Annotated in this window: 52 protein-coding genes (1 of these 52 running past the window's edge); 34 read left to right on the forward strand and 18 right to left on the reverse strand. The window is 61.6% G+C overall.

Features of this window, described 5'->3' with window-relative positions; translation table 11 throughout:
* From JWQ24_RS07795 to JWQ24_RS07805, 3 genes are all read left to right on the forward strand, one after another.
* The coding region (locus JWQ24_RS07795) for a response regulator (protein ID WP_299806351.1) at nucleotides 1–2290 on the forward strand (2290 nt) is incomplete at its 5' end.
* 19 nt (nucleotides 2291–2309) lie between these two features.
* Nucleotides 2310–3518, forward strand: coding sequence for a response regulator (locus JWQ24_RS07800; RefSeq protein ID WP_299806353.1), 1209 nt, complete (start codon nucleotides 2310–2312; stop codon nucleotides 3516–3518).
* 28 nt (nucleotides 3519–3546) lie between these two features.
* Entirely contained in the window at nucleotides 3547–3897 is a 351-nt protein-coding gene (locus tag JWQ24_RS07805; RefSeq protein ID WP_299806355.1) for a response regulator, read from the forward strand.
* Between the two features lie 830 nt (nucleotides 3898–4727).
* On the opposite strand, the gene JWQ24_RS07810 is transcribed toward JWQ24_RS07805, so the two are convergent.
* Nucleotides 4728–4874 carry a hypothetical protein gene (locus tag JWQ24_RS07810; protein WP_299806357.1) on the reverse strand — a complete coding sequence of 49 codons (147 nt, stop codon included), beginning with the start codon at nucleotides 4872–4874 and terminating at the stop codon, nucleotides 4728–4730.
* A 197-nt stretch (nucleotides 4875–5071) separates the two neighbouring features.
* On the opposite strand from JWQ24_RS07810, the gene JWQ24_RS07815 reads away from it, so the two are divergent.
* From JWQ24_RS07815 to JWQ24_RS07845, 7 genes are all read left to right on the forward strand, one after another.
* Nucleotides 5072–6088 (forward strand): LysR family transcriptional regulator, encoded by a 1017-nt coding sequence (locus JWQ24_RS07815; protein ID WP_299806518.1) that lies wholly within the window; start codon nucleotides 5072–5074, stop codon nucleotides 6086–6088.
* A 196-nt stretch (nucleotides 6089–6284) separates the two neighbouring features.
* Nucleotides 6285–7586: an MFS transporter gene (locus tag JWQ24_RS07820; RefSeq protein WP_299806359.1), complete on the forward strand. Its 1302-nt coding sequence runs from the start codon at nucleotides 6285–6287 to the stop codon at nucleotides 7584–7586.
* 82 nt (nucleotides 7587–7668) lie between these two features.
* Entirely contained in the window at nucleotides 7669–8460 is a 792-nt protein-coding gene (locus tag JWQ24_RS07825) for an SDR family NAD(P)-dependent oxidoreductase (RefSeq protein ID WP_299806361.1), read from the forward strand.
* Between the two features lie 27 nt (nucleotides 8461–8487).
* Nucleotides 8488–9249, forward strand: coding sequence for an SDR family oxidoreductase (locus tag JWQ24_RS07830; protein ID WP_299806363.1), 762 nt, complete (start codon nucleotides 8488–8490; stop codon nucleotides 9247–9249).
* A gap of 133 nt (nucleotides 9250–9382) precedes the next feature.
* The gene (locus JWQ24_RS07835) at nucleotides 9383–10201 is read left to right on the forward strand and encodes an alpha/beta hydrolase (protein ID WP_299806365.1); all 819 of its coding nucleotides are present in this window, start codon (nucleotides 9383–9385) and stop codon (nucleotides 10199–10201) included.
* Nucleotides 10198–12171, forward strand: a complete 1974-nt coding sequence (locus JWQ24_RS07840; RefSeq protein WP_299806367.1) for an NAD(P)/FAD-dependent oxidoreductase — start codon at nucleotides 10198–10200, stop codon at nucleotides 12169–12171. The genes JWQ24_RS07835 and JWQ24_RS07840 overlap by 4 nt, the downstream gene beginning before the upstream one ends.
* 37 nt (nucleotides 12172–12208) lie before the next feature.
* Complete coding sequence (locus JWQ24_RS07845; RefSeq protein ID WP_299806368.1) at nucleotides 12209–12430, forward strand: tautomerase family protein; 222 nt, start codon at nucleotides 12209–12211, stop codon at nucleotides 12428–12430.
* Between the two features lie 588 nt (nucleotides 12431–13018).
* Here the strand turns inward: JWQ24_RS07845 and JWQ24_RS07850 are convergent.
* Both JWQ24_RS07850 and JWQ24_RS07855 read right to left on the reverse strand, forming a co-directional pair.
* Nucleotides 13019–14140: a DNA adenine methylase gene (locus JWQ24_RS07850; RefSeq protein ID WP_299806520.1), complete on the reverse strand. Its 1122-nt coding sequence runs from the start codon at nucleotides 14138–14140 to the stop codon at nucleotides 13019–13021.
* A 5-nt stretch (nucleotides 14141–14145) separates the two neighbouring features.
* Complete coding sequence (locus JWQ24_RS07855) at nucleotides 14146–14811, reverse strand: hypothetical protein (RefSeq protein WP_299806370.1); 666 nt, start codon at nucleotides 14809–14811, stop codon at nucleotides 14146–14148.
* Between the two features lie 897 nt (nucleotides 14812–15708).
* On the opposite strand from JWQ24_RS07855, the gene JWQ24_RS07860 reads away from it, so the two are divergent.
* Entirely contained in the window at nucleotides 15709–15981 is a 273-nt protein-coding gene (locus JWQ24_RS07860; protein WP_299806372.1) for a hypothetical protein, read from the forward strand.
* A 391-nt stretch (nucleotides 15982–16372) separates the two neighbouring features.
* Here JWQ24_RS07860 and JWQ24_RS07865 read toward each other — a convergent pair whose 3' ends face one another.
* The 5 genes from JWQ24_RS07865 to JWQ24_RS07885 are packed head-to-tail and all read right to left on the reverse strand — an operon-like array spanning nucleotide 16373 to nucleotide 22268.
* A complete protein-coding gene (locus tag JWQ24_RS07865) occupies nucleotides 16373–18853 on the reverse strand; it encodes a glycoside hydrolase family 2 protein (RefSeq protein WP_299806374.1) in 2481 nt (826 codons plus the stop codon).
* A gap of 25 nt (nucleotides 18854–18878) precedes the next feature.
* Complete coding sequence (locus JWQ24_RS07870) at nucleotides 18879–19871, reverse strand: DUF1839 family protein (protein ID WP_299806376.1); 993 nt, start codon at nucleotides 19869–19871, stop codon at nucleotides 18879–18881.
* Between the two features lie 3 nt (nucleotides 19872–19874).
* Complete coding sequence (locus JWQ24_RS07875; protein ID WP_299806378.1) at nucleotides 19875–20804, reverse strand: amino acid--[acyl-carrier-protein] ligase; 930 nt, start codon at nucleotides 20802–20804, stop codon at nucleotides 19875–19877.
* Nucleotides 20805–20809: 5 nt separating this feature from the next.
* Nucleotides 20810–22018, reverse strand: a complete 1209-nt coding sequence (locus JWQ24_RS07880; protein ID WP_299806380.1) for an acyl-CoA dehydrogenase family protein — start codon at nucleotides 22016–22018, stop codon at nucleotides 20810–20812.
* 4 nt (nucleotides 22019–22022) lie between these two features.
* Entirely contained in the window at nucleotides 22023–22268 is a 246-nt protein-coding gene (locus JWQ24_RS07885) for an acyl carrier protein (protein ID WP_299806382.1), read from the reverse strand.
* A 431-nt stretch (nucleotides 22269–22699) separates the two neighbouring features.
* On the opposite strand from JWQ24_RS07885, the gene JWQ24_RS07890 reads away from it, so the two are divergent.
* Nucleotides 22700–24520 carry an alpha/beta fold hydrolase gene (locus tag JWQ24_RS07890; protein ID WP_299806384.1) on the forward strand — a complete coding sequence of 607 codons (1821 nt, stop codon included), beginning with the start codon at nucleotides 22700–22702 and terminating at the stop codon, nucleotides 24518–24520.
* Between the two features lie 763 nt (nucleotides 24521–25283).
* Here JWQ24_RS07890 and JWQ24_RS07895 read toward each other — a convergent pair.
* Complete coding sequence (locus JWQ24_RS07895) at nucleotides 25284–25523, reverse strand: hypothetical protein (protein WP_299806386.1); 240 nt, start codon at nucleotides 25521–25523, stop codon at nucleotides 25284–25286.
* A 483-nt stretch (nucleotides 25524–26006) separates the two neighbouring features.
* Between JWQ24_RS07895 and JWQ24_RS07900 the strand changes: the two genes are divergently transcribed.
* From JWQ24_RS07900 to JWQ24_RS07930, 7 genes are all read left to right on the forward strand, one after another.
* A complete protein-coding gene (locus tag JWQ24_RS07900) occupies nucleotides 26007–27347 on the forward strand; it encodes an extracellular solute-binding protein (protein ID WP_299806388.1) in 1341 nt (446 codons plus the stop codon).
* 81 nt (nucleotides 27348–27428) lie between these two features.
* Nucleotides 27429–28289: an ABC transporter permease gene (locus JWQ24_RS07905; RefSeq protein ID WP_299806390.1), complete on the forward strand. Its 861-nt coding sequence runs from the start codon at nucleotides 27429–27431 to the stop codon at nucleotides 28287–28289.
* Between the two features lie 29 nt (nucleotides 28290–28318).
* Nucleotides 28319–29182 carry an ABC transporter permease gene (locus JWQ24_RS07910; protein ID WP_299806392.1) on the forward strand — a complete coding sequence of 288 codons (864 nt, stop codon included), beginning with the start codon at nucleotides 28319–28321 and terminating at the stop codon, nucleotides 29180–29182.
* A gap of 11 nt (nucleotides 29183–29193) precedes the next feature.
* Nucleotides 29194–30297 carry an ABC transporter ATP-binding protein gene (locus tag JWQ24_RS07915; protein WP_299806394.1) on the forward strand — a complete coding sequence of 368 codons (1104 nt, stop codon included), beginning with the start codon at nucleotides 29194–29196 and terminating at the stop codon, nucleotides 30295–30297.
* Nucleotides 30298–30334: 37 nt separating this feature from the next.
* Entirely contained in the window at nucleotides 30335–30823 is a 489-nt protein-coding gene (locus JWQ24_RS07920) for a (2Fe-2S)-binding protein (RefSeq protein ID WP_299806396.1), read from the forward strand.
* Nucleotides 30824–30826: 3 nt separating this feature from the next.
* Entirely contained in the window at nucleotides 30827–33214 is a 2388-nt protein-coding gene (locus JWQ24_RS07925) for a molybdopterin cofactor-binding domain-containing protein (protein ID WP_299806398.1), read from the forward strand.
* Nucleotides 33215–33223: 9 nt separating this feature from the next.
* Entirely contained in the window at nucleotides 33224–34018 is a 795-nt protein-coding gene (locus JWQ24_RS07930; protein ID WP_299806400.1) for a xanthine dehydrogenase family protein subunit M, read from the forward strand.
* A gap of 61 nt (nucleotides 34019–34079) precedes the next feature.
* On the opposite strand, the gene JWQ24_RS07935 is transcribed toward JWQ24_RS07930, so the two are convergent.
* Nucleotides 34080–35150 carry a LysR substrate-binding domain-containing protein gene (locus JWQ24_RS07935; RefSeq protein ID WP_299806402.1) on the reverse strand — a complete coding sequence of 357 codons (1071 nt, stop codon included), beginning with the start codon at nucleotides 35148–35150 and terminating at the stop codon, nucleotides 34080–34082.
* A 477-nt stretch (nucleotides 35151–35627) separates the two neighbouring features.
* On the opposite strand from JWQ24_RS07935, the gene JWQ24_RS07940 reads away from it, so the two are divergent.
* Nucleotides 35628–35831 (forward strand): hypothetical protein, encoded by a 204-nt coding sequence (locus JWQ24_RS07940; protein WP_299806404.1) that lies wholly within the window; start codon nucleotides 35628–35630, stop codon nucleotides 35829–35831.
* Nucleotides 35832–35941: 110 nt separating this feature from the next.
* On the opposite strand, the gene JWQ24_RS07945 is transcribed toward JWQ24_RS07940, so the two are convergent.
* From JWQ24_RS07945 to JWQ24_RS07955, 3 genes are all read right to left on the reverse strand, one after another.
* Nucleotides 35942–37810, reverse strand: coding sequence for a dihydroxy-acid dehydratase (locus JWQ24_RS07945; RefSeq protein WP_299806406.1), 1869 nt, complete (start codon nucleotides 37808–37810; stop codon nucleotides 35942–35944).
* Between the two features lie 75 nt (nucleotides 37811–37885).
* Nucleotides 37886–38368, reverse strand: coding sequence for a transcription elongation factor GreA (gene greA, locus JWQ24_RS07950; RefSeq protein ID WP_299806408.1), 483 nt, complete (start codon nucleotides 38366–38368; stop codon nucleotides 37886–37888).
* 49 nt (nucleotides 38369–38417) lie between these two features.
* On the reverse strand, nucleotides 38418–39935 hold the full coding sequence (locus tag JWQ24_RS07955) for an ATP-binding protein (protein WP_299806410.1): 1518 nt from the start codon (nucleotides 39933–39935) through the stop codon (nucleotides 38418–38420).
* Nucleotides 39936–40624: 689 nt separating this feature from the next.
* Here JWQ24_RS07955 and JWQ24_RS07960 point away from each other — a divergent pair.
* From JWQ24_RS07960 to JWQ24_RS07975, 4 genes are all read left to right on the forward strand, one after another.
* Complete coding sequence (locus JWQ24_RS07960; RefSeq protein WP_299806412.1) at nucleotides 40625–41722, forward strand: ABC transporter substrate-binding protein; 1098 nt, start codon at nucleotides 40625–40627, stop codon at nucleotides 41720–41722.
* The gene (locus JWQ24_RS07965) at nucleotides 41700–42740 is read left to right on the forward strand and encodes an ABC transporter permease subunit (RefSeq protein ID WP_299806414.1); all 1041 of its coding nucleotides are present in this window, start codon (nucleotides 41700–41702) and stop codon (nucleotides 42738–42740) included. The genes JWQ24_RS07960 and JWQ24_RS07965 overlap by 23 nt, the downstream gene beginning before the upstream one ends.
* Complete coding sequence (locus JWQ24_RS07970) at nucleotides 42734–43531, forward strand: ABC transporter ATP-binding protein (protein ID WP_299806416.1); 798 nt, start codon at nucleotides 42734–42736, stop codon at nucleotides 43529–43531. The genes JWQ24_RS07965 and JWQ24_RS07970 overlap by 7 nt, the downstream gene beginning before the upstream one ends.
* Before the next feature lie 194 nt (nucleotides 43532–43725).
* The gene (locus JWQ24_RS07975) at nucleotides 43726–44112 is read left to right on the forward strand and encodes a hypothetical protein (RefSeq protein ID WP_299806418.1); all 387 of its coding nucleotides are present in this window, start codon (nucleotides 43726–43728) and stop codon (nucleotides 44110–44112) included.
* A 57-nt stretch (nucleotides 44113–44169) separates the two neighbouring features.
* Here the strand turns inward: JWQ24_RS07975 and JWQ24_RS07980 are convergent, their stop codons facing one another.
* Nucleotides 44170–44391, reverse strand: coding sequence for a hypothetical protein (locus JWQ24_RS07980; protein ID WP_299806420.1), 222 nt, complete (start codon nucleotides 44389–44391; stop codon nucleotides 44170–44172).
* 99 nt (nucleotides 44392–44490) lie between these two features.
* Nucleotides 44491–45792, reverse strand: a complete 1302-nt coding sequence (locus tag JWQ24_RS07985; RefSeq protein ID WP_299806422.1) for a sorbosone dehydrogenase family protein — start codon at nucleotides 45790–45792, stop codon at nucleotides 44491–44493.
* A 121-nt stretch (nucleotides 45793–45913) separates the two neighbouring features.
* On the opposite strand from JWQ24_RS07985, the gene tenA reads away from it, so the two are divergent.
* From tenA to JWQ24_RS08000, 3 genes are all read left to right on the forward strand, one after another.
* Nucleotides 45914–46576 (forward strand): thiaminase II, encoded by a 663-nt coding sequence (gene tenA, locus JWQ24_RS07990; protein ID WP_299806424.1) that lies wholly within the window; start codon nucleotides 45914–45916, stop codon nucleotides 46574–46576.
* A gap of 124 nt (nucleotides 46577–46700) precedes the next feature.
* On the forward strand, nucleotides 46701–47495 hold the full coding sequence (locus JWQ24_RS07995; protein WP_299806426.1) for an alpha/beta hydrolase: 795 nt from the start codon (nucleotides 46701–46703) through the stop codon (nucleotides 47493–47495).
* A complete protein-coding gene (locus JWQ24_RS08000) occupies nucleotides 47495–48478 on the forward strand; it encodes a tripartite tricarboxylate transporter substrate binding protein (protein WP_299806428.1) in 984 nt (327 codons plus the stop codon). Before JWQ24_RS07995 ends, JWQ24_RS08000 begins: the two co-directional genes overlap by 1 nt.
* Nucleotides 48479–48501: 23 nt before the next feature.
* Here the strand turns inward: JWQ24_RS08000 and JWQ24_RS08005 are convergent, their stop codons facing one another.
* Both JWQ24_RS08005 and JWQ24_RS08010 read right to left on the reverse strand, forming a co-directional pair.
* Nucleotides 48502–49284, reverse strand: coding sequence for a sulfite exporter TauE/SafE family protein (locus JWQ24_RS08005; protein WP_299806430.1), 783 nt, complete (start codon nucleotides 49282–49284; stop codon nucleotides 48502–48504).
* A gap of 94 nt (nucleotides 49285–49378) precedes the next feature.
* Complete coding sequence (locus tag JWQ24_RS08010; protein WP_299806432.1) at nucleotides 49379–50155, reverse strand: SDR family oxidoreductase; 777 nt, start codon at nucleotides 50153–50155, stop codon at nucleotides 49379–49381.
* 364 nt (nucleotides 50156–50519) lie between these two features.
* On the opposite strand from JWQ24_RS08010, the gene pyrC reads away from it, so the two are divergent.
* Entirely contained in the window at nucleotides 50520–51614 is a 1095-nt protein-coding gene (gene pyrC, locus JWQ24_RS08015; RefSeq protein WP_299806434.1) for a dihydroorotase, read from the forward strand.
* A gap of 72 nt (nucleotides 51615–51686) precedes the next feature.
* On the opposite strand, the gene JWQ24_RS08020 is transcribed toward pyrC, so the two are convergent.
* Nucleotides 51687–52691, reverse strand: coding sequence for an ABC transporter substrate-binding protein (locus JWQ24_RS08020; protein WP_299806436.1), 1005 nt, complete (start codon nucleotides 52689–52691; stop codon nucleotides 51687–51689).
* A 103-nt stretch (nucleotides 52692–52794) separates the two neighbouring features.
* On the opposite strand from JWQ24_RS08020, the gene JWQ24_RS08025 reads away from it, so the two are divergent.
* The 6 genes from JWQ24_RS08025 to JWQ24_RS08050 all read left to right on the forward strand — a co-directional run.
* Nucleotides 52795–53442 (forward strand): TetR family transcriptional regulator, encoded by a 648-nt coding sequence (locus JWQ24_RS08025; protein WP_299806438.1) that lies wholly within the window; start codon nucleotides 52795–52797, stop codon nucleotides 53440–53442.
* Between the two features lie 251 nt (nucleotides 53443–53693).
* Nucleotides 53694–54467 carry an ABC transporter permease gene (locus JWQ24_RS08030; protein WP_299806440.1) on the forward strand — a complete coding sequence of 258 codons (774 nt, stop codon included), beginning with the start codon at nucleotides 53694–53696 and terminating at the stop codon, nucleotides 54465–54467.
* A gap of 15 nt (nucleotides 54468–54482) precedes the next feature.
* The gene (locus JWQ24_RS08035; RefSeq protein ID WP_299806442.1) at nucleotides 54483–55520 is read left to right on the forward strand and encodes an NAD(P)-dependent oxidoreductase; all 1038 of its coding nucleotides are present in this window, start codon (nucleotides 54483–54485) and stop codon (nucleotides 55518–55520) included.
* Complete coding sequence (locus JWQ24_RS08040; RefSeq protein ID WP_299806444.1) at nucleotides 55507–56328, forward strand: GNAT family N-acetyltransferase; 822 nt, start codon at nucleotides 55507–55509, stop codon at nucleotides 56326–56328. Before JWQ24_RS08035 ends, JWQ24_RS08040 begins: the two co-directional genes overlap by 14 nt.
* Nucleotides 56329–56332: 4 nt before the next feature.
* Nucleotides 56333–57388 carry a dihydrodipicolinate synthase family protein gene (locus JWQ24_RS08045; RefSeq protein ID WP_299806446.1) on the forward strand — a complete coding sequence of 352 codons (1056 nt, stop codon included), beginning with the start codon at nucleotides 56333–56335 and terminating at the stop codon, nucleotides 57386–57388.
* Nucleotides 57388–57671, forward strand: partial view of an ABC transporter ATP-binding protein gene (locus tag JWQ24_RS08050; protein ID WP_299806447.1) — the 5' portion only. 496 nt of this gene lie beyond the right edge of the window; only the first 284 of its 780 coding nucleotides appear in the window; its start codon is at nucleotides 57388–57390; its stop codon lies beyond the right edge, outside the window. Before JWQ24_RS08045 ends, JWQ24_RS08050 begins: the two co-directional genes overlap by 1 nt.

The raw sequence follows: 57671 nt of genomic DNA on the forward strand, positions 1-57671 counted from the left end.
CGTGCTCAACACGATCGCTGCGACCATGCGCACCGAAGAGCTCCTCAAGGAATCGCAGCTGCTTACCCAGGAACTGCAGGCCCGCCAGACGGAACTGACCCGCAAGCAGGAAGAACTTCACGCGACCAACGAGGAACTGCAGGAGAAGGCGCAGCTGCTCGAAAACGAAAAGAAGCAGGTGGAAAACAAGAATCTCGAAATCGAGATGGCTCGGCGCGCGCTGGAGGAGAAGGCCGAGCAGCTGGCGCTTACGTCCAAGTACAAATCCGAATTCCTGGCTAACATGTCACATGAATTGCGCACGCCGCTCAACTCGATCCTCATCCTAAGCCAGCAGCTTGCGGAAAACGTCCCCGGTAACTTGTCGGATCGGCAAGTCGAGTTCTCACGGAATATCAATTCGTCGGGCTCCGATCTGCTAAACCTCATCAATGACATTCTGGATCTTTCCAAGATCGAGTCCGGCACGGTCACGGTCGAAGTGGAGGAGATCACCTTCGACCGGCTACGGGAAAACATCGAACGCAATTTCCGGCATGTGGCCGAAGCCAAAAACCTCCCATTTGCCGTCCGCTTCGCGCCAGACCTGCCGCGGTTTATGGAGAGCGACGACAAGCGCCTTCAGCAGATACTGAAGAACCTGCTTTCGAACGCGGTTAAGTTCACGGCTCGAGGGCATGTCCACGTGAGAGTCGGAATGGCCACCCAAGGCTGGAGCGCCAATCATCCAGTGCTCGGCAAAGCCGGGCAGGTGGTCGCGTTCGCCGTCGAAGATACCGGCATTGGTATTGCGCCTGAAAAACAGCGCCTGATCTTCGAAGCGTTCCAGCAGGCCGACGCTGGCACATCACGGCGATACGGCGGAACCGGTCTCGGTCTGGCCATCAGTCGGGAACTCGCGGCGCTGCTGGGGGGGGAGATAAAGCTTGCCAGCGAGGCGGGCAAAGGAAGTACGTTTACGCTTTTTCTTCCGGCGCAATTCCCCGGGCGCGAGAGCGCGCACATCGCGGGTTCGGAAGGGTCCGCCGCACGGCCGCCCGTGGCCCGTGAACTCATGGTGCTGCCGCTCGTGCGCGAAGAGCCCATTGAGGACGATCGTGACCTCATCGTCGAGGACGATCCAGTCCTTTTGATCATTGAGGATGATGTGCACTACGCCCGGATATTGCTCGGACTGGCGCAAGACAAGGGCTTCAAGGGCATCATCACGACCCGCGGAGCGGCGGCTCTTCCGCTCGCCCGCCAATACAAGCCAACCGCCATCTCGCTCGATATCTTCCTCCCTGACATGCTCGGTTGGACTGTGCTAAATCAGCTCAAGCTCGAACCCTTGACGCGCCACATCCCGGTCCAGATTGTTACTCTTGAGGAGGAGCGGCATCACGGCCTGTCGCATGGCGCGTTCTCATACCTCGTGAAAGAGCCGACCACCGACGGCTTGGAGGCGGCATTCGACCGTCTGAGGGAGTTTACCTTGCCGCGCACGAAGCGGCTGTTGATTGTAGAGGACAACGACATCGAGCGCGGATCGATCGTAGAATTGCTGGACCATGATGATATCGAACTGGTGCCGGTCGGAAGCGGAGCTGAAGCACTGGCAGCTCTTAGGAAAAGCCTGTTCGACTGCATCGTGCTCGATTTACGCCTGCCGGATATGACTGGCTTCGAACTCCTTGAACGACTTCATTCGGAGCCGACCGTGGCCAGCATCCCCGTGGTCGTTTTCACAGGCAAGGATCTGAGCCTGCAGGAGCAGTTGAAACTTAAGTCAATGGCCAAAAGCATCGTGCTCAAGGATGTTCAGTCGCCGGAGCGGCTCTTGGATGAAACGGCGTTGTTCCTGCACCGCGTCGTTACTGATTTGCCATCCCACAAGCAGGCCATGATCGAACGGCTTCACGGCTCGAAGGAAATTCTGCGGAACCGCAAGGTGCTGGTGGTCGACGACGACGCCCGCAACATCTTCGCGCTCACCTCGCTGCTAGAGAACCACGAGGTCGACGTCGTCAGTACGACGAAGGGCAAAGATGCGATCGAGTTGATCGAAAATACGCCCGATATCAGCCTCGTGCTGATGGATATCATGATGCCCGAAATGGACGGATACGAGACCATACGCAGGATACGGGCCGTCCCGAAATTTAAGACCCTTCCGATTCTGGCGCTTACGGCTAAGGCAATGAAGGGAGACCGAGAGAAATGCCTTGAGGCCGGGGCGAGCGATTATATCTCGAAACCTGTCAATACCGACCAGCTTCTTTCGCTCATGAAAGTATGGCTCTACCGATGAAAAGCAGCGGCTTCGCAAGATGAGTGTTCTCAGTGTTCAGCCCAATAGCAATCAGGCGTCACAAACAGGCGCGGATGTTGCGTCGGCAGACGGCATGAGCGGCGTAGCTAACATCCTCATCGTCGATGATGAGCCGAAGAATCTAACCGTGCTTGAAACCGTGCTCGAATCGCCTCGATATCGGCTGATTCGCGCTGAATCGGCCGATACGGCGCTTTTAGCGCTGCTCAGGTACGATTTCGCCGTGCTCATTCTGGATGTCCAGATGCCCGGCATTACCGGGTTCGAGCTTGCCCAGATGATCAAAGAGCGCAAGAAGACGTCCGAGGTGCCAATCATCTTTTTAACGGCCTATTACAACGAGGATCAGCACGTCATCGAAGGTTACCACAGCGGTGCGGTCGACTACCTCTTGAAGCCCATAAATCCCTCCATTCTCCGATCCAAAGTGTCTGTTCTTGTCGAGCTGTTCGTGAAGCAGCGCCAACTGGAGGAGGCCAACCGGGCGCTATCTACCGAAGTGGCGGAACGCCGTCTGGTACAAATGAGACTGAGCGAACTCAATGATACGCTGGAGCAGCGGGTTCTCGACCGAACCGAAGCCCATAAGCGGGCCGAGGAACAAGTCCGTCTGTTGATGGCCGAGGTCAATCACCGCTCCAAAAATCTACTTAGCGTCGTCACGGCGATCGCTCAGCAGACCGCGGCCACCAGCCCGCAGGAGTTTGTTATAAAATTTTCGAGCCGTGTGCAGGCGCTGGCCGTAAGTCATGACCTTCTAGTCAAGAGCCAGTGGAGAAGCATTGATGTTTCCGATCTCATTTGTGGACAGCTTGCTCATTTCGACGACCTTGTCGGGAAACGAATTTTGTTCGACGGTCCCCGCCTTCACTTGTCCTCTGCCGCGGCGCAGTCCATGGGAATGGTCGTCCACGAGTTGGCCACCAACACGGTCAAGTACGGAGCATTATCGTGTGAAAAGGGCCGGATCGAAATCGTCTGGGAGACCGACGACACCCGCGCCGAGCCAATTTTTTCAATTAGCTGGACTGAGGTCGATGGACCTCCCATCTGCGCTCCCTCCCATCGAGGGTTTGGAACGACGGTTGTCACAAAAATGGTAGAGATGGGTCTCGATGGCGAGACCGTTCTGGACTATCGTTCAACTGGCCTGATTTGGAGGTTTTCTTGCCCCTTGAACAATGTTCTAGAGGCCTTGTCGGTATGACCGCTTTTGTTGAATACGGGGTGTGGGGATGACCGTACGTGTTTTGGTTGTGGAGGACGAGGCGATCATTGCGATTGATATCGCGGATCAGCTGACTGTAGCCGGTTTCCAGGTCGTCGGGCCCGTGCCGTCGGTCGCAAAGGCACTCAGGTTGATAAGCGAGGAGGGGTGCGACGCCGCTGTGCTTGACGTTAACCTGCGTGATGAAACAACCGAAGCCGTCGCGCTTGTATTGCGTTCGCGAGGCACGCCTTTCCTGTTCCTGTCGGCGGTCCCCAGGGATCGCCTTCCGTCTGGATTTCACGACGAGGTGCTTTTACCGAAGCCGGTCAAGCCCGCGATACTGGTTGCAGCTTTGCTAAGTTCGATTGCCGAATAGGACGCAACAAGTCTGAACTTGCTCTGCTGACAATGTGGAACGATCACCAGACGATATTAGGTCGCAGTGGCGATAGAAAGCGCTGAATGCCCGGCCATTGCAACATTGCCATCGTTTGGCACGGAAACTCATCGTTTAGTGAGCATCGGCGACGACGGCGGTCGGCCCGATCCTAAAAGGCTTAGTGAGTGCTCGGCGGCGACGCCGGTCCGGACTCGGTAGAGGTCAGAGTGGTTGGGCTTATGCGGCAGATCACTCTGCCAATATTCCATAAGCGCTCATTGGCGCCTCGCTACACTGCTTCACTTGGCAACGTCGTAGTTAGGTCAGCGATCTTGCGAAACTGACCCAACAACTCCGGCTGGCGTTACGCGAGATAGCACGCAACGCGCTCGCTACCGATCGGTTGCCAACATACCCCTCCGCGATCGTTACATGCAGGTGCTTCTACCATAGCTTCTCTGGATCGAGGTGATCGGCTCCTACAGACGCGAAAGCTCGCGCTCCATCGGTGCAATCGCTACGCGGTCATGCCTTTATAGTATCGGCGTTTGCGCATCCACCAGTTCGAAGTGCGACTTTGGCGTAAGGCGGAGGCATAGCTGACGGCATTATTGTCGGCGTTGATCTTCATCCCTTCGCCTCGAACCGCCTAACGGTTCCGCCTTGCGTCAAATGACGGACACCGCCTGCGGGCAAACTTGTTCTTGAACAGTCCGGTCAACTCTCTTCACCGATGCCGTCGAGTACTTGCAATTTCCGCGCAATACCGCGGATATCGGTGCCCAACGCCGAGCGAACTTGGTCCTTGGTACCCTGCGCTCGATCGCTTAGGCGGTCATGCGCTGCTCGTAGATTAGCGGCAGCCGGTTGATCCGCCTATTGCAGGTGAAGGCTTTGTCGACCGGGAGCTCGGCAAAGATCGCCGCGTCGATCTGGCCCGTTGTGAAAAATCGAACTCTGGTGCTGACGCTCATCTTTGGTCTTGGGTACCCTCAAGGCTAGCCGTTCGGCCGCCTTTCGGTATCTGTCAATCTGACAGATACCGTCCTTCAGCCATGGTCTGGCTTGCGACGGTTACGTGTTCAAAGTCATACCAGGCTTACGCGTCTTCGACTATCGAGCGCGAGTCAGCGATCGCGTCACTGGGCAACGCGTCCGCGGATGGCACTTGGTGACGAACCAGGCTGCGGACCTGTTCTCGCCGCGGCTATTTGCGTGTAAAGATGAGGTGTACAAGGAAGTGGCCGGAATGGATCTGAAACAAATCAGTTATTTTATGTGGGTATACGAGGAGCGCAGTTTCAGCAAGGCGGCAGCGAAAGCCAACGTGGTGCAAAGCGCGCTCAGTATGCAGATCCGCCGCATCGAAGATGAGTTCGGCGTGCTTCTCTTCAACCGGTTACCGCGCGGCGTTGAGCCGACCGAAGCCGGTCGCAAGTTCTACGATCGCTGCGTGCTTATCGCACGTAATCTGGCGGAAGCGCGCGAAGAATTGTCGGGCGCGAGCGATCTGGCGGCGGTCTCCGGCGTGATCCGGGTGGGACTGCCGGGGTCGTTCAACCGCGGCGTGCTGCGAGACGTCCTGCTGCCGTTCATGGAGAGATATCCCGGGGTTCAGTTGACGATCTCCGAAGCATATACTGGAACATTGATTGACTGGGTGCGCGAGGGAAGCGTCGATTTTGCTCTCGGGGTACGCCCGTCGGAAGAAGGCGGCTTAATCCAGAAGCTGATTTACAGCGACCGCGTCGTGCTGATGTCCGGCGCGCCTGTTAATGGCGCATCATTCCGGCCTTGCGATCTAAGCCAGGCCGAGAACCTGAAATTAATCTTGCCTGCTCAAAATCAAAGCTTCGGTTCTCTCGTCCAAAAATACATCGATCAGGGATTCATCCGGACTGCCAAGACCATCGAAATCAATGGCACCGTCGGCGCTTTCCAGCTGGCGCGGTATTCGGACTGGGGCGTGCTGACGCCATTCGTGTCACTATGCCGCGAGTCTGGCCGATCCGGGATGTACATCTATCCGATTGTCAATCCCGACATTCCGTTCGATCTCTACCTCGTCTACGACAAGAGGCGCCCGCCAAATATTGCAGCGCGGCAATTCATTGCGGCCATTGAGGCCGAGTTGCGTCACGTCGATGCCATCTGGAAGGAGCTCACGGCCTCCCCATCGCAAATTTAGTCGCTATCAGCTTTCGAGATAGCAGATATCAGCCAAGCATCGCTATCGACGCCGGCCGGTTTCCTTACTGTCGCTCGCAAGCAAGAAGCGCTGCGTCCTCTCTTCGGTCAAATATTCTCGGCCGACCCGATGATCGTCTTCACTTCGTGCGTCCGCCAAAAAGGCGCGCGCTAAAAACGTCAAAGGGGAAACGGGAATGCAACCTCCGCTCACTTACACCCGCAAAGAGAAGAGTAGCGTACTGATTTCCACGCTGTTCGGCTACGGTCTCGACTTTTACAATATTCTCATCATCGCGTTCATCATGGGGGCTATCCAGAAGTCCCTCAATATCTCGCTCACAGAAGCCGGCGTCATCACAACGGTAACGCTTGCCGGCTCGGTAATAGGTGGCGTGCTTTTCGGGTGGCTGGGTGACCGCATCGGTCGCAAGAATTCGCTGATGTGGACGCTCGGGCTGTTTTCGGTCGGCGCCATTCTGTCGGCCTTCGCTTGGGATTTCAATTCGTTGCTGGTGACGCGGGCCATCACCGGCGTAGGTCTCGGCGGCGAATGGGGCGCCGGAATCGTTCTGTTCAACGAAGTTTGGGACAAAAACAGACGTGGCTTCGGTAGTTCCGTGGTGCAGGCGGCATCAACGGGCGGCATCGCGGCGGCGTCAATAGTCGCGGTGTGGTCACTGAGCACGTTCAGCCCGGACTGGGGCTGGCGCGTCGCGCTACTAACCGGCGGTGCCCCCATTTTGCTAATGGTCTATGTCCGCTTCTGGATGCCGGAATCGAAGCTATGGCTCGAATATGAGCGCATGCGCGCAGCTGGCGAACTGCCACCGGAAAAGGCGGCCGCCGCCAATCCACTGATCGAGATCTTCAAAGGGGCGTCGCTGCGCTACACGATCCTCGGTTTCTTAATCGTATCGGGCTACATGTTCGCGTTCTACGCCGTCACCATCTTCATGCCGGGCTACATGCGCGCATTGGGAGCCGAATCGGAAGCTATCCGTACTGTAACGATCGTATTCTCGACCGGGCTCGCTCTGGCCTTTCTGGTATTTGGCTGGTTTACCGACAGTCTTGGCCGTAAAATCGGTGTGGTCGGCCCGACGCTGATCAGCATCATTGGCCTCATCGGCATCTATTCAACGGCGGGTGCGAGCTTTCCCGGATCGCTGCTCGTTTGGCCACTGTTTGGCTGGTACGTGTTCTGGGGACTCGGCCAAACGGCCGCTGGCATGTTCGGCTGCTGGTTCTCCGAGCTCTATCCTGTCGAATTGCGCGCGACCGCCGTCTCGACGATCTACATGGTCGGCCGTGGCGTCGGCAGCATTGCACCGTTCGTCGTGCCGGTCGTTGCCGCTCATTCGAGCAACGGGATGGCGGGCGGCATGATGGTGGGCTTTGCCGCCGCAGTGATTTGCGCAGTGGCCGCTTTGCTATTGCCGGAAACGGCGGGCCGCTCCTTCGCGGTGATCGAGACGAAGGCGCGGTCGGCGGCCTAAGCAAGCGTTGCGGGAATAGCGCGGCGTGACACCGCCTTGCATTCTGGTGGCAGACTCCTGCATCGACACCACGAAGGGTATAATGGACCGTCATTCAATGTTCAATCTCGATGGCCAAGTGGCGTTTGTCACCGGTGCCGCAAAAGGTCTCGGCCTCGCAATGGCCGAAATCACGGCCCAATCGGGCGCGCACGTCGTCATGACCGACATCAATTCGGAAGCGCTCGATGTTTCGGTGAAGCGTCTGCGCGCGCAGGGGCTCGATGTGCACGGAGAGGTCGTGGACGTCGCCGACATAGAACTGCTGGCGCGAACGATCGATGATGCAGCAGCAAGGTTCGGTAGGCTCGACATCGTGTTCGCCAATGCCGGCCTTTCGGCGGGATCGGGGCCGCTCGCCGAAAACGGCGGGATGGCGCAGGTCGATCTTGATCGCTGGAACAGGCTGTTACAGATCAACCTCACCAGCGTTTTCGTAACGATCCGCACGGCGGCGGCGCATATGATGAAGCAGCGCTCTGGTCGCCTGATCGTGACGGCGTCGGTGGCTGGCGTTCGCGGCGAGCGGATGTGCGGCTATGCCTATGCCGCCACCAAGGCGGCAATTAGTAATCTCGTCCGCCAGAGTTCGATCGAGTTGTCGCCACACAATGTCACGATCAATGCGATCGCACCCGGACCGTTCCTCACCGATATTGGCCAGGGCCGCCTGCACGACGCCAACGTCGCTGCGGGATTTATTGCCGACGTGCCGATGGGCCGGCTCGGCCAGCCCGACGAGATCAAGGGATTGGCATTACTGCTGGCGTCTCCGGCCTCGAGCTACATCACTGGCACCGTTATCCCGATCGACGGCGGCGCTACCGCATCCTGAATTGATGCCGAGACTCTGGAGAATTACATGTCGAAGCTACTCGCAGGCAGGGTCGCCGCCGTCACCGGCGCCGCACAGGGATTAGGCGCCGCCTTCGCGCTGGCGCTCGCGGAACAGGGTGCGAATGTACTCGTCGGCGATGTTACCTCGACGGAGACGACATGCGCGAGCGTGCGCGCTCGTGGCGGCGAGGTACACGGCATGACGCTCGACGTCACCAGTTCCGAGTCGGTCAAGGAGTTTGCCCGTGAAGCGGTTGACCGGTTCGGGCGTCTCGACATTCTCGTCAACAACGCCGCGATCTCCGGCGGCATCCAGCTCACGACGCTAGTCGGTGTCAGCTCCGAAGAGTGGGACCGGGTGATGGCCGTCAACGTCCGCGGCACTTTCGAATGCATTAAAGCGGGAGCGCCCCTAATGAAGGCTAATGGATACGGCAAGATTATCAATCTCACCTCCGGTACCGCCATCAAGGGTTCGCCTGGCCTGCCGCATTACGTGGCGTCGAAAGGCGCTATCATCTCGTTGACCCGCGCCGCCGCACGCGAACTCGGCGCCGACGGCATTCGCGTCAACGCGCTGGCGCCCGGATTGACGATGAGCGAGGCGATGAAAAACAATCCTAGCTGGTCCGACACCGTAATCGCCAACAACATCGCGTCACGCGCGCTGAAGCGCGAAGCGAAGCCGGACGATTTGCTAGGCGCCCTGATTTTCCTGGCGTCTGCCGCCAGCGATTTCGTCACCGGGCAAACGCTGTCGGTCGATGGCGGTTCGGTGATGAACTGAGCCGTATCACGGCTGACGATGGCAGCTATCAGCACATCAAACTGCCGGCTCGCTGTCCACAAGGCTAGTAAGGCCCGGCAGTGCATGATTGGAAGGAAATATAATGGTTGCAGCGCAGTTCGAGGCGAAGTCAGTGGTTGCCGGCGGTTTTATGACCCGGTACCTGGAAGCCGGCGATCGCAGCAAGCCGACGCTAATTCTAATTCACGATGGCGCTTTCGGAACGACAGCGGAATTGTGCTGGAACGACGTCATCGCTGAGCTGTCGCCGCATTATCACATTTACGCGCCGGAGCTGCTCGGGTGGGGCGGCACCGACAAGGTCGTCTACTTCGACCGGTCGCCCTATGCTGCGCGCATTCCGCACATCGCGGGCCTAGTCCGCGAACTTGGGATCGACCAGGCTGACTATCTCGGTTCGTCGTTTGGCGGCTCGCTAATCATGCGGGCGACGGTGGAGCCAGGCAACCCTTGGCATATCCGCCGCGCGATTTCGATCTCGGGATCCGGCGGACCCTATCGCCTGCAGTCCGGCATCGAGGCGTTGGCCGACTACACGCCGAGCTTAGCATCGGCGGCGAAGCTTACGGCACTGATCGCGGGATCGGCGACAGGGATGGAGGCGCACGTCCAGCAGCGCCACGATAACAGCCTGATCCCCGGGCATTGGGAAACGCTAATGGCCCCGCGGCTGAAGAATCCGTCCGTGACCCGTGCCGTTCCGCCCGATGACTATCTGGCGCGGCTGGCCTTGACCAGCATTCCGTCTCTTTTGCTGGCCGGCGCGCGCGACCCCCTGCTCGAAGGCGGCTGGGCCGAGCGGCTCGCGGTATTGTCACCAAAACTCGCCGCGGTCACGATCGATGCGGGCCACGAACCAAACATTGAATGTCCCGCCGAAGTGTGTCGCGTAGCGAAGAACTATTTCGGACGCGCGGAGGATTCAAAATGAACATTGCGGTTTCTCAGACGCCTCACGCATTGAACGGTCTGCGCAGGTTCGATCAGGTCGACCCGATCGTGGCGGACGACGCCGGGATCGCGGCTGCAGTAGAGGATGCCGATCTTCCTTCCCTGCTGGCCGCGCTCGCCGCGTTGACGGGCGATGACCGGTTGCTGGCAGAGGAATTGCGGCCGCCGCCGCCCAGAATGGGCGCGTCGATCAAGCCGCAAGGCGGCATGAGCGAGGAGGCTCAGGCCGAGGCGCGGCGGCTCGCGGTCGAGACGATCATTGCCTACCGGGATAGCGGCTCGCCCGCGCCGGATCCGGCGACGCCACTGCTGGAGCGCGCGATGGGCTTTATCGCGCGCGGCGCGGGGGCCGAGTACATTCCGCTGCTGAAGCACGAACTGGCGCTGCCCCGCGATCTCGGCGCGCCCGACTGGATCAAGGCAGACTTGGCGCCGGATCGCGACTTCAAGGTCGCCGTGATCGGTGCCGGTCTGTCCGGTGTTGCTGCTGCGCACCGGCTAGAGCAGGCCGGCATTGGCTATACCGTGTTCGAGAAGAATCCGGATGTCGGCGGCGTGTGGTGGGAAAACATCTATCCCGGCTGCCGGCTGGATACTCCGAATTTTGCGTACAGCTACTCCTTCGCGCAGAAGCAGGACTGGCCGGAACAATTTTCCAGGCAGACCGAGATCCAGAAATATATTTCGCGCGTTGCCTCCGAGACGTCTGTGCGGCAGCACGTTGTATTTGAGACCGAAGTGCTCTCAATGCAATACGATGCCGCCGCGGCGCTCTGGACCATCGAAACGCGCAATGCCGCGAGCAAGATCCGCACCGAGACGTTCAACGCGATTATCACCGCGACCGGGCAACTCAATAAGCCGGCCTATCCGGATATCCCCGGTCTGCGAAGCTTCCAAGGCGACCTGTTCCATTCCGCGCGCTGGCCAGCGGGCTTTGACGTTGAGGGCAAGCGCATTGCCGTGATCGGCACCGGCGCCAGCGCCTACCAGATCGTACCGTCAATCGTCGACGCGGTTTCTGCGCTCGAAGTGTTCCAGCGCAACCCCCCCTGGATGCTGCCGACACCAAATTATCACGAGGAGATCAAGCCCGGAATGGCCTGGCTGCTTCACCATGTGCCGTATTACGGGCGCTGGTTCCGATTTTGGCAATTCTGGATCGCGGCGGAGGGGCGGCTGCCGCTGGTCGAAGTCGAAGCTGGCTGGGACCATCCAATATCGGTCGGAAGCGCCAACGAGGGACTTCGTCTCGAATGCATCGAGCATCTGAAGAAGCAGCTATCCGATCGCCCCGACCTGCTGGAGAAGTTGACGCCGAATTATCCGCCCGGCGCCAAGCGTATGTTGCGGGACAACGGCGTGTGGGCCGCCGCGCTGAAGCAGCCGCATGCGAGACTGGTCACTGACAAGATACAGCGTATCGACAAACGCGGGATCGTCACGGACGACGGACAGTTGCATGAGGTCGATGTGATCGTGCTTGCGACCGGTTTTGAGGCGTCGGATTATCTGATGCCGATCAAGGTCACTGGACGGGCCGGCAAGGATTTGCACGACTGGTGGGCAGGAGATTGCCGCGCCTATTTAGGCATCACCATGCCGGGCTTCCCGAACCTGTTCATGACGGGCGGGCCTACGACCGGCGTTGTCGTCAACGGCAGCGCCATTTTCTCGGCGGAATGCGCCGTGGAATATGCATTGTCGGCGATCTACGGATTGTTGGCCGGCAACTACGCCGAGATGGACGTGCGGCAGGTGCCGTTCGACGACTACAACCAGCGCGTCGACGCCGGCAATTTGACGAAAGCTTGGGGCGTTGCCAAAGTATCGAGCTGGTACCGAAATCGCTTCGGGAGGGCATCGCAGACTTGGCCGTTCTCCCTGCTCGAATACTGGCGGCTTACCAAAAACGCTGATCTTGGCGACTATGATCTGGTGAAAGCCTGAGCGAAGCGCTCCTGCAACTATAACCCGAAAGACGCAAATGCCCCACTTGATTGTAAAGCTCTATCCAGGCCGCACTGAAGAGACAAAGAAAACTCTGGCTGAGGAAATTACCAAGACCATAGTAAGAGTTCTAAATTCAAAAGAGAGCGCGATCTCTGTTGGAATCGAAGATGTTGCTCCAGAAGATTGGGACAATAAAGTTTATCAACCAGATGTTATCTCGAAGATGGACACCATTTACAAGCAGACCTCAAAATAGAAATAATGGTTCGATTCTACTGTAGTCGAAAAATCGAATGACGTCTGTTGGCGGATAGTAGCGGCGCATCTGAGAGCTTGGAAGAAGCGCTCGGGCATCCGAAACCGGAATAGTCGCTCGGACGCAAAACTGGCAGCCCAGATGGTCTCAGATACGCTTGCGGAGTCGGACGCGGGTGTAGGTCGGAAACCGGCGTTCCTGGCTCACGGAGACTGTATGGGCCGCCCCCGGACCTTCGCAGGCTCTCAGCGTCAGGCCGCGCGGCGGAAGCTCTTGCGCGGGGTGTGGGCTGTCGTGGCATCGACCGACACGGAGCGTGTCCTGATCGTGGCCGTCGGATGAGAACCGTACCTCCGAAAGGGTCCAAACGGGCGCCACCCGCCTGGTCGAATAGCGATGGTCCTTGGTGAGCGCTGATTCACCGGCAGGCGCGCTGATTTACGCGGAGAAGGTTCGACCCCAGATGCTCTCCCTCCGCCAGATTTCTCCGTAAGTCATTGTTGGTGAAGCCATTTTCGCGTGGGCCACGCAGTTGCCCATGTTTGTACCCATGCTTATTGGGGTGATGGGCAGGACATGCCACTCGGTTTACCTAGCCGTCAGCGTCAAAATCATCTCTTCGGATGGCTGACGAGCATCTCTGTTGCGCGAATTGCCACCGAGCGTGGAAAAGCGGCTTGTCACCTTTGAAGACTTGATGCGGAAAAACTGATTGGCGAGCTCCGTAACTCTTTCCCCGCTAAGGCCATTAGATGCCTCTCCCGCCGGAAAGGTGATGATGGCATCAGTTCCAACGCTCGCCAAACTTTTCAGAAGCGCTTCGAACGCATCCTCCGAAGATTTGACGAGACTGTACTTCGACTGGGGCCGCTTTCCGATTTCGGGGTATCGGCCCTCTCCCGAGACAGCAACGAGTTTGCCGCCAACGAGCGTTTCGAGAACATGATAAAACCGACTGTAGTGAACACCCGAATATGGTGGATCAAGAAACGCGATATCGCCTTCCTTCAAAGTTGAAGCCATGTCATTGGCGTCCGTCTTTGTGGCTGCGCCTTTCCGCTTCGAAAACATTGGAGCTATTGCGTCGTACGACTGGTGTAGGCATGCACCGACATCTCTCTGCCATGCAGCCTTCAGAAATTCGCCGGCGGTTAGGTTCGGCTTGAACGACTGTGCGGTGTGGCCGGGTGCCGCAGCACAGCGGCTTGCTACCCAAATAAGAGAAGCTAGTGCGGCGCACCGCGCGTCTTTATTGAGGGGCAGCGTCGCGCGAAGTGCATCGATAGTTAGAGATTGTTGCGGACTGAAGTAATAGCCACCGTATGCCTTCGAAATCGGATAGGGCATCTCGGCGCATAAATCACGTGCGCGGTCGCAAGTAGACTTAATGTCCTCCGTCGCTATTCGCTTCTGCAATCGCTTGGTTCGACCGACGAAGTCCGAAGCTGCTTCCCATGTTGTTGCTCTGTCAGCCCAGTCTTCTAGCCATTTTCTTTTCAGTGGCTTAGTGCGCCCAATAACGCTCGAAGCGAGCACGACAGAGTATTTTTGAAGATCACCGGCCAGAACTTCCACATCGTACTTCTGAGCTACATGCCAAGCTACAGCAGCAGAGCCGGTAAACATGTCGACGAAGCGTTTATGGCCCGGCACGGCAGACTGAATGGCCTCGCCTAAGCCATTGAGCAACATTGAGCGCTTTGAACCCATATACTTCACGAGCCTAAGCTCCATACGCCAATTCGTTCCGCTTCTGATACGGTGGGCAAACCAAGCGGCACACGCTTCATCCACGCGTTCATTGAAATCGGAACGGGGGATCTTGATGATGTCAGATCTGCGAGAGCCAATTTGACGTCCTCCCACAAGTCAGCGGGTTGTTGCAAAGGAGCGGCGGGATCCCAAAACCCTCTTGCTTCCGCGTATGGGTCTATCCAGGGGCGCCAATTGCCATTGCCAACTTGAACTCCAGCATCATTGAAGTTTGATATCGTAAAAGCAGTAGCGGCGCGCAGCAGCAGGTAGGCCCTCGCAAGCATCTCGGCGGCCATAGCAGGAGAAGCGGTCGAACGAGCATACGTTAGTAATGTCGGTTCATTCGGCTCACTAATGCCGGTCAGGAAATGCTCAGATGCGATCCTGCGAATGACGTCAGGAAGTTCCGCGTAGCGGCGTGCAATGGCGCCGCTTTCTTTGCTAGTGCCGTTTGCCAGCAGGTCATGCTGTTGCCAGAGCATTGAACGAAGTAGAAATCGGTCAAGTTGGTCAAAGCTAGAAGAAGATGTGGGTTCAAAGAGTGCCCATAGCCCTTCAATAAAATCGAGGCGCTCGCCTGGAACGTCAGGCATGGGCTCAAACGCCTGAGCGTTGTAGCTAGACATATTTCGACTGCGATGCTCATCCCTGCCGCGTCTCAGGTCAATTCCCCAGGCCTCGATAAGGGTTCCGGCTACGGCAGACGCAGCTGCACCGGGCCAAATTGCATCCAGGCAGTTTGCGAGCGAAGAGCCGCCTATTCGCACAAGCTTCAGGAAATCTCGCGCCGATTGCGGGTCACTAACCCATCCGCTCAGTGCCCCCCAAACGGCGTCATGGGTGCCTTTGCCCCGCATAGGCTCTCCCGGGGCCGGCGGGTCGAACCTCACCGCGGCGCCGTTAGAGTTAATTACGAAGTTTATGCCATTGAAAATCCCAATGCCTAGAGATCCCAATATAGAAAGAGCGGCCCGGAGCTGCGCGTAGTATGCGAGATGTCTCGTTGCGTGAAGATCGCCCGCAAGAAATGCGGAGGGCCGCCCGTTCCCCTACTCGAACCACAACCCGGACTTCTTCGTCGATCTCGCAGCCATACCAATCGGCGCAAAGGTCGATGCGGTAGCTGTCCTCGGCGTGCTCGCGAAGCAGTAGCCCGGATCGGTGCAGCCAAGGTGTCTAAACGCATCACCGCCTCCGACCAAACTGGCGGGTGAGTGGCTTCCGTCCTCGAAGCAAAAGCATTGATCGGGCCACACGGATCATCTTGCCGCTGCGTCACCCGGCCCAGCTTGCCAGCCCCGCTGGGCTCCCTCGGTCGCTTCGGCGTTGGCTTGTGCCATTGCGGCCAAGACGCCTTGGCGCGTCACGTACGGCCTGCTGCTTGGAGTTCATGATTGCGCCGTCGAGCGTCGGTCCTTTGATGGAGAGCTCCACTTCCGCGAGGGCAAATAGTAAGTACAGGCCAAGACGTGGCGACGGTGCATTCGAGACCTAATGTCCGTCACCGAGCCGACATTCTGACGATGAAGGACTACGCTTCGGGGAGGTTGAGGTGGCTGCCGATGCCATTATACTTTTTCGATGTCACCGATGACGGCGCGGTGAACCATTCCGATCCACTCGGAACGGACATGTCGAAGGCCGATCTCGCTGAGGAAGCCGTAGCGATGATCGTGAGCATCGCCTCTGACCGCCTGCCAGACGGCATGACGCGGGTCTTTGCAGTGAGTGTGCGAGACGATCAGAACACTGTAGTTTTCAGGGCAAGTCTGTCGCTTGCCGCTTCATGGCAATGAAGCGGTGCATCACGACCAGTTCCTGCTGCCCGCCGCCTGCCGTGCTCGTGAACTCATGATCGACTATCCGATCTGTCCCAGGTGCAACGCAAAGATGACCATGGCTCTGCCGAAAGTGGGATCGGCGGAGCAACGGTATGCGTGCTGGCACTGCGACGGGCCTGACCCGGTCAAGGTAACTGAAATGGCTGGCTGGGTGGCGGAAATACCGGGTTTGTGGGCTCGTCGGGCGGAGCGGGACGCTGTCGCTACCACCATTGCGCCTCTAACTCCCAGCACGGCTTCTGCCGCTCCCTCGTCCTGATCGACATACCGCACGCGATCCGGTTGATATGGCGGGTCCCGCTCTCCCATGTACAGGCCACTGAAAGAATTAGCTGGCGCTGCCCGGTCAGTATTTGACGTTACCTCTCAGAGTGAGCGCAGAGACCCGCCCCGATGGGCGCAAATTATCGGACGTATGCTGGGGCGGTGCCAGGCGCACGATCTTGCGATGCCCAAACGCCATATGAAAATAATTGTCGTCGGGCAGGAATTCGTTGTCCGCGATTTCAATGAAACGCGTCGTCGTGGCGGCTTGCAAGTCGAGAAAGAAACCTGCGTCGTCTTTGCCAAGCACAATGCCAATCGTTTGGTCAACCGCTGACGTCGGGGGACAAAGAAAATGAAAGGCCTCTTGAGGTTGATCAGAGTCCTCGGCTGCGAACGTTGCATGCACGGTGTCATGCGCTGCTGGCCCAAAGCGATAGCAGTGACCGGCGTCGAAGAACCGGTCGAGTATCTCGAACGCCCCAATTGAAAGCCCGGCATGCGGCGCGATGGTCACATTGCGCACCGCTTCGATCACCGGCGTCTTGCCGTCTCTCAGGCAGCGCAACGTAAGTTTGCCTGTGACGGCCCGCGGCGTGTCGTTGACGAGATGCAGATAGAGCCCGTTGGTGCCTTCGTCGGTGATTGACAGACGCAGCGGTAGCGAGGCGCGGCGCAATGCGTAGAAGGCAGATTTCGGACGGCCGCAGGAATCCAGCAGGCCCCAGCCTGCGCCGGGCTGCAGGTCGCGCCACAGCCATATCAGCGCGCCAGCGGTGGTGGAGGCTGGGCGGCGCCATTCGTCGATCGTCCGTTCGATGACTTCGGCTGTGATCGCGCGCGAAAGGCGGCGCCAGCGCCCGGGGTCGCTGAGGCGCAGGCTGCGGCCGTCTTCGTTCCACAGCGCCTGAAGATAATGCTCGCGCACATCGTCGAAATCCCACGACGCGCCGCCGTCACGCGGCACGCCGGCGAGCCAGCGTTCCGGATCTCTGGCAGGATCGAGCCGATGGTCAGCGAAGTGGCGATCGTCCGGCAGGTTGGCGAAAGCGAGGCACTCGGAGGCAAAGCGGACATTGGCGCGGCGCGCATCGTCGAGGGGCCGCAAATATGCGCCCACGCCGTAATAATGCGACGGGCCGGCTTCGGCCACGAAGGGCAGCGCGCCGCCGGACGGCGAACCCGGCACATAGGCGACGTCACACAAGCTGGCCAGAACTTCAGGAATGACAGTTTCCGCCAATGGCACGTCGCGCATCTGGCGTGGCAGGCCCATCATCGCAGCCTGCTGACCGACCTCGCTGCCGCCGCATATTACGACTAGTGACGGCGACGCGCTCAACCGGCGAACGACCGTAGTGGTTTCGCTGCGGATGACTTCAGCAAAGGCGTCATCCGACGGATAGTCAAAATTGGCCATCATGATGTCCTGCCAGACCATGATGCCGAGCCTGTCGCAGAGGCGGTGGAACGCCGGGGCCTCATAGACCATGGTGCCGCTGAGACGGACCATGTTGAGGCCGGCATTTTGCATCAGGCCAAGGTCCTGCGCGTAATCCGCATCAGATGCCTGCAGGCTGACCACGTCGATCGGCGTCCAACATGCGCCGCGGCAGAAAATGCGGACGCCGTTTACATGCAGGGTGAAGCCATTTCCGTCCGGTCCGCGGTCGACCTGGATCCGGCGAAATCCTACCTCTCCGAGGTCGATTCGGACGGCACCGATGTCGATAGTCACAGCATGGAGCGTCGGGCTGCCATGGGTGTGAGGCCACCACAGGTCCACATCGGGGATACGCAGCGTGCCCTGCCAACGCGTCGGCTCTGACAGCGGTGCTTCCGTGTCGAGTGGTATCAGCAGCGCCTCCGCCCCGGCGCAGCGCAGGACCGGCATCACGCCTTTGGCCACCCCCGACAGATCGAGCGCGAGCGTCAGAACGCCTTCGGCTTCTTCGAGCCGGCTGCGCAGATCGACATGGCCAGCGCGAACAAGTCCCTCTTCCATCAGTTGCACAGACCGGTATGGGCCGACCACATCAACGGGCGGACACCACCCGGGCATATGCCCGATCAGCGTGGTGCGCAGGAACCGCAGCCGCGGCTCCTCGATCATCATCGTCTTCCAGCGTGCCCGGGGACCTTTCGTTCCTGCCAGCACCCGGCTGAGGCTCCTGAAGGCGATATGGACCCAATGCTCGCCGCCGAGGATGATATCGGCCTCATACGGCTCGAACATCGAGCTGCCAGTCAGGATGAGCCTGTCGTCGAGGAAAACCTCAGCGAATGTCGCGAGTCCCTCGAACCGTAGCTTACGCTTGCCGCGTCCACTGATAGGGAGCCGGTACCAGACGTCCTTGTCGTGCAGAGGCTGAGGGTCATCGAAACTCCATTGTCCGAGGGCCCGCAGCGCGCCAGCGGCCGTTCCAGGGACGATAGCGGGCAACCAGACTGCCTCACTCAACCCGCTGGGCTCTTGCCATGCCTGAGGGGGCGACAGCGCCAGTTCCCAGCCGCTGTCGAGCGGCTTCACCTTGCGTCCCGTCATGGCGCGGATGTCGGTCATGGCAATCAATGGGCCGATGTGGCGATCAAGCTACGGCACCGCGAGCGACGAACTTGTTCATGAGGCTGTCGAGGGCGATGTCGTAATCGGTCGCGAGCTGGCGGATGGCACCCGTCATATCAGGAACTTTGCCGCGGGCCGAGGCGCGGGCAAACTGAAACTGCATAATCTTGGTGCCGCCAGCGATCGCCTCCGCGGCCAGCCTGGCGCGCTCCAGCGCGGGATCACCGTGCTCTTGCAACCACGCCAAATAGGACGCGAGCAGTTCGAAGTTCGCACCGGCCTGACGCAATGTGCTGAAAGCGTAAGTGTGAAACCACTCGGGAGGCCGTTCCATCAGCCGGGCGATGTCGGCGCCGATCACTTCGCCCCATGCCGTAAATGGATTCTGCGACGGACGACGACGTAGATGTTGCGCAAGCAGCATGCGAGATATTTTGACCTGCTCGTGTGCAGACGGCGCCGGACCGAACTTGATGAATTCGACATAGGGGAATAGTGGCAGACCGTTTTCACGTGCGGGCCGCAACAGCGCGTCGAAATCTTCGCCTTCGAGGCGGAAGTATCCGCCATTGTGAAAGTAATCGAGCCGGCGGTTGACCGAATCCAGAACGTTGACGCCGATTGTCGTTTTGCTGTGGCTGCGGCGGTAGGTGATGCCGCGGGTATCCGGCAGATAGTAAGAATCGACCTCGATCAGTGGCAGACGGCCACGCGCCAACTGCACGCGCGCGTGATCTTCCAGCTGGTCGAAGATAGCGAGCTCCAGAATCTCGACACCGTACAGCAGCGCGAGATCGGCGGCCGGAATCTTGAAAAACGTGAACTGGTCGCCCTCGTAATCCTGCGCAACCGTAAAAGCCAGCGCGGCTCGGGGATTATGCCCGCGTTGGCCCAGCACTTCGATCAGCAGATCGACGTAGCAGTTGGTCTCGGGCCAGTTGCGCGCGGGATCATGCAGCCCATGACGCGCATAGGTTGCGGGATCCAGTCCATCGATGGCGCAAGCGGTTTGCAAGGCCTAGCCCCACAAGACGCGGCGGACATCCGCAGGCCACGCGTCGACCTTGGTGCCATGGTGACGGAACAGCGCCAGCGCCGTCCGCTCCAGGCCGAAGCCGACGCAGGCCGAATGCGCGACTTCGCCGTTCGCGAAATGCATGCCCCACAGGCTGCCAAAATGGTTCTGATGATAGTTGAACGACAGACACGCCGTTGGATTTTCATCGCTCGCGACCGGGATCAGCAACTCGAACTTCAGCCCCTGGTCGCGCTGGCTCGACGCCAGGACACGGCCGGTGCGCCCGAAAAATGGATCGTTGGCGACATCGATGACGCAAGGCAGGCCCAACGAGGCGATCAGCTTTTCACCGCGCTCGAGCCAGGTGGCCCGGAAAGACGTCACTTCATCGGCAGTGCCGATACGGACGAATTCGCGCATCCGGAACAGCTGCATCCGCGCCGGATCCTTCGAGGGCTCATGACGGAAGCAGTATGACTTGAGATCGAACAGCCGGCCGCCTTCCGGCACCGGACCTTCCGCCGCGACAGTGGGATACAGCGGATAGCATGCAGCCGGCGTCAGAGCGACTTCGGTCGCTTCCTGCATTTCGGTCCAGTCTTCGCCCCGCTCGATCATGCCGACAAGCTTGGCATGGTCGGTGTTGTCGCCCATGAAAGAGTGGACGCAGCCGGCCAGTTGCGGAAAGCTCTTCAGGTAACCGGCTTTCTCGAGATTCTTGCGCGGCATGCCCGGCGGAAAATGAATCCGCGTGGCCCGATCGCCGACGGCCATTTTCGTTACCGCATTTTCGAATCCGTCGATGACCTCTTCGAACACACCGGCGCGGCCATAGAGGCCGTCGACGCCGGTCTTGATCAGGATCGATTCGTCGAACAGGGCAGTGAGAAACGCTTCAGGACTTTGCACGACTTTAGCAGGCGCGTTCATCACTATCACTCCAGACATGAGTCAAACCGGCCCGCGACCACCAGGCCGGCGGTGTTGGCGAGAATACGATCGTTTGCCACCATCAGCGGCGCCGACAACACATCTCTGAGATGGCGCCCGACCGAGAATGGACCGTCGTTGCGGTAGCCGGCGATGCCGGTCACCATCAACGCTTCACGTACGATGTCGACGGCCATGTTCGAAGCCATGACCTTGAGATTGTTCATTTCGATCGCGAAATTGATCGAGCTGAGATCGTCTTCGTCATGCTTCGCCGTCTCGAACCGTTCGATATGGGCGACGAGCGTCGACTTGAACGTCTGCAACTTTGCGGTGGCCTCAGCCAGTCGAGCTGCGCCTGGGAGCGGTCCCGCGAAATCGGACGGCATGCGCCGCGCCGTTGCCCGAACCGAGGCATGCGCGCGCGACAGGGCGTCGGTCGCGATTCCGAACCAGACGCTGGACCACAGTACATGTGCGGTGGCCAGCATGGATTGCACTGCGATCTCGTGGAACGGCTTCGGAAAGATCTGATCGGCTCCGGCCGTTGCCGTCAGCAGAAAACCCTCGGAGCAGGTGGCGCGCATGCCTAGCGTATTCCACTCGGCGGTGCGCTGAAGTTGATAGTCGCTACGCCGCAGCGCGATCAGGACCTGGTCGGACCCGGCCGACGCCGGACCACGGCGTGCGGTCGCCATGATGATATCGGCTTCCGTGGCATATGACAGGACACTTGCCTGTTTGATCAGCGAAACCCGGTCACCCGTCATCTCGATTGCGCAATTCGAGATACGCATATCGCCGCCGATGCCGGCTTCCGTGGTCGACGACGCAATCAATAGCTGCTTTGCGACAACGTCCCGCATGAGCGCGCGATGATATTCGGTTTGCATGCCATGCGCGACCAGGCTCGACAGCTTGATCTGATGCATCGCGTAAACCATGCCGCTGGCGCCGCAGGCGCCTGCGAGTACAGCGCAAAGATCGGCGATCTTGCGCAATCCCAATTCTTGGCCGCCAAGGCTCTTGGGCACCATCAAGCCGAGCATACCGCTACAACGAAGAGCTTCGAATGTCTGCGCCGGAAACGTTGCGGTTCGGTCCGCGAGATCGGAATTTGGCGAAGCAACGTCGGTAGCAATCCGCTGCATCACGTCACGCCAGGACGCGGCTTCGGGCAGGTCAACGCCTTGCTTCACCGCGTTCGGGATCATGACCCTAGACTTTCTGAGCGGCGAGTTGCTCAACAGCAGAAATCAATCCACCAAGCGTCGCAAATGTCTTGCGAGTCAGCAGGCTATTGGGAAATTCGATATCGAATTCCTCCTCGATCGCCAGCATCAGCTGAACCGAACCGAACGAGGTCATGCCCGCATCGAACAGATTATCCTGGTCGGACAAGCCATCGGCCGGAACGGGGAGAAGGTTCATCGATCCGACAATGGTGCGCACGCGGTCACGCATGAAGGTTCTCCAAGGTTGTGAAAGATCCTGCCGCGGGTTGCGGACAGCGTCAGATTTTTATGCCGGCGACGTGATATCAGTTAAATGTCGAGTGAATCGTAAACAGCCTCAAATGCAACGGATCGTTCCGATATCAAGCTTAACAAAATGAAGATGTGATCAGTCGAGATTGACGCATGCGTCAACAGAGTTGCCGCCCGAAGTCGCTTCGGGATGGCGCTCTCGAGCAGCGGCGTCGATGTCGGGAGCGGCGCTTTCGACGCCGATCGCAAATCCTCAACATGATTAGCGAACGGCTAAATACCGGAAAAACACACAGAGCTTGAGCACGTGTTAATGATGGAACACGATATCGAATGACACCTTCGTCGCCCTCAAGTTAAGAAATCGATATCCCGCAAGGGCGATTACTCGACAGTAAAAATATCGAAATGCCGGCCGGTTCGATGGGCGAACGGGATCAGGCAAACTGTGATAGTTTTAAAATCATGACTTCCCGATATGGCATACCGGTAACGTTTGATACTTTCGGCGGCTTCTATCACGCAGGCTGCATCGACCGGCAAGGACGTAAGGCGGTGCTGCTGCTGGCGCCTATCGGATACGAGGAATTGTGTACCCGCGCCACATGGCGCGTTTTGGCCGAGAATATTGCCGCGGCAGGCCATGCCTGCCTCAGGTTCGATTATCCCGGCACCGCAGATGCCATCGATCCTGTTGACGATCCCGAAGGCATCTCGGACTGGTTCGTTGCTGCCCGTCAGTGCATGGCATTCTTGCGAGAATACAATCCCGGCATCGAACTCGTTCTGGTCGGACAAGGCTTTGGCGCCAGTCTGGCCGCTCAGCTCGGAACCGAATCGCCCGACGTCGCAGCGGCGGTCTTGATGGCGCCGGTGGTCAAAGGCCGCGCATATCTTCGTGAACTTCAAGCCTGGTCGCGCATGCTGACCGAGCGGATGGGTATCGGGCCCGACCCTTTGGACGACAACGGCTACAGCGTCGCCGGTATTTCACTGGCAAGCAGCCGCGCCGCAGCCATCCAGGCGATCGATCTCACCCGGGCAACCCAGTCTCCTGCCGCACGGATCCTTTTGGTCGAGCGCAGTCAAATTTCTCGCGACGGCGCGATCGGAAGCCACCTGAAGACGCTCGGAGCCGATGTTTCGTCCATCGACTACGCGGGCTATGAAATGATCCTGCAGGATCCAACGCCGGCCGAACCGCAACTCGGCACGCTGACGCGCATCGTGTCATGGATCGATGATCTCGCGCATCTTCCGACGGCGGGCGCCAGGGTCCCCGCCAGGGCGCCAGGGCCGGCGCGGCCGCTCGCCGGCCCCCACTATGAGGAACTGCCGGTTCGGTTCGGGCCAGACGAGCAGCTCTTCGGCGTCCTGTGTCAACCGCTCGGCCGAAGGCCTTCAGCTATCGCGGTCCTCGCCAATTCGGGGCGCGACTATCACATCGGCTGGGGGCGCGCGGCCGTACAACAGGCTCGTGCCCTCGCAGAGCGCGGGATAGCCTCGTTCAGATTCGACGCCGGGGGCATCGGCGACAGTCCGGCTTCGGCAAGCGCGCCAGCCGAAGTGCTTTATTCGGATGAGCAAATTGCTGACCTGCGTCACGCGATCGACTATGTCGAAAAACTCGATGCTGGCCCGATCGCTTTGGTCGGACGCTGCAGTGGGGCTTACGCCGCATTCCAGGTAGCTGTGCAAGATGTGCGCGTTCGCAATGTCGTCGTCATCAACATCATGCGTTTTGTCTGGGACCCCGCGGAGACTGTCGCAGAAGCGCTGCAATCGGCCCATCGAACCATCGGTAGTTCCGTTGGGCTGCTGTTCAGCAAACGAAGCCTTAGACGGCTGCTGTCAGGAAATTTGCGCATCAAGGTTCCGCTTATCTTTGTCTCGAAACGCCTTATTCAAATCGCCTCATCGATAGTCAGACAAATTGCCGCAGTCCGGCCCGGCCAGACGCTCTACAGCGAAGGTCACCGCCGATTCCAAACCCTCGAAAGTCGTGGCGTTCGCCTGGCGATGTTGTTTTCGCAAGGAGATCACGCGCTGGGCGAATTCCGTACGTATATGGGAAGAAAGGGCGCGCAGCTGCGCCGCTATCCGAAGGCGTTGGTTTCGATCATCCCTGATGCCGACCACAATTTCACGCATTTGGGGGCGCGCGCGCGACTAACGAGAGTCTTGTGCGACGTGCTCGCGGCGCCCTCGTCATCGACATCCCGCGGGTAGCATCGCGGGAGTCGCCATTGTTCGATCGCCCTCGCGATCATTCCCGGAGCGATCCCAGCCTGAACCTTTTGCCAAAAGGCAACACAGAAGGACGGGGCCAACGTTCGGGCAGAATTCAGGAGATATCGAACATGTCGCACCGCAATCCCCAACAGAAGCTTTGGATCGCACTCGGCGTACAGGTAGCGAAAATCATGAAAGGCTCCGCGAGCATCGCGGTCGCTGCGTTTGTTTTGGGCGCCAGCCAGGCCAGGCCAAGGCGGAGTCCGTAGACGTTACCTTTGCCAACGCCACCAACGCGACCATTTCCGTGACGGCGAAGGACCTCAATGACGGCGGCAAGATCATCGCCAAGGACGAGGTGCTGAAACACAATGAACAGGTTACCGAAAAATGGTCCTGAAAGGCAGCGACGGAAACGTCAGCTACCAAGCGAAAGGCGCGGATATACCGCGCAGCGACAAATCCTACGAAGGCAAGCAATTGTCGCGAGGTTTCACATTCAATATCAGCGTGAGCTGCACCAAGAAATAGATGGTTGAAGTTGTCTCACCGATGGGCGTCCTTGCGTGCCTTCAACGGTGCAGGAACTGACATGCGTTCGACGAACGATTGATGAATGCGCTGGGCCGATCTCCAGCTAGCCTGCTGTTGAACCCAACTGATTTCAATCATCAGGTGCGCGCGATCTTGGCACCGGGGGGCGAAAGACGCCCCGGTCGGAGAGCCGGCCTGCTTCGGATGCCTGTTCAGCGCAGTCCGTTCATTTGCGGAAGGCGATTTCGCAGCAACGTATCACATGGACGTTGGTGTAGTTGGCGATGATATCGCTTTCGGTCTTCTTGAGGCAGGCATCGGCTGCGCCGGATTGGATCTGGGTCGCGGTGCAGCCATAAATTTTCTGCGGGGTCTCGGCACGCGTCGGTGTCAAGGCCATCATAAATAAAAGTCCCATCACCAGCAGAGCGACAGAGTGATGACGGGTTGCCATGAACAACATCATCGCGGGCCTCCCGTTTGTTTTCGGCGGACAAGGGGCAGGTGTAGATTTCCAAAGATGCTCAGTGTTTTTACTTCGCTGAGATGCCCTCCGAGACGCTGCGGAGAACCCGGGCAGCAAGCTGATTTCGATGCACGACGAAGCATTCGCTAATGTCAGCCTCGGCCGGGCACGCCGGAGGCGGACTGGTCTGGCGCTTCTGCTCGTCTTCCAGCTGTCGCGGCAACAGCCAGGAATTGTTGGGCGGCGGCCCTAACGGGGGCGCTTCCTGCCTGACGTTCGTCTCTGAATTCCGGAAGTAAAGATCAAATTGTAGCTGATGCGCCGCAGGCATAGGCAGCCGACCTAACCATTAGCTTGCCTTATGGTTCGCATTTCTACTTCCGATTTTACAATCCGATCACTCCGTCGTTACCTCGCCGTAATTCGATACGGTCAGGAACGAACTGCCGCCCGCTTACACAGCAACGCGCAACGGAGAGAGTTATGTTGGACGACGACAATACTCACACTAACGCTTCTTCGACCGAGCCGCTGAAGCCGAAAGGGCTGTCGCGGCGCGCGGTTCTCAAGGCCGGTGCGGCAGTTGCGGGGGCTGCGCTCGGCTCCGAGGTGATCGGCGCGCCGACGATCTGGGCGCAGGAAATCAAGGACATCGAGCTGCGCCATGTCGGCGTGTCTTATTCGGTGGTGAAGGCGATCGGCGACCAGGCGGCCAAGGATCTCGGCTTCAAGGTCACGATGCAGAACCTCGATACGTCCGCGGCCATCAACCGCTTCATCAGTCAGCCGGACTCGGTCGACATCGCCGACCTCGAAGGCTGGCAAGCCAAGCTCGCCGCCAAGCGCTCGGTGATCCAGGGCATCGAAGTCAAGAAGATCAAGGAATTCGATAATATCCTGCCGATCTTCACCAAGGGCGAGATCGATGGCCACAAAATTCCGCGTCAGGGCATCTCGCCCTACGAGGCTATGTATATCGCCAAGGCGAATTCCACCGATCTGCACGACGGCGTCACCGAATGGGCGACGTTCCTGCCGCAGGTCTACAATGCCGACTCGATCGGCTACCGTCCGGACCTCGTTGGCCACGAAGTGACTCAGTGGAAGGATCTGATCGATCCCAAATTCAAGGGCAAGGCCGCGATCCTCGATGTGCCTGCCATCGGCATCATGGACGCCGCTCTGTGTTTCGAGAGCGCCGGCCTGATCAAGTATGGCAACAAGGGCAACATGACCAGGGAGGAGATCGACTTCACCTGCAACAAGTTGATCGAGCTGAAGAAGGCCGGCCAGTTCCGTGCGACCTGGACCACCTTCGATCAGTCGGTGCAGCTGATGGCTGCCGGTGAAGTGGTGATCCAGTCGATGTGGTCGCCTGCGGTGGCTGCGGTGCGCGTCAAGGAAATTCCCTGCGTCTATGCCGCGGTGAACATCAAGGACGGCAAGGAAGGCTATCGCGGCTGGTGCAACGGCATGGGCCTGATGAAGCATCTGTCCGGCAAGAAGCTGGACGCAGCCTATGAGTATCTGAACTGGTACCTGTCGGGCTGGCAGGGCGGCTTCGTCGGTCGCTACGGTTATTACAGCCCGGTTCCCTCGACCGCCAAGAAGTTCCTGACCGCTGCAGAATGGGACTTCTGGTATGACGGCAAGCCGGCGCCCAGCGTGATCAATGATCCTTACGGCGTGCCGATGGAGAAGGCCGGCACCAAGCGCGACGGCGGCTCGTTCCTCGATCGCGTCAAGAACATCTCGTGCTGGAACACGCTGATGGACGAAGCCGCCTACATGAACAAGCGCTGGAACGACTTCAAGATCGCATGATTTCGACGTCTGCCGTGGCGATATGCACCGCGGCAGACGGGCTCTCGTCTCCTACCCAGGCCAACGGTCAGGCTTCACGCAATGTGGCGAAAAAATCTAACGGCATGGCTTTATGTGACGCCGCTGATGCTGGTGCTGATTCCGTTCTTTCTGCTGCCGATCCTGGTGGTGCTGATCGCCAGCGTCTTCGAGACCGACGGCTTCGGCGGCCTGATTCCGACCTTCACGCTGGCCAATTACATCGATGTGCTGACCTCGGCGCAGACCTTCCATCTCTACGTCGCCACGCTGAAGTTCACCGTGCTGACCTGGTTCTTCACGTTGATCATCGGCTTTCTGGTGGCGTATTTCCTGGTCTTTCACGTCAGGAACCAGTTGCTGGCGATCGGGCTGTTTCTGGTCTGCACCGTGCCGTTCTGGACTTCCAATATCATTCGGATGATTTCTTGGATCCCGCTGCTCGGCAAGGAAGGCTTGGTCAATTCGACGCTGCAGGGTGTCGGAGTGATCAACGCGCCGCTGGAAGTACTGCTCTATTCGAGCCTCGCGGTGGTGATCGCCTATGTGCACCAGCTCACCATCTTCATGGTGGTGCCGATCTTCAATTCGATGGCGCGGATCGACAAGCGGGTGATCGAGGCCGCGCTCGACGCCGGCGCCAGCCGCCTCGACATCATGCGCTTCATCGTCATTCCGATGTCCAGGAGCGGAATTGGGCTCGGCTCGATCTTCGTGGTCTCGATCGTGATGGGCGACTTCTTTGTCGTCAAGGTGATGTCGGGCGGCAGCTCCGCCTCCGTGGTCAGCGCCTTCTACGAGAATGTCGGCGTGCTGCAATATCCGATCGCGGCGGCCAGCGCCGTGTTGCTGACCGTTGTCCTTGTTGTGGTGATCTCGCTGATCCTTCGCGCCGTCGATATCCGACGGGAGATCACGCAATGACGCTGGCGATGGAAAGGCTGGATCGATCGATGACCAAATCTCGACGCCGCGTCGTGGCGCCCCGCGGCGACCGGCGACCGTGGACGTTTTATGCGCTGGCTACTGTATTCACGCTCTATGTCGTCGCGCTCTACGGGCCGATGATCTGCATTTACATCCTGTCGTTTCAGGATATCCGCGGCGGCCTCGTATTTCCGATGAAGGGCACCTCGCTGCACTGGTTCGTCGATCTGGTCACCCAGGCGCGCACCGGCGACGTCAAGGGATCGTTCGATCGCTCGATCAAGCTGGCGGGGATGGTGACGGTGATCACGCTGGTGTTCTCCTTCATGGCCGGCCTCGCATTCCGCCGGCGCTTTTTCGGTGACACTTTCGTGTTCTATTTGATGATAGGCAGCCTGGTGGCGCCCGGGCTGGTGTTGGGTATCGGCATCGGCTTGCTGTTCCAGTGGGTCGGCATCAATGCCAGCTGGTACACCTCGGCGATGGGCGCGCAATTGTCGTGGACGCTGCCGTTCGGCGTGCTGGTGATGTTCGCCGTGATGTCGCGCTTCAACGGCGCATGGGAGGAGGCTGCGCGCGATCTCGGCGCCAGCCGCTGGCAAACAATTCGGCTGGTCGTGATCCCGATCCTCGCGCCCGGACTGGTCGCCGTCGCGCTGTTTGGCTTCACGCTGTCCTATGACGAATTCGCTCGCTCGCTGCAGACGGCCGGCTCGCTCAACACCCTGCCGCTGGAAATCTGGAGCATGACGCTGAACGTGACATCGCCGTCGCTTTACGCGCTGGGCACGGTGACAACGATTGTCTCCTTTATCGCGATCGGCGCCAGCATCGGCGCCATTGTCCTGATCAACAGGCGCCGCGGTGTCCGCGCCAAGACCACCCACTGAGGAAATTGATAATGCGATCTGGTGGTGACATTGAATTGGCAGGCCTCTGCAAGAGTTACGACGGCATCACCAATGTAGTGGACGGCGTCAATCTGAAGATCCCCGACGGCGCTTATTGCTGTTTCCTCGGCCCCTCAGGCTGCGGCAAGACCACGATCCTGCGGATGATTGCCGGGCACGAGGATCCCTCGGCCGGCGAGATCGTGATCGGCGGCGGTAACGTCGTAGGCCTGGCGCCGATCGAGCGCCGCACGGCGATGATGTTTCAATCCTATGCGCTGTTTCCGCACCTCTCCGTGCGCGACAACATCGCGTTTTCGCTGCGCGTGCGCGGCCAGTCCAAGGCGGAGCGCTATCGCGCCGTCGACAGGATGATGGAAAAGGTCCGGCTGACCGAACTGGCGGACCGGTTGCCGGCCAACCTCTCCGGCGGTCAGCAGCAGCGTGTCGCGCTGGCGCGCGCCGCGATCACCGAGCCGCGCGTGCTGCTGCTCGACGAACCGTTGTCGGCGCTGGACGAGCAGTTGCGCGTGCAGATGCGGCAGGAATTGCGCCGGATGCAGCGCGAACTCGGCATCACCTTCGTCCACGTCACCCACACCCAGCTCGAGGCGATCGCGCTGGCCGATATCGTCGTGGTGATGGAGAACGGCAAGATCAAGCAGTCCGGTCCGGCCCGCGACGTCTACGCCAATCCGCGCGACCGTTATGTAGCGGAGTTTCTCGGCGGCCAGAACGTGCTGTCCGGCAAGGTCGATGCGGTCGGCACGGATCACCTCGTGCTGTCGCAGCCGAGCCGCAGCGGCATCCATATCGGGCTGCAGCCAGGCCGCAACATCGTCGTCGGCGACCGTATCGATCTGGCGGTGCGCCGCGACGACATCGAACTGATCCGCGCCAGTTCTGGCGGACCGGGCGAGGGCGCAACCGCGTTGCCGAGCCGCGTTCTCGCGATCGAATATCAGGGGTCCTTCGTCAAGGTCATGCTCGACACCATCCCCGACGAAGAATTCATTGCCTACATCCCGGAGCGTACCTTCTTTCGCGATCCGTTCGATATCGGCGACATGCTGCTGGCCACCTGGCCGGCAGGCCGTGCCCGCATTCTTGCCTGATGCCAGCCTTTATGACGCCAGCCCACCGGAGGTTCCCATGATCGTCAACTTCACCCTCAACGGCCGAGCCCGAACGGTGGATGTCGAACCCGCTTTGCTGGTTTCGGACATGCTGCGCGAGAACCTCAATCTCACCGGCACCCATGTCGGCTGCGATACCAGCCAGTGCGGCGCCTGCGTGGTGCTGTTCAATGGCGACGCCGTGAAAAGCTGCACGCTGCTGGCGCCGATGCTGGACGGCGGCACGCTGCTGACGGTCGAGGGGCTGGCCGGCAAGGGCGGGTCCAACCAGTTGCATCCCATGCAGCAGGCGTTTCACCAGAACCACGGCCTGCAATGCGGCTTCTGCACGCCCGGCATGCTGATGACCGCGATGGCGATGGTCGGCAAGAACCCCGCGCCCACCGAGGCCGAAGTGCGCCACGGGCTTGAGGGCAACATCTGTCGTTGCACCGGCTATCAGAACATCGTCACCTCGATCATCGCCGGCGCCGCCGCGATGAACGCCCCCGCGATCGGAGACTGAGCCATGCCGAACATCATCGGAATTGGCGAATCGCCGCGCCGCAAGGAAGACTTCCGCTTTCTCACCGGGCGGGGCAACTATGTCGCCGACATGAAGCTGCCCGACGCCACCGTCGGCGTGTTCATCCGCTCGCAGCATGCCCACGCCGTGATCCGCAGCATCGATATGAAAGCGGCGCTGGCGCTGCCGGGCGTCGAGGCGATCCTGACCGGTGATGACGTTGCTGCCGACGGCTTGGGCGGATTGCCGTGCGGCTGGGGCATCAGTAACGCCGAAGGCGTGCCGATGAAGGAGCCGGCGTTTCCGATGCTGGCGCAGGGCAAGGTCCGCTTCGTCGGCGACATGGTGGCCTTCGTTGTGGCCGATACGCTGGCGCAGGCCCGCGCGGCGGCGGAACTGGTCGTGATTGATTACGATGTCCTGCCGGCGGTGGTTGGCGTGCTCGAGGCCGTGCGCCCGGGGGCGCCGCAGTTGTTCGACGACGTGCCGAACAATCTGTGCTGCGACTGGGAGATGGGCGACAAGGCCGCGGTTGCGGTCGCGTTTCGCAAGGCGGCGCATGTCGCAAGGCTCAGCCTGGTCAACAACCGGCTGATCGGCAACCCGATGGAGCCGCGCTCGGCGATCGCGGCCTACAATGCCGGCACCGGGCACTACACGCTGTGGACCACTAGCCAGTTTCCGCACGTGGTGCGCTTTCTGATGGCGGCTCTGGTGCTCAACATTCCCGAGCAGAAGATGCGCGTCGTGGCGCCGGATGTCGGCGGCGGCTTCGGGGTCAAGCAGTTCCACTATGGCGAAGAGGCCGTGATCACCTGGGCGGCGAAGCGCGTCGGCCGACCGATCAAGTGGGTCGCCGATCGCTCCGAAGGTTTTGTGTCGGATCGCCACGGCCGGGACCATGTCACCGAAGCCGAACTGGCGCTCGACGAGAACGGCAAATTCCTGGCGCTGAAGGTCCACACGCTGGCCAATATGGGCGCGTATCTCTCGACCTTCGGGCCAAACATCCCGACCAACCTCTACGCGCCGCTGCTCGGCGGCGTGTATACGACGCCGGTGATCTACTGCAACGTCAAGGTCGTGTTCACCAACACCGTTCCGGTCGATGCCTATCGCGGCGCGGGTCGTCCCGAAGCCACCTTCGTGGTCGAGCGCATCGTCGATGTCGCCGCGGCCGAAATGGGCATCGACCGCGTCGAGCTGCGCCGCCGCAACATCATTCCGAAGGAAGCCTATCCGTACCAGACGCCGATGCTGGTGGAATATGATTCCGGCGATCCGATGGGGTGCCTCGAAGGCGCACTGGTGGCGGCCGACGTCGCCGGCTTTGCCGAACGCAAGGCGGCTTCCGAAAGCGACGGAAAATTCCGCGGGCTCGGCTATTCGACCTATGTTGAAGCCTGTGGCCTGGCGCCGTCGCGCTTTGCCGGCCGGCTCGGCGCGCGCGGCGGTCTCTATGAGAGCGCCACCGTGCGGGTGCATCCGACCGGGCAGGTAACGGTGCTGATCGGCACCCACAACCACGGCCAGGGCCATGAGACGACCTTCGCTCAGATCATCTCGGACAAGCTCGGCGTTAACTTCGAGAATATCGACATCGTGTTTGGCGATACCGACCGGGTGCAGTTCGGCATGGGCACCTATGGCTCGCGCTCCCTCGTGGTCGGCGGCGCGGCACTGTCGAAGGCCGGTGACAAGGTCGTCGAGAAGGGCAAGAAGATCGCCGCGCATCTGCTGGAGGCCGGAGAACACGACATCGAGTTCAAGGAAGGCGTGTTCTCGGTCGCCGGCACCGATCGCAGCAAGACGTTCCAGGAGATCGCCGGCGCGGCCTATGTGCCGCACAATTATCCGCTGGAAGTGCTGGAGCCCGGTCTGGAAGAGCAGGCCTATTACGATCCGATCAACTTCACCTATCCTGGTGGTTGCCACATCGCTGAAGTAGAGATCGATCCCGAGACCGGCATCGTCACGCTGGTGCGCTACACCGCCGTCGATGATGTCGGCACGGTGATCAATCCCATGATCGTCGAGGGCCAGTTGCATGGCGGCATCGTGCAGGGCGTCGGGCAGGCGCTGTTCGAGACCGCGGTCTATGACGAGGTGTCCGGCCAGCTGCTGTCCGGCTCGTTCATGGACTACACCATGCCGCGTGCCGATCACGTCCCGAACATGCAGGTGCAGACCCATTCGACGCTGTGCACGCATACGCCGATGGGCGTGAAAGGCTGTGGCGAGGTCGGCACCATCGGTTCACCCGCCGCGGTGATCAATTCGGTGGTCGATGCTTTGTCCCATCTCGGTGTGCAGCACGTCGACATGCCGGCGACGCCGAACCGGATCTGGCGGATCATCCAGAATGCGACCATGCCGCAAGCGGCGGAATAGGGGAACGAGATGAGCTTCGCATTCCACCAGCCCGAGACGTCGCCGGAAGCCGTCGCTTTGCTCGGCAGCATCCAGGACAGCCTGCCGCTGGCCGGCGGCATGACGCTGTTGCCGACAATCAAGCAGCGTCTCGCAACTCCAACCGCGCTGATCGACCTGTCGAAGATCGCGCAACTGTCGTCGATATCTCTCGAAGGCGACACGCTGGTAATCGGCGCGATGACCCGGCACGTCGATGTCGCGGAATCGGAGGCCGTGCGCGGCGCGATCCCGCTGCTGGCTGTGCTTGCGGCGGGGATCGGCGACCCGGCCGTGCGCAACCGCGGTACGATCGGCGGCTCGGTCGCCAACAATGATCCCTCAGCCGACTATCCTGCGGCGGTGCTGGGGCTCGGCGCCACCATCGTGACCGACCGCCGCGAGATCGCGGCGGCCGATTTTTTCACCGGCCTGTTTGAGACCGCGCTGCAACCGAATGAGGTCATTCTCGCGCTGCGCTTCCCGGTCCCTGTGGCCGGCGGCTATGCGAAATTCAAGTCTCCGGCCTCGCGCTATGCGGTGGTCGGCGTCTGCGTCGTCCAATCGGCCGGCGGCGTCTGCCTCGCAGTGACCGGCGCCGGCCCCGGCGTCTTCCGTGTGCCGGAGATGGAGAAGGCACTGGCTGCCTCCTTCACGCCCGCCGCGGTGGCGTCGATCAAGGTGTCCGCGGAGAACATGAGTTCGGATATCCATGCCGATTCCGAATACCGCGCGCATCTGATCACGGTGATGGCGAAGAAGGCGGTGGCCGCGGCGATCGGCTAGAGCCTTTTATTTTGACGCGTTATCTTCACGCGAACCGGTATCCACTTCGCTCGAAAACGCTTTAGACCGGCCGCCGTGCGCGCGGGCGATAGATCTGGTCGGGCTGGCGAATCCGCCGCGAGCCCACGGCCTCGCTGCCGCCGGGCTCCGGCGCCTCTCCGCGCGGGAAGGCGCAGGCGCCGGGCGACACTTTCGGCGCCGGGGCGGACAGGCAGACGGAGCCGGGATGATGATCGACGGTCATCGGCAATTCGGTGCCGAGCAGTAGTTCGTCGTCGAGGTTGAGGTAATGTGCGAGATAATCGTGCAGGGCGCTCGCGGCTTTGGATGTTGCGGTCGGTGATTTGTAGAGCAGAAGATCGACCTTCGGCAGCGGCGGCAGGCCCTCCTTGGCGCCGATCTCGCGCATGTTGCGAACCAGCGCGCTGCGCCCGAGCACCGTCACCGCAATGCCGGCAAAGGCCGCTGCCTGCAGCCCACCCACGCTGTCGCTGACGCAGGCCAGACGCCATCGCAGCCGCGCTACTTCCAGTCGTTCGATCGCGTAATCACGATAGATGTTGCCCGGCGGCAGCAGCGCCAGCGGGATCGGGCTTTCATTGTAGGCCGTCGATTGCTCGCCGGTCATCCAGATCAGTTGCTCCTGCCGCACGACTTGTCCGCCAGTGAAATCATTCATCCGCGTCACCAGTGCGATATCGACCTCGCCGCGCCGCACGCAGCCCACCAGCGGCGTCGATAGCGAGCAGTTCAGATCGACCTGAACGCGCGGAAATGTCTTGCGGAACAGCTTGAGGATCGACGGCAGCAGGAACGCTGCATATAGATCCGGGGTGCCGAGGACGACGTGGCCCTCGATATCCGGCGACGCAAGCTGCGATAGCAGTTCGTCGTGAAAGCCGAGGATCGACTTGGCGTAGGACAGTACGATCTCGCCGTCCGCGGTGAGAAACAGCTTACGACCTTCGTGGATGAAGATCGGCTTTCCCGTCAGTTCCTCGAGCCGCTGTAGTTGCAGCGTGATCGCCGGCTGGGTGCGGCCAAGCCGCCGCGCGGTTTCGGTAATACTTCCTGTCTCCACGACCGAAGTCAGCGAGCGCAGCATCCGGATATCAAGGTTGATGAGATTCATTGAATCGCTCCCCGTCCGGCATTCCCCATGCAATTCCCGTGCTGCGAAGTCGAGGAAAAATACCTCTACCGGGAAAGCTGCCCGTTCTGTGCTCTGGGACATCTTGTAGCAGGCGGATGTTGCGCGGGGGGAATCCGGCTCGGCGCAAGGGCTTTAGCGGGATATTCATTGCCGGGCGGCCGACCGCCGCGGAAACATTATCTTATTATTTTCAACATGTTGACTTCGCGCTTCGTTAGCTCGAAATCGATACTTTCTGATTGCGGCCAGGCGTTGGCCCCGAGATGTCCGCAGTCGCGGATGATGGACTGGAGAGTGCGATGACGTGCGCGCCGCATGGGCTGTTTCAGCATCATGTCCTCCGCAAGATGCGGCGGAGCGCAGCGGTGTCGTGTCGACGCTCCACCCGCTAACGCGCCATCAATCCTGAAATTTTCAAGTCAGATAACGCCAACACGTGTTGGTGATGGAAGCACCATGTCCAGAGCATTTGTCATCGAAGCCCGCTCCATCGATGCGGGAATTGTCGTCCTGGACGGGCGATACTATCGCTTCTTCGCGGCGAGCCACGAATTTAACGGCCTTGAGGCGCGCGATTTTCGCTCGCCGCTTGAGGCGCAGCGCGCCGTGGAAGCCCGCATTGCCGATCTCGGCCACAGGAGACCAGTCACTGCGTCATGAGCGCAACGGCTGCGCGGTTGTCACCAGAACCAAGCAGTTCGGCCACCTCTTCCTGGCGGAGAGAGGTGGCCGAACATTGCTGTCGCGATTGCAGTCTCCGGAATCAAACTTCAGAACGCCTTGTTGGCGTCTGGCCGATGCTTGTTGCTGGGCACGAAACCCGAGCGGGTGGCTTCGCGCGGCTGGCGGACCCAGACTTCGCGGTTAGGGTGCAGACCGGCGCCGCGGGTCGCGGGCACAGCGGAGAGCCGAGCGCGGTGCAGCAAGCGGGTGTCGGCGTCGCCGCAGTTAGGATGGATGCCGCCATTGGCCGCGACCACCTTGTCCCAGGCCGCCTTGCGCTGCGCGAGAATGGCGGGATCTGCCAGCGGCGTGCAGTTCAGTTCGTTGCTGTTCAGATCGGCGACAATCTCGTCACCGTCCTCCACCAACGCGATTGCGCCGCCCAGGGCCGCTTCGGGGCCGACATGGCCGATGACAAGACCGACCGAGCCGCCGGAGAATCGCGCGTCGGTCATCAGCGCCACCACGATGCCGCGCTCGCGGCACAGCGTGGTGATGCGCGAGGTGGGATCGAGCATTTCCGGCATGCCCGGCGCGCCGGTGGGTCCTTCGTAGCGCACGATGACCATGTCGTGGTTCTGGAAGCGTTCGGGCGTCTTGTCGAGTGCGTCCAGCAGGTGCTGCTCGCCTTCGAATACGCTGGCCTTGCCGCGGAACAGATTGTTCTCCAGCCCGCCTTCGACGCCGGCCAGCTTGAGGATGGCCGAGAACTCCGGCGACAGATTGCCGCCGAGCACGCGCAGACCACCGGTCGGCTTGTAGGGGTTGGCGACCGGATAGATCACCTTGCCGTCGGCGCTCTTGGTGCCCAGGCGCTTGACCTGCTCGGCGAGCGTTTCGCCGGTGCACGTCATCACGTCGCCATTGAGCAGACCGGCTTCCAGCAGTTCACGGACGATCACCTGCACGCCGCCCACGGCGTCGATGTCGACCATCGAATACTTGCCGTAGGGCCGCGCGTCGGTGAGCACCGGCACGACATACTGCGACAGATAGTTGAACTCCGCGGGCGTCATGACCTCTTTCCAGAAGTCGGTGAATCCTGCCGCACGCGCGATCTCCGGTGCATGCAGCGTGACGTTGGTCGAGCCGCCGATGGCGAGCGAGACGATGACGGCGTTGCGGATCGAATCGCGCACGACGATGTCGCGCGGCTTCAGGCCCTTCGCCATCATGTTTGCGAGGTATTCGACCAATTGGTCGGGGAATTCCTTGAGGCGGCGCGGATCGTCGGACGGCGGCGCCACCATGTGCAGCGGCTGCATGCCGACGACGCCGATGAAGGTCTGCATGGTGTTGTAGGTGAACACGCCACCGCAGCTGCCGATACCGGGGCAGGCATGGCAGGCGACACGGTCGCGGAGTTCGGCATCGGGACTGCCGGCGACCTGATAGGCGCTGACGATATCGAGCTTCTCGCCGGTCTCCGGGTCCGTGCCGGGATGGATCGATCCGTCCGACATGATGATCGCCGGTTCATTGTGTTCCAGCAGGGCGGCCAGCGTGCCGACCGGCGGCTTGTCGCAGGCCACCACGGCGATCGTGCCGGCGAGGCCGGTGGCGCTGAGATGTTCGCACATGGAATCGTGGGTGACTTCGCGGCCGATCAGCGAGTAGCGCATCTCGCGCGTGCCGTTGCGGATTCCGTCCGATGTCGCGATGGTATATTCCGGCTGCACGAGGCGCAGCTTCAACTGGCCGGCGCCATGGCCGATGCGGCGCTTCAGGCTGGCGTGGATCGCTTCCACCTTGGACATCACGCCCATGTAGCACTGGCTGTCGCCCTTGGTGCCGACCACGCCGACCGACGGCTGGTGAATGAGATCCGTATCGGTACCAAGCACACGTGCGATGCCGATGGTCTGGGCCGAACGGCCCGGATGATGGTCTATGAGGACGACTGGCGATTTTGTCACGGCGAGTTCCCTTTTTAGCGGCGGCTTTTTATTGGTCGACTGCTTGGGTTTGACGATGTTCCGGGTGCGGGCGCGCTACGAGATCGTAATGATCTCAAGCTCTTGACCGGATGAGCCGGCGACATCCCCGACAGCCTTGCCCATCAGGAGCCTTGCTACCGGAGATATGAAGGAAATGGAACCGGCCTTTGGGTCTGCCTCGTCCTCGCCGACGATACGGTAAGTCTGGACGCGTCCGTCGTCACGTCGGAAAGTCACGGTGCCGCCGAAGGCAACGGTATCGGCTGAGGTTGGATCCGGCATGACCTGCGCCGTCCGAACCCGTGCCGCAAAATACCGCGCATCCCGCAGCGGGATGGCCCCTTGCCGCCGACGCTCGTTCACTTCCTCGATCTTCTGTGCCGTCTCATAGGCTTCTCGCGCCTGCTGGAGCTGAAGTTCCAGTGCGTTCAGCCCGGCTTGCGTCACAAGGTTCTGATGCGGCGAAACGGGGCGATCCGGCAACATCGTTTCCGATGCCGTGTCGGCACTGTCTTCCTTGGTGAAAGCGACGCTCAAACTCTGAATCCTCTGGCTCGCGACAGGCAGGCATCGCAGGTCGCGAGCTTTAGCCCCCGACCGCAGACGCAGGAGTGCAATCTTGCTCCGCTGCTTCTCCGGCATTGGGGTCGCCCGGCGCCGTCGCCCAAGCCAGTTCGACCAGCGTCACGGTCCGCCGGCCGATGCCGTCCAGCTGGCAGACGATGAGGCCCTGCTCCTCGATATAGCTAAGCAAACGACGGGCGCGACGCAACGAGTGCGAGCCATAGGCGCGGGCGATCGTGGCGTCGCTCGGGCAGGGCCAACCCTCCTTCGCCGCACGGGCAATCATCATGAAGACGCCCTGCATATCCTCGGGCAGGATCGAGGCGCGGACCGAAACGTCCTGCCAGCTGTCGTCTTCGGCGATATCCGAGCCGAGCCCAGCGCGGGCGCGCGTCAGCATGTGGCGGAATTCATTCAGGTCCGGCACGGCCGAGCCAAGGCCGCCGATGCGGCAGCGCACCACAAATTCCTGGTAGAGCACGCCGACGACGCGGAATCCGGCTTCGGGCTCCGCCATCACGGCACGCAGAATGAGATCGACGCGCTCGCGCTGCTTGGCCAGTTCCTCGGCGGTGAGCGGCTGCTCCTCGGGTTCGGGACGAATCTCCAGCGCGGCGGATTTCGCCGCCATCAGCTGGCCGAGCAGGTCCGGCGAAGAAGCCCGGCGTTGCGGCCGGCTCGGTTCCGGCGGCGGGGCCGCCAGGATCATGGCGTGCGTGTCTGCTGTCGATTCCGGCAGCGGCATCAGCCGCGGCGTCGCATTGCGCGGCTGGGTATCCGTCGGCCCGATACGCAGCCCAAGCGGGCGGCGGGACAGCGCCGGGCCAAGCGCCATGAACTGGCCGCGCTCGAGGTCGCGGAATGCTTCGGCCTGGCGGCGCTCCATGCCGAGCAGGTCGGCGGCGCGTGCCATGTCGATATCGAGGAAGGTTCGGCCCATCAGGAAGTTGGAAGCCTCCGCGGCGACATTTTTGGCGAGCTTGGCCAGCCGCTGGGTGGCGATGATGCCGGCAAGCCCGCGCTTGCGGCCCCGGCACATCAGGTTGGTCATGGCACTCAGGGAAAGCTTCCTTGCCTCGTCCGAGACCTCGCCAGCGACGGCCGGCGCGAACAGCTGCGCCTCGTCGACCACTACGAGCATCGGGTACCAGTGGTCGCGCGGCGCATCGAACAGCCCGCCGAGAAAAGCCGCGGCGCGGCGCATCTGGTTTTCGGCATCGAGCCCTTCGAGATTGAGCACGGTGGATACCCGGTGGATGCGGGCGCGTTCGCCGGCAACCTGCAGGCCTCGCTCAGTGTGTTCCTCGGCATCGATAACAAGGTGACCGAACCGGTCGGCCAGCGACACGAAGTCCCCTTCGGGGTCGATAATGGTCTGCTGCACCCAGGGGGCGCTCTGCTCCAGCAGCCGGCGCAGCAAATGGGATTTTCCGGAACCTGAATTGCCCTGCACCAGCAGGCGGGTCGCCAGCAGTTCTTCAAGGTCCATGGTCACCGGGGCGCCAGCCGTGGTGCTTCCCATCTCGATCGCAACGGTCATATCGACTCAAAGGCTCCCCTGAGTGAGCGGCTTATCAATCCGATCGCAGCCCGTCGAGCATCCCATGCCGGCCGTCCCGTGTTCCGGCGCGCGCAGCACGGATGCGCCGGGAAGTCATGGTTATTAACCAAATATTTACCATGGCATTGAGCCCTCAAGGGTTGCGTATGCTGCCGTCACCCGCTCAGGGTGTGCAGGCAGGGTTGGCTTGCCGGTCGTTGCGACGCGCGAGTTCGACGGGGCGCCACCTTTGTGGGGCCGGCGCCCGGGCAGCGTCATTATCGCGCTGCTGTTGATGCTCTCATTATTTGCGATGCGCGTAGATGCGTCCGGTGGCCGGTCGGGTTCGCGCGGTGACTGAAGTATCAAATCGTTGTGCCGGGATTGCATCTCGAACATTCCGATTTTCAGCGGTTCCGGCACGCGTCGATCTCCGTCAGCAGCGATTGGCTCTGCCGGATTGAAATCGGGGGCGCATTCTCTCGACTTCAATCAACATTCAAAATTCCATTTCATTGACGAAAACCTTCCGGCCTCGCATTTTGGACGCACTGGTTTCGCGTCGGGCGATGGTTTGTTAGTCCTTCAAGCAACGCGGGAAATCATAGTCATCACCTCCGGAAAAGCCCGGCTGCAACGCCTTGTGTTGCGGCGACGGCGAAGCCGTGCCCATTCAAGCAGGAGAAGATATGTCGAACGATGGTGAAAGCCGACCCGCACGTTTGGACCGCCGCAGTCTGCTGCGTGGCGGCGTTGCTGCGGCCCTCGCGGCCCCCCTTGGCGTCTGGGGCGCGCAAGCCTTTCCATTCCGTGCGGCGTCGCCGATCGACTTTTCGGAATTTCCCATCTGCAAGGCGTCGTCCGATGCGTCCGCTCTCACCGGCGCGCCGCGCAAGCTGAAGCTATCGTGGAACGCGGGCGCGGTCTGCCTCGCGCCACTGCCGGTGGCGATCGATCACGGCTTCTTCCAGAAGCAGAATCTCGATGTCGAACTCATCAACTATAGCGGCTCGACCGACCAACTGCTGGAAGCCATCGCGACCGGCAAAACCGACGCTGGCCTCGGCATGGCGCTGCGCTGGCTGAAACCGCTTGAGCAAGGTTTTGACGTCAAGATCGTTGCCGGCACGCATGGCGGCTGCCTGCGCGCGCTGGCGCCAGCGAAGTCCGATGTCAAAAGCGTCGCGGATTTTAAGGGCAAGACGATCGCGGTTGGCGACATGGCTGGCCCCGACAAGAACTTCTTTTCGATCCAGCTCGCCAAGGCCGGCATCAATCCGGAGAAGGATGTGGAGTGGCGGCAATATCCCGGCAATCTGGTGCGGCTCGCGGTGGAGAAGGGCGAGGCGCAGATCGGACTGGCGTCCGATCCGCTGGCCTATCTCTGGCTGAAGGACGGCGAACTCAAGGAGGTCGGCTCCAATCTTGATGGCCCCTACAAGGATATCAGCTGCTGCATCGTCGGCGTGCGAGGCAGTCTGATCCGCGATGAGCCGCTGGTCGCGCGCGCATTGACGCAAGCGCTGCTCGATGCCGCGATGTTCGCTTCGCAGAATCCGGACAAGGCGGCGAAGTCATTCCAGCCTTACGCCCCGAAGGGCACGTCCGAAGAGGATCTGCAGGCGATGGTGCGCTACCATACGCATCATCACCATCCCGTAGGCGACGCGTTGAAGAAGGAACTGAAGGCCTACGCGGACGATCTCAAGCAGGTCTCCGTGTTCAAGCCCGGTACCGACACGTCGAAATTTGCGGAGAAGATCTATGCCGACGTATTCCGCGTCTAACGCAGCCCCCTTCACGGGGGATCACGAGACGGCGCTGGTCGCCGGCGATAGTGGCTTGCACTTTGCGGGCAAGCTTCGTTTCAGTTTTTCCGGCATTGCTGCAGGGCTCGCCTGGCTGACGTTCGGCCTGTCCTGCCTGTCCTGGCCCGATATCGGCGACTGGCCGCGCACGGAGGCGGTGGCTTACGTCGCCTTTGTCATTGCCGCCGGTGTCGTCATCGCGACAACCGCGCGGGAGATTCTTGGCAAGTTTGGTTCCGGGGTGCAGCAACGCGCGCCGTGGCTGTTGGCGCTCGGTGGATTCCTGACGCTGTGGGAACTAGCCACGGCCAAATTCGGCTGGCTGCCGCTGCCGTTCTTTCCGCCGCCGCAGTCGATCGTCGAGGTCTACACCGACGATCTGCCGAAGCTGTTCGACAGCGCGTTTGCCTCGGTGAAGCTGCAGCTCGGCGGCTACTTCATCGGCGCCGCGGTCGGCTTCCTCACCGGCGTGTCGATCGGCTGGTCGCGGCTCGCGGGTTACTGGGTGCATCCGATCCTGCGATTCATCGGTCCCTTGCCGGCGACGGCGTGGCTGCCGATCGCCTTCTTCACCTTTCCGTCGAGCTGGAGCGCCTCGACCTTCCTGATCGCGCTGGCGACCGGCTTTCCGGTCACCGTGCTGACCTGGTCCGGCGTAGCCTCCGTCAGCAGCGCATATTACGACGTGGCGCGGACGCTTGGCGCCAAGCCGTCGTTTCTGGTTCTGAAGGTCGCGATCCCTGCGGCGTTGCCGCACGTCTTCGTCGGCCTGTTCATGGGGCTCGGCTCGTCCTTCGCCGTGCTGGTGGTGGCCGAGATGATCGGCGTCAAGGCCGGGCTCGGCTGGTACCTGCAATGGGCGCAGGGCTGGGCGGCCTACGCCAACATGTATGCCGCGCTGATCGTGATGTCGCTGCTGTGCTCCGGCGCGATCACGCTGTTGTTCAAGGTGCGGGACCATCTGCTGGTCTGGCAGAAAGGTGTCGTCAAATGGTAGCCGCAGCACGGGCCGAACAGGCCACTCTCGCCTCAGCGGGCGCATCGCTGGAGATCGATGGTGTCAGCCACGCCTTCGACATCGACGGAAAGGTGCTGCCGGTGCTCGACGACGTCAGCATCACGGTCGCGCCCGGCGAATTCGTCGCATTGCTCGGGCCATCCGGCTGCGGGAAGTCGACCTTGCTGCGGCTGGTCGCGGGGTTGGAGCCGCCGCGTGCGGGGGCATTGCGCGAGGACGGCGTGGATATCACCGGGCCGTACCCGTCGCGCGTCGTGGTGTTCCAGGACCCGACGCTGTTTCCGTGGCGCAAGGTCTGGGACAATGTTGCGCTCGGTCTGGAAGCGCAGGGCATCCTGAAGAGCCAGCGTCATCGCGTGGATGCGGCGATCGAACTCGTTGGCCTCACGGCGTTCCGCAATGCCTATCCGCATCAATTGTCCGGCGGCATGGCGCAGCGCGTTGCGTTGGCCCGCGCGCTGGTCAACGATCCCAAGATCCTGGTGCTCGATGAACCGCTCGGAAAATTGGACTCGCTGACGCGCATCACCATGCAGGCCGAGCTGGTGTCGCTGTGGCAGCGCAGTGGCTTCACCGCGCTATTGGTGACGCACGATGTCGAAGAGGCGCTATTCCTCGCCAACCGCGTCATTGTCTTCAGCGATCGCCCGGCGAAGATCACGGCCGACATCGCCGTCGATCGCCCCTATCCGCGGCACCGCGGCGACGCGCGTCTGGCCGAACTTCGCCGCGATATTCTGGGCCTGCTGGGGTTGGATGCGACGTGGTGAGTCCGCAAACAGGCCTCTGCACGACGAACAGCCAGCGTCGCGCGGCCTTGACGTGCCTGCACGCGGTCAAGCGTGTGCACCACCTTGCTGCACGCGTTCTGTGCACAACTGCGTAACATGTGGACAGCTTCATAGCGACGCAGATACCGTCACAATAGCGTCCGGATTGAAGCCGGCGGCGTGGGGCGTATGCGTTGTCATTACAGGTTGCGATTCTGAAAGTTCTGGCGAGTTATCCCGATGGTCGAGCAACCGTCGCCGCCATGAACAGGGACCTCGCAATTCTCAGCGGCGCGGGCGTTGCCTGGAGTCAGCGCCTCAAGAAGCTCGCCGCACGCGCGCCGAGCCTCGACATTTTCACCGAAGGTTTTGTGTTGCGCGATGACGCCGGCTGGCAACTGACGACGCTGGGCCGCGCGGCGCTGCGCAGAATAGAACTGCCTGCGCCGCAAAAACCAACGGCACCGAAACTCGCGCTGATTGCGCAGTCAACCCCCGCGAGTCCGAAACGTGCAAGCTTCACTTTACGGGTGGTCGGGGGCAATGAGCGGCGGCGCGTGGCGACGGAACGCTCGGCCTGATCCGTCTTTGCGTCCGCTGCACCCTGCATTTGGCCCGGGTGTTTTCGACGTCTCGGTTCAGGCAGCAAGGTCCCACAACCGCGGCGAGCCGCGCAGCATCACCGCGCGACCTTTCGAGGTGAGACGCGGCGCATGGTCCGACAGCACGACAAGTTCGAGTGCGCTGAGTTGTTGCAGGACATAGTTGTTCAGCCTGGCAGCAGGAGACGCCATGGGGCGCAGCGCCCGCAGCGCGTCCCACTGGTCGTTGGTCAGATCCTGGTCGATATCGATATTCATGGCGTCCTGCGTTGTGTGCCTCGCGCAGGCTTTACCGGGCAACCATGAAGCTGTTGCGACGGCATTGCGGCCAAATGCTGTTTGTCCGCTGTTGCGTCGTTACGCGCCGGTGACGCGCCAAATTACGTCACCGACATCGTCCGCGATAAGCAGCGCGCCATCGGCACTGAGTGTGACGCCGACCGGCCGTCCGTAGGACACCTTCTCGTCGTCCGCGAGGAATCCCGACAGGATATCGCGTGGCGGCCCGGATGGGTGACCATCGACGAACGGCACGAACACGACCTTGTAGCCGCTGAGCGTGCTCCGGTTCCAGGAGCCGTGCTGGCCGATCACCATGCCGTCCGGGAAACCCGGCAGCGTGTCTGCCGGCAGCCAGCACAGGCCGAGCGACGCGGTGTGGCCGCCGAGCGCATAATCCGGCGTGATGGCCGTGGCGACCAGGGCCGCATCCTGCGGCACGCGGTCGTCGATGGTCTGTCCCCAGTAGCAATACGGCCAGCCATAGAAACCGCCGTCGCGTACCGAGGTCAGATAATCCGGCGGGGTCTCGTCGCCGAGGCCATCGCGCTCGTTGACCACGGTCCACAGTGCGCCGGTCTGCGGCTCCCAGGCGAGGCCGACCGGGTTGCGCAGGCCGGATGCGAAAATACGGCAGGCGCCGCTGGCGACATCAAGCTCGTAGACTGCCGCGCGGCCTTGCTCGGCTTCCATGCCCATGTCCGCGATGTTGCTGAGTGAGCCGACGCCAATAAAGAGCCTCGTACCATCGGGACTGGGCAGCAGGCTCCGCGTCCAGTGCCCGCCGGATTTGAAGTCGGTGAGCTTGCGGCCGGGCGCAATGATGCGGTCCGCGCCTGCGGAATAGGGGAAAGCCAACACGCCATCGACGTTGCCGACATAGAAGGTGTCCTGCAGCTGCGCCATGCCGAACGGCTGGTTCAGTCCCTCCATGAAGATCTTGCTGACTTCGGCGACGCCATCGCGGTTCTCGTCGCGCAGCAAAGTGATGCGATTGGCGCTTTCGCCGAGCGCTGCGGCGCGCCGCATCGTCGCCTGCATCGCGTAGCCGAAAATGTTGCGTACAGGCCCCGCGACCTGCGACGCCTCGGCCACCAGAACGTCGCCATTGGGCAGCGCATGAATCCAGCGTGGATGTTTCAGCCCGGTCGCGAACGCATTGACCTTCAGCCCCGGCGCGACGGTCGGCACGTGGCCGTCGCTCCAGCCCTGGGCGGTCGGCATTTTCAGTGTCATGATGGTGCCCTGCGGCTTTGCCGCCGGCACGATCGGCGCGCTGCCCCAGGCGGTCTGGCTCGGGACGCCCTGCAACCGGCGCCATTGCAGCGCAGCGCCGCCGACGAGTGCGACGACGCGCGCGAAAATTGCGGACAAGCCCATGTCATTCCCCTGTGAATCGCGCGCACCCTATCCGCAAACCGGGACCGGCGTCCAACCGCGATGCAACGTGCTATGGGTGAACGGCTACGACATTCACGGTGAAACAACCGGGCGAAACATCATGAGTTTATTCGAGCGCCTCAAGGCCGCGGCGTCCTCCGAGTGGCGGGTCTATACCGAGCACCCCTTCACCAACGGACTGGCGGACGGTTCGCTCGCCGAGGCTGCTTTTCGCCATTACCTCGCGCAGGATTACCTGTTCCTGATCGAGTTTGCCCGCGCTTATGCGCTGGCCATCTACAAGGCGCCGCGGCTTGCAGAAATGCGCGCGGCTGCGGCCGGCGTATCGGCCATTCTCGACGTCGAGATGGATCTTCATGTGAAGCTCTGCGCCGGCTGGGGTCTTTCGCCGGACGACCTTGAGCGCACCGAGCCCGCGGCCGAGACGCTGGCCTATACGCGCTACGTGCTCGACACCGGAATGCGCGGCGATTTGCTGGGGCTCAAGGTGGCGCTGGCACCCTGTGTGATCGGCTATGCCGAAATAGCGAAGCGGCTTGCCGGGCATCCAAAGGCCGCCGTCGCGACCAATGCCTATCGCGTCTGGATTGAGGAATATGCGGGCACGGCCTATCAGGAGGTCGCTGCGCAGGCGCGGACCCAGCTCGACCATCTCGCCGATCGCTACGCCACGCCGGCGCGCGAGACCGAACTGATCACGATCTTCAAGGAAGCCACCCGGCTTGAAGCCGACTTCTGGGAAATGGGCTGGCGTCGCGGCTGATCCAGGCGCGCGCAGTTGCGAAATGCCGCAGCCGGGTCGGGTATCACTCCGCAAGTCGAATTGCATTTCGGGCGGCTACGGCATGTAGATTGCTTAGCTGGACCTGAAACGGATTGCTGATCTCATGCCGATTGCGACGTCACGTGGTGCTTCTCTCTATTGGGAAAAGCAGGGGCAGGGCCCTGCGCTGGTGCTAGGGGCGGGCCTCGGTGGCGTCGGTAGCTACTGGACGCCGAATATGGCTGGTCTGGCGCAACACTTCACCGTCTATCGCTTCGACCAGCGCGGCACCGGCCGGTCGAGCCGCGAGGCCGTGGAATCTATCGAGCAGATGTCCACGGATCTGGTAGCGGTGATGGACGACGCAGGGCTTCCGCAGGCGATGTATCTGGGCCACTCCACCGGCGGCGCGATCGGCGTGGCGACGGCGCTGGATTATCCCGACCGGATCTCCGCGATGATGATCTATGCCAGCACGACCCACGGCGACGCCTATCGGCGGAAGATCCTTGGACTACGCTCGGTGTTGTTCAGCCAGCTCGGGGTCGAGGCTTACGCGCAATACAGCACGCTGCTGCTGTACCCGCCGTACTGGATCAACAGCCATGAAATCGAGATCGCAGAGGCCGAAGGCGTCACGCCTGATCAACTAGGCAGCGCCGCCATCCAGTCCAGCCGGTTTGACGCCATTCTCAATTTCGACCGCCGCGCCGGACTGTCGCGGATAGCGATTCCCACCCTTGTCGTCTGCGCAGACGACGATATCCTGACGCCGAAGTATTTCTCGGAAGAGTTTGTCCGGTTGATACCTGGCGCGCGAGGACATTGGCTGCCGCGCGGCGGCCACGCGCTGTCGCGCACCGAGCCTGAGGTTTTTGAATCGATCGCCATAGATTTCTTCCAGGGAGTTTCGTCTTGATGATCGCCCGTTCCGTCAAAGCACTGCAGTTCGCCGCAGCCTTACTGCTGGCCGCGTCGTTTTCCCCGGCCGCATCGGCGCAGGAATGGCCGCCGCACAATCTGCGCATCCTGGTGCCGTTTCCGGCCGGCGGCAGCGCCGACACCCAGGCCCGCGTGATTGCCGATGAACTGTCGAAGCGGCTCGGCAAGCCGGTGGTGATCGAGAACAAGCCCGGTGCTGGCGGAAACCTCGCCGCCACCGAGGCCGCGCGTTCCGCGCCCGACGGCACCACGCTGTACATGGCGACCACAGGCACGCACGCCGCCAACATCAATCTCTATGACAAGCTGTCCTACGATCCGGTCAAGGATTTCCAGCCGCTCAGTCTCGTGACGATCTACCCGCAGGTCATTACTGCCAGCGGGTCGTACAAGGATCTCGATCTTGTCGGTCTGATCGCGGCCATCAAGCAGCAGGGCGAGAAACTCAATTTCGGATCGTCCGGCGTGGGATCGCCGACTCATCTCGGTGGCGAATTGTTCAACCGCGAGGTCGGCACGCGGCTGATGCATGTACCCTATCGCGGACAGGGGCCGGCGATCACCGATCTGCTCGGTGGCCGCCTCGACGTCATGTTCCCGTCGATTCCCGACGCGCTGCCGATGCTGCAGGCCGGCCAGATGCGCGCGATCGCCTTGATGGCCGAGAAGCGCTCGCCGGCGATTCCGGACGTGCCGACCACCGCCGAGCTTGGCTATCCCAAATTGCTCAGCGCGATCTGGGCCGGGCTATATACGACGGCCGGAACGCCGAAGCCGGTGGTGGACCGGCTGGCCGCAGAACTCGCGGTCATCATCGACGCGCCGCAGTTCAAGAACAAATTCGAGGCAATGGGGTTCGAGGTGCGCTCCTCGACGCCGGAACAACTCGGCGCTTACGCTGCATCCGAAACCAAGCGCTGGGGCGACATCATCAAGGCGCTCGATATCAAGCTGAACTGAGCGCGATCGCGAAGATGACCTGATCAGAGCAGTTCGCTGATGCCCTTGGCGGCGCTGACCAGCGCGATGATGCCGAGGCTGATGATCGAGACGTGGCGGTGCATCGCGTCGTTGCTGCGGACAAAGGCCATATGGCCGACCCTTGTGCCGATCCACATCGCCGGCAGGCCGAGCAGCGACAGACACAGCGTCTGCACCGTGATCAGGCCGATCGCGATACCCGACGCCATCGCCGCCACCGACGTCAGCAGGAAGAACACCACCAGCGAGGCCCGCACGGTGGTACGCGGCAGCGGCGCCGACATGTAATAGGCCACCGCGGGTGGGCCGGGCATCGCGGCGAGGCCGTTGAACAGGCCGGCCAGAAGTCCGGTGATCGTGGTCACCACCCGGCCGGGCATGGCGGCGAGTGCGAAGCCGCGGCCGAGCGCGAACACCGCCATCATCGTGATGGCGCTGATCACCAATCGCGCGACGGGCGCGGGAACGTGGTTCAGCACCAGAGCGCCGAGCGGCGAGCCGATGGCCGCGCCCAGCATCATCCAGCGCAGCGACGGCCAGTGGCAGGATTTCGTCGCGTGGCGGAAGTCGATCAGGCTGCCGAGCAGTTGCAGCCCGATCGACACCGGCACGGCCTGGGTCGGCGACATGAACAGGCCAAGCAGTGGCACCGCGGCCAGTGCGAAGCCGAAGCCGGTAAAGCCGCGCAGGATCGCGGCGGCGAACACCGCAGCAATGGACAGGCAGATCAGGCGCGGGGTCAGCAACGGGCCCAGCGAATCGAGAGACAGAAACAAATCAGGCATTCCCGACCATGCCGTTTTTCGAGCGCCGCGCGAAGAGGCAATGTCGCATTGTGGTCGACGCCGTGATCTTGTTCAGACCGGCGTGAGCCGGGCGCTATCCCAGCATCTGCGTGTCGCCGCAGATCGAGATCGCCTGGCCTGAAATGGTGCGTCCGCGCGGGCTGCACAGGAACAGGATCTGGTCGGCGATCTGCTCCGGCGTGACGTAGTCCTTGATCGAGGTGTAGGAGAACGCCGTCTTCTCCATCTCGGCGAAGGAAATGCCGCGCTGCTGTGCCTTGGCTTCGAGCACGCGGCGCTGCCGGTCGCCAGCGACGAGGCCGGGCAGGATCGCGTTGACGCGGATATTGTCGGGGCCGAGTTCGATCGAGAGCGATTTGGTGAAGCCGATGACGCCCCATTTCGCCGCGGCATAGGGCGCCCGCAGCGCGAAGCCGACCTTCCCCGCCATCGAGGAGATGTTGACGATCGAGGCATTGGCGCTGCCGCGCAGCAGCGGCACCGCCAGGCGCGTGCAGTTGAACTGGCCGGTCAGGCAGATGTCGAGGCAGCGATCCCAGTCTTCGGGGTGCAAGTCCTCGACCTTGGCGGTGGGGCCGGCGATCCCCGCATTGTTGACCAGCACATCGAGCCCGCCGAGTTGTGCGGTGGCTTCCGCGAACAGATTCGCGACCGCCTGACGGTCGGCGACGTCGCAACGGGTTTGCGTGATGGCGGGGTGGCTCTTGGCCAGCGCGGCGAGCGCCGTGTCATCGACATCGCAGGTGTGAACCTGCGCGCCTTCGCCGGCGAAGGCCTTTGCGATGGCAAGGCCGATGCCGTTGGCGCCGGCGGTGACAAGAACGCGCAAACCCTTGATATCGAGATCCATGGCGACTTTCCGCTTCGTGAAATGATGGGACCATGTTGCCGCGCGCCGGCCGTCCCGAGATCTGTAGATGGGCTGGTTGTAGCTGCTTGAGGCTAGCGGCGATCACGGATCACGACAAGCGATCTCGCCGGAAAACGCAGCTGTGTCGCCGGCTCCCGGCATCAGCGCGTGACGGCCGAGGTTACGTGGTGTTCCCGTTATAATCTCCAGGTTGTGCGAACAGCCTGAGCCGCCGCAACAGCCGTGCCATCGCCGCGACGGCGGCCCGAATCCGGGGGCGTCGCCGATTGTTGATCTTCATCAAGACGGTTGACTTTACGCAGGACATTGCCGTGATGCGCAACATCCTTGCGGAGACGGTCTGATGACACTCGACACCCTGTTTGACGCCGCGGCGAAGCCGCGCAGCAATGCCACTGACAGCCTGACGATTCGCCGGCCGGACGACTGGCACATCCATCTGCGCGATGGCGCGATGCTGCGCGCGGTGCTGCCGTTCACGACGGCGCAGTTCGCGCGTGGCATCGTGATGCCCAATCTGGTGCCGCCGGTGACGACCGTGGCGATGGCCGCGGATTACCGCACGCGGATTCTCGCCGCGCGCCCGGAAGGCTGCGACTTCCAGCCGATGATGACGTGCTATTTGACCGACCAGACCTTGCCTGACGAGATCGAGAAGGGGCATGCCGAGGGCGTCTGGCTCGCCGCCAAGCTCTATCCGGCCGGCGCCACCACGAATTCCGCGCATGGCGTGCGCGATCTCAAGGCGATCCAGAAAGTGTTGGAGCGGATGGAGCGGATCGGCATGCCGGTCTTGATCCACGGCGAGGCCACCGACCCTGCCGTCGATATTTTCGATCGTGAGTCGGTGTTCATGGAGCAGGTGCTGCTGCCGTTCCTTGGGGATTATCAGGGTCTCAAGGTGGTGATTGAGCACGTCACCACGCAGGAGACGGTGGAGATCGTCCGGGCGCACGCGCCGCGCGTCGCCGGCACCATCACGCCGCATCATCTGATGATCAACCGCACCACGTTGTTTCAGGGCGGGCTGCGGCCGCATCTGTATTGCCTGCCGGTGGCCAAGCGCGAGCACCATCGTCTGGCGCTGCGCCGCGCGGTGACGTCGGGCGATAGCTGCTTCTTCATCGGCACCGACACCGCGCCGCATACAGCGAGTAACAAGGAGGCAAGTTGCTGTTCAGCCGGCGTGTTCGCCGGCGCCACGGCGCTACAGACCTATGCGCAGGTGTTCGACGAGGAGAACGCGCTCCAGCATCTGGAGGCTTTCGCCTCGCTAAACGGCGCGCGCTTCCACGGTCTCGCGCCGAACGAAGGCACGATCGAACTGCTGCGCAAGCCCGGCGCGCTGCCCGCGGCGGTCGCTGTGGAAGACGACGAGATCGTCGTGTTCCGCGGCAACGAGATGCTGCCGTGGTCGCTTGGTGAAACCGTCAGGTAGAAGTTGATCCACTCTTGCTCTCCCGCCCAGCGAAGCAAGGCTCCGCCAGGCGGGAGAGCTTGGCTCAAGCCGCTACTTCTTCACCTTGCTGGCGTCCATCTTGATCGCGGGGTCGAGCAGTTTGGTGTTGAAGGCGGTGTCCACGGCGAAGGGCTTTTCCATGCCGAGATAGGTCTGCACGAGCTCGTAGTCCTTCTGCATGCGGCCGCCGTCGATCCAGCCGAGGCCCTTGGTGGTGGTGAATTCGTCGGTCATCAGGAACTTGATGCGCTCCCACTGCTTCTGCTGGTTTTCCTTGTCGAGGCCGGAGGCGGCGTCGAGCAGTGACTTCAGGCAGGGATCAAAATCAGCGACGCAGGCGGCGAAGGCCTTCTGGCTGATGCGGATGAAATCTTCCGACAGTTTCGGGTTCTTGGCGAGGTATGCGCCGTTGACGATCACCGAATTGCCGTAGGGGTTGAGGCCGATGTCCTTCCAGTTGATGTAGCCGAGGTCGTCGCCGAACTCCTTCACCTTCTGGTCGTGCTCATTGTAGAAATCGCTGATGATGTCGACGGCGTGGCTCTTCAGCGAGGCGATCTTGGCTGTCGGGCCGATATTGACGAAGCTCACGGAGTCCGGCGCGATGCCCGCGGCCTTGGCAAAGGCCGGCCACATCACGCGCGAGGCGTCGCCGGGCGGGTTGCCGATCTTGTGGTTCGGGAATGTCTTCGGGCTGTCGACGCCGTAGCTCTTCAGCCAGTAGAAGGTCTGTCCGGTGTTGGCGTAGACGCTCATCAGCGCCACGACATCGGCGCCCTTGCTCTTCGCCACCAGCATGGTCGCAAGATCGGCGATGCCGAAAGCCGAACCGCCGGAGCCGACCTTCACCGAAGAAACCCCCGAGCCCTTGCCGACTTCGATGGTGAGGTCGATGCCGGCCTTCTCGTACCAGCCCTGCGACTTGGCATAGTAGTACGGCGCGTGGTCGGCAGTTGGCGTCCAGTTCAGGATCAGGTTGACAGACTCGGCGGCGGTGGCGGGCAGGGCCGGCGCAAGCAGCGCCAATGCCAGAGCGGTGGTCCTGAGGCGCTTCATGGTAACTCTCCTGAGATGATATGGGGCCGTGCTTGCCGCCGCACGTGCCGGCGTCTACCAATGCAACAAGGGACGCCGCCAATTGTCAACTGTCTGGTTGGATATGCCGAAACAACGATTATCTGCCGCAGAACCGCGCAAGCGCGATCCCGTCGCCACCCGGCAGAAGCTGCTGGTAGCGGCCCGGCGTGAATTCGCGCAAAGCGGCCTCGCCGGCGCCCGGGTCGACGACATCGCCGCGCGCGCCGGCGTCAACAAGCAACTGGTCTATCATTACTTCGGCGACAAGGACGCGCTGTACCTGGCGGTGCTGGAATGGGTCTATGAGGAAATCCGCGCCCAGGAGCGCGAGCTCAATCTGGAAGGTCTTGCGCCCGAAAAGGCGATCCGAAAGCTGATCGAGGCCTCATTTGACCATCTGGCGGCGCATCCGGATTTCATCGTACTGCTCAACGACGAGAACCGCGGCGGAGCGTCGCATGTCAGCGGCTCCCGCAAGCTCACGGCGATGCATTCGCCGCTGGTGGATATGGTGTCGAAGATCCTTGGCGAGGGCGTCAAGGCCGGCATTTTCCGCAAGGGCGTCAATCCGGTGCACCTCTACATTTCGATCGCCGGGCTGAGCTATTTCTTCTTTTCCAATACGCCCACGTTGTCCGCGATCTTCGGCAAGGATCTCGGCAGTCCGGCCTCGATACGCGCCCGGCGCAAGCACGTCGTCGATCTGGTCATGCATTCGCTGCGGCCGTGATGGGTAGTGGAAGCCTGCGCCCTCTCTGCGTCATTGCGAGGAGCCCTTGCGACGAAGCAATCCAGCCTGCGTTTGCGGCCTTCTGGATTGCCGTGTCGCTTCGCTCCTCGCAATGACGGGGGGAGAGGCCGGCGCGCCGCCGCAGCCTTCAAAATAATCAACCAGATGGTTGAAACCTGTTTCTGATGCCGCTAGGCTACCCCCGGTTCCGCGGCGGTATCCATCGCGCGGTACGGGATAAGGAGCACGCAGTGTCCAGCGACGGAATGCGGACGGCCCGGTCATTGGCGATCATCGTGATCGTGCATCTTGCCGTGATCGTGCTGTGGCAGGTGCTGGTCGATGCGTTCCAGGTGCCGAAGTTTGTGCTGCCGTCGCCGCTGGCGGTGGTGAAGACGCTGGCGCAATCGAACTATGCCTGGCTGTCCAACACCGCGGTCACGGCGGTCGAAATTCTCGGCGGCTTCGCGCTCGGCGCGCTGGTCGGCGTCGGCATGGCGGTGCTGTTCTGCTGGTCGCCACTGCTCAGTCTGGCGCTGTTGCCGCTGTTCGTCACGCTCAACATGATCCCGAAGGTCGCTCTGGGGCCGCTGTTCATCGTCTGGTTCAGCTACGGCATCTTCCCCAATATCCTGATCGCCTTCTCCATTTGCTTCTTCCCGATCCTGCTGACCACGGCGCGCGGTCTCAATGAGGTCGAGCCGGACCTGCTCGATCTCGTCAAGTCGTTGCGCGGCTCGCGGTGGACGCTGTTTCGCAAGATCCAGCTACCGGGCGCGCTGCCTTATGTGTTTTCCGGCATGAAGGTCGGTGCGGTGCTGGCCGTGGCCGGCGCCGTGGTCGGCGAATTCATCGCCTCCGAGCGCGGCCTTGGCTACCTGATGATCCAGGTGCAGTCGTCGCTCGATACGCCGGCGATGCTGATGGCGGTGGTGCTGCTGACGCTGCTCGGCGTCGCCCTCTATGGTCTGGTGCTCGCCCTCGAACGGATGTTCGTGGTGCGCGATGTCCGGCTGCAACAATAATTTCAGGGACAAGACATGCTGCTCACCCGAGACACTCTGCCGGACACCATTCCCGATATCGCCGCGCTCGATGACCTGTTGTGCCGGCCGAGCCAGGCGCTGATCGACGATCTCGCCGGTCTCGATGGCGACATCATGATCCTCGGCGTCGCCGGCAAGATGGGCCCAACGCTGGCCGGTCTCGCCAAGGCGGCGCAGCCGGATCGCCGTGTCATCGGCGTCGCGCGCTTCAGCGATCCCGAGGCGAAAGCCTGGCTCGAGGCGCGCGGCATCGAGACGATCAGCTGCGACCTGCTCGACGAGGAGGCCATCAAGGCGTTGCCGAAATCGCCGAACATCATTTTCATGGCCGGCCGCAAGTTCGGCGCCGAAGGCGACCTGTCCCTGACCTGGGCGATGAACGCGCACGTGCCGGCCCTGATCGCGCAGGCGTTTCCGGAGAGCCGGATCGTCGCCTTCTCGACGGGGTGCGTCTATCCCTTCGTGCCAGTGACGGGCAAAGGCGCGGATGAGAGCGTGCAGCCCGATCCGCCCGGCGAATACGCCCAGTCCTGCGTCGGCCGTGAGCGGATGTTCGAGTATTTTTCGCGCAAGTTCGATACGCCCGGCCGTTTGTTCCGGCTGAACTACGCCATCGATATGCGCTACGGCGTGCTGCACGATATCGCGATGAAGATCATGCAGGACAAGCCGATCGACGTCAGTCTCGGCCATGTCAATTTCATCTGGCAGGGCGATGCCGCGGCGCAGGCGTTGCGCTGCCTCGCGCATTGCGACACACCGACCACGCCGATCAATGTCAGCGGCCACGAGATACTTGCGGTGCGCGATCTCGCCGCGAAAATCGGTGCGCGACTGGGCCGCTCGCCCATCATCACCGGTACCGAGCAGCCAACCGCCTGGCTCACCGACGTGTCGCTGGCGACCAGCCTGTTTGGCCTGCCGATCGTCGATGTCGACCAGATGATCGCATGGACCACGGACTGGGTGGCGCGCTCGATGCCGAGCCTGGGCAAGCCGACCAAATACGAGGTCCGCGATGGACGATACTGACGGGCCTGCGATCATCCGGCTGTCGATCGGCGATGCGCCGGCCGGCCTTGCGCTGTCGACCGAGGCGCACTGGAATCAGAACGAAGCCGATTGGCGGTTCTTCCTCACGCGCGGCATCGTGTTTGGCATTGTCGAACGCGATATCGGCCTGATCGCTACGGCGGCGCTGCTGCCTTTTGCGGAGGGCAATGCATGGATCAGCATGGTGCTCGTCACGGCCAGTCGGCAGCGCCGCGGTCTCGCGACCCGGTTGGTTGACGCCTGTATAAACGAAGCAACGCGGCAGAAACGCACCGCCTGGCTCGATGCGACGCCTGCGGGGGCAACGGTCTACGGCGCGCTCGGCTTTACGCCGGCGGGCTGCTCTCAGCGGATGCGGTTTGCAGGCGGCGGCGCAATGCAGGCGGCGTTGCCGGCGGGCGACATAAGTGAGCTTCTGCGGCGAGACTTTCGAGCGATGGGTTTTGACCGCAGCGCCTTGCTGCTGGAATTATCTGGCCGTCCGGGCTCATGCATCGTTGCGCAAGACGGCGCAATCGCGCTGATCCGTGACGGTCGTACAGCCCGCCATATCGGACCGCTGATGGCGGACGATGCGTCATCGGCGGCGCGGCTGCTGGCGGCGATCGTGCAATCCGAAACCGGCCCGTTTCTGCTCGATCTGAACAACGCTCGCAGCGAGTTGATCGACGAACTCGCCGCGGCCGGATGGTCCAATGAACGTCCGTTCCAGCGCATGCGGTTCGGCCTGATCAATGCCACAGGACCGGAGTTGGCTTTCGCCGGCGCCGGCCCGGAATATGGATAGCGCCATGCATCACAGTGAGATGAATTCGGACGTCCGGCGCCTGATCGCCGAGGGCACGGTGATCCCGGCGCATCCGCTGGCGATCGATGCGGCCGGACAACTCGACACTACGCATCAGCGCGCGCTGACGCGCTATTACGTCGACTCTGGTGTCGGCGGGCTGGCGGTCGGCGTCCACACCACGCAATTCGCGATCCGCGAGGTCGGGCTGTACCGTCCGGTGCTCGAACTCGCCGCCGAAACCGCGGCCGCCTGGACCTCGCAGCCCATGGCTCTGGTGGCGGGTCTGGCAGGACCGACGGCGCAGGCCGTCGCCGAAGCGCAAACCGCGCGCGGGATCGGGTATCACGCCGGCCTGCTCAGCCTCGCCGCGATGAAATCCGCCTCCGAAGATGACATCATCGCGCATTGCGAGGCGGTTGCCCGTGAGATCCCGCTGATCGGCTTCTATCTGCAGCCCGCGGTCGGCGGACTGCTGCTGAGCTCGAATTTCTGGCGTCGTTTCGCCGCGATCGACAATGTCATCGCCATCAAGATGGCACCGTTCAACCGCTACCGCACGCTCGATGTGCTGCGCGGTGTACTTGCCGCCGGCGCGCTGGACCGCGTCACGCTCTATACCGGCAACGATGATCACATCCTGCTCGACCTCACGCTGCCCTTCGACCTGCGCGACGGCGGCGTCACCACGCGCGTCAATATTCGCGGCGGCCTGCTCGGCCACTGGTCGGTATGGACGTCGAGTGCCGTCAAACAGTTCGAGATGTGCAAGGCCGCGCGCGGCAAGGGCGTTCTCCCCGCCGACCTCCTGGCGCTCGATGCCCGCGTTACCGATTGCAACAGCGCGTTCTTCGACGTCGCCAACGATTTCCACGGCTGCATCGCCGGCTGCCACGAGATCCTGCGGCGGCAGGGGCTGCTGAAAGGCATCTGGTGCCTCGATCCAGCTGAGAGCCTCGGCCCCGGCCAGATGCAGGAGATCGACCGCGTCTGCCGCGAACATGCTGATCTCAGCGACGACGATTTTGTCGCCGCGAACCTGCAGAAGTGGCTGTCCTGATGACCGAGCGCGAGCCCTTCATCCGCCTGCGCAACGTCCGCAAGGTCTACCGCTCGCAGGGCAAGGAATTCCTCGCTGTCTCCGACGTGACGATGGACGTGCAGGAGGGCGAGTTGGTGTCACTGGTCGGACCAAGCGGCTGCGGCAAGACCACGGTGCTGAAGATTCTCGCCGGCCTGCACAGCGCCGATGGCGGCACCATCCAGATCGGCAATGCGACCACACCGTTCGATCCCGCCCGCGACATCGGTATGGTGTTCCAGCAGGCACTGCTGCTGAAGTG

The organism is Tardiphaga sp., assembly GCF_028290495.1.
In the GTDB taxonomy this organism is placed as follows: domain Bacteria; phylum Pseudomonadota; class Alphaproteobacteria; order Rhizobiales; family Xanthobacteraceae; genus Tardiphaga.

Bases quoted from the DNA above. Each gene is read 5' to 3' on its own strand.
- JWQ24_RS07800 (WP_299806353.1), top strand. From the start codon at position 2,310: ATGAGTGTTCTCAGTGTTCAGCCCAATAGCAATCAGGCGTCACAAACA.
- JWQ24_RS07805 (WP_299806355.1), top strand. From the start codon at position 3,547: ATGACCGTACGTGTTTTGGTTGTGGAGGACGAGGCGATCATTGCGATT.
- JWQ24_RS07810 (WP_299806357.1), bottom strand. From the start codon at position 4,874: ATGAGCGTCAGCACCAGAGTTCGATTTTTCACAACGGGCCAGATCGAC.
- JWQ24_RS07820 (WP_299806359.1), top strand. From the start codon at position 6,285: ATGCAACCTCCGCTCACTTACACCCGCAAAGAGAAGAGTAGCGTACTG.
- JWQ24_RS07825 (WP_299806361.1), top strand. From the start codon at position 7,669: ATGGACCGTCATTCAATGTTCAATCTCGATGGCCAAGTGGCGTTTGTC.
- JWQ24_RS07830 (WP_299806363.1), top strand. From the start codon at position 8,488: ATGTCGAAGCTACTCGCAGGCAGGGTCGCCGCCGTCACCGGCGCCGCA.
- JWQ24_RS07840 (WP_299806367.1), top strand. From the start codon at position 10,198: ATGAACATTGCGGTTTCTCAGACGCCTCACGCATTGAACGGTCTGCGC.
- JWQ24_RS07845 (WP_299806368.1), top strand. From the start codon at position 12,209: ATGCCCCACTTGATTGTAAAGCTCTATCCAGGCCGCACTGAAGAGACA.
- JWQ24_RS07850 (WP_299806520.1), bottom strand. From the start codon at position 14,140: ATGGGTTCAAAGCGCTCAATGTTGCTCAATGGCTTAGGCGAGGCCATT.
- JWQ24_RS07855 (WP_299806370.1), bottom strand. From the start codon at position 14,811: ATGTCTAGCTACAACGCTCAGGCGTTTGAGCCCATGCCTGACGTTCCA.
- JWQ24_RS07860 (WP_299806372.1), top strand. From the start codon at position 15,709: ATGAAGGACTACGCTTCGGGGAGGTTGAGGTGGCTGCCGATGCCATTA.
- JWQ24_RS07865 (WP_299806374.1), bottom strand. From the start codon at position 18,853: ATGACCGACATCCGCGCCATGACGGGACGCAAGGTGAAGCCGCTCGAC.
- JWQ24_RS07875 (WP_299806378.1), bottom strand. From the start codon at position 20,804: ATGAACGCGCCTGCTAAAGTCGTGCAAAGTCCTGAAGCGTTTCTCACT.
- JWQ24_RS07880 (WP_299806380.1), bottom strand. From the start codon at position 22,018: ATGATCCCGAACGCGGTGAAGCAAGGCGTTGACCTGCCCGAAGCCGCG.
- JWQ24_RS07885 (WP_299806382.1), bottom strand. From the start codon at position 22,268: ATGCGTGACCGCGTGCGCACCATTGTCGGATCGATGAACCTTCTCCCC.
- JWQ24_RS07890 (WP_299806384.1), top strand. From the start codon at position 22,700: ATGCCGGCCGGTTCGATGGGCGAACGGGATCAGGCAAACTGTGATAGT.
- JWQ24_RS07895 (WP_299806386.1), bottom strand. From the start codon at position 25,523: ATGATGTTGTTCATGGCAACCCGTCATCACTCTGTCGCTCTGCTGGTG.
- JWQ24_RS07900 (WP_299806388.1), top strand. From the start codon at position 26,007: ATGTTGGACGACGACAATACTCACACTAACGCTTCTTCGACCGAGCCG.
- JWQ24_RS07905 (WP_299806390.1), top strand. From the start codon at position 27,429: ATGTGGCGAAAAAATCTAACGGCATGGCTTTATGTGACGCCGCTGATG.
- JWQ24_RS07910 (WP_299806392.1), top strand. From the start codon at position 28,319: ATGACCAAATCTCGACGCCGCGTCGTGGCGCCCCGCGGCGACCGGCGA.
- JWQ24_RS07915 (WP_299806394.1), top strand. From the start codon at position 29,194: ATGCGATCTGGTGGTGACATTGAATTGGCAGGCCTCTGCAAGAGTTAC.
- JWQ24_RS07920 (WP_299806396.1), top strand. From the start codon at position 30,335: ATGATCGTCAACTTCACCCTCAACGGCCGAGCCCGAACGGTGGATGTC.
- JWQ24_RS07925 (WP_299806398.1), top strand. From the start codon at position 30,827: ATGCCGAACATCATCGGAATTGGCGAATCGCCGCGCCGCAAGGAAGAC.
- JWQ24_RS07930 (WP_299806400.1), top strand. From the start codon at position 33,224: ATGAGCTTCGCATTCCACCAGCCCGAGACGTCGCCGGAAGCCGTCGCT.
- JWQ24_RS07935 (WP_299806402.1), bottom strand. From the start codon at position 35,150: ATGAATCTCATCAACCTTGATATCCGGATGCTGCGCTCGCTGACTTCG.
- JWQ24_RS07940 (WP_299806404.1), top strand. From the start codon at position 35,628: ATGTCCAGAGCATTTGTCATCGAAGCCCGCTCCATCGATGCGGGAATT.
- JWQ24_RS07955 (WP_299806410.1), bottom strand. From the start codon at position 39,935: ATGACCGTTGCGATCGAGATGGGAAGCACCACGGCTGGCGCCCCGGTG.
- JWQ24_RS07960 (WP_299806412.1), top strand. From the start codon at position 40,625: ATGTCGAACGATGGTGAAAGCCGACCCGCACGTTTGGACCGCCGCAGT.
- JWQ24_RS07965 (WP_299806414.1), top strand. From the start codon at position 41,700: ATGCCGACGTATTCCGCGTCTAACGCAGCCCCCTTCACGGGGGATCAC.
- JWQ24_RS07970 (WP_299806416.1), top strand. From the start codon at position 42,734: ATGGTAGCCGCAGCACGGGCCGAACAGGCCACTCTCGCCTCAGCGGGC.
- JWQ24_RS07980 (WP_299806420.1), bottom strand. From the start codon at position 44,391: ATGAATATCGATATCGACCAGGATCTGACCAACGACCAGTGGGACGCG.
- JWQ24_RS07985 (WP_299806422.1), bottom strand. From the start codon at position 45,792: ATGGGCTTGTCCGCAATTTTCGCGCGCGTCGTCGCACTCGTCGGCGGC.
- tenA (WP_299806424.1), top strand. From the start codon at position 45,914: ATGAGTTTATTCGAGCGCCTCAAGGCCGCGGCGTCCTCCGAGTGGCGG.
- JWQ24_RS07995 (WP_299806426.1), top strand. From the start codon at position 46,701: ATGCCGATTGCGACGTCACGTGGTGCTTCTCTCTATTGGGAAAAGCAG.
- JWQ24_RS08000 (WP_299806428.1), top strand. From the start codon at position 47,495: ATGATCGCCCGTTCCGTCAAAGCACTGCAGTTCGCCGCAGCCTTACTG.
- JWQ24_RS08005 (WP_299806430.1), bottom strand. From the start codon at position 49,284: ATGCCTGATTTGTTTCTGTCTCTCGATTCGCTGGGCCCGTTGCTGACC.
- JWQ24_RS08010 (WP_299806432.1), bottom strand. From the start codon at position 50,155: ATGGATCTCGATATCAAGGGTTTGCGCGTTCTTGTCACCGCCGGCGCC.
- pyrC (WP_299806434.1), top strand. From the start codon at position 50,520: ATGACACTCGACACCCTGTTTGACGCCGCGGCGAAGCCGCGCAGCAAT.
- JWQ24_RS08020 (WP_299806436.1), bottom strand. From the start codon at position 52,691: ATGAAGCGCCTCAGGACCACCGCTCTGGCATTGGCGCTGCTTGCGCCG.
- JWQ24_RS08025 (WP_299806438.1), top strand. From the start codon at position 52,795: ATGCCGAAACAACGATTATCTGCCGCAGAACCGCGCAAGCGCGATCCC.
- JWQ24_RS08035 (WP_299806442.1), top strand. From the start codon at position 54,483: ATGCTGCTCACCCGAGACACTCTGCCGGACACCATTCCCGATATCGCC.
- JWQ24_RS08040 (WP_299806444.1), top strand. From the start codon at position 55,507: ATGGACGATACTGACGGGCCTGCGATCATCCGGCTGTCGATCGGCGAT.
- JWQ24_RS08045 (WP_299806446.1), top strand. From the start codon at position 56,333: ATGCATCACAGTGAGATGAATTCGGACGTCCGGCGCCTGATCGCCGAG.